This window comes from Desulfomicrobium apsheronum (genome assembly GCF_900114115.1).
Taxonomy (GTDB): Bacteria; Desulfobacterota; Desulfovibrionia; order Desulfovibrionales; family Desulfomicrobiaceae; genus Desulfomicrobium; species Desulfomicrobium apsheronum.
In genome coordinates this window covers 1-56,487 of record NZ_FORX01000019.1, presented here as the reverse complement: position 1 = coordinate 56,487, position 56,487 = coordinate 1, and the positions used below count along the sequence as shown (strand labels likewise).

The following is a 56,487-nucleotide window of genomic DNA, read 5'->3' as shown; positions in this document are numbered from 1 at the left end:
ATAGACTGGATGACGCGGGTGGTTAGCGAAATCAAGAGTTCCGTCCTTTCAAGCGTCACCAAACCTTCCTGAAGCGGGAAAGCAGATGAGTACAAGCGAGCAACACGACATTCTCGGCGAACTTTTTCGGGAAGACAGGAACCTTGCGGCCGTGCCCGGCCTTGAAGAACTCGATTCTCTGATTCACGCCTGCCTGGCGCCGACGGCTCCGCGCCCCGCGACCGGAAAAAAAGTCCTGCCGCTCAAGTCCAAGGCCGGGTCGAGCAGAAAAAAGACGACTCATTATCTGCGCGAAGACGTGTTCGACGGCTTGACTCAGGCCAAGGTGATCCTGAAGCGGCTGCTGCCCGAAGGAGCCAAAGGCAGGGCGTCCAAATCCAATCTGGTCAATTATGCGGTCAATACTCTGCTCAGGGAAATCGAGGAAAAGGGCATTGATAGTCCCATCATCCAGAGAATCCTCGAAAAAAAATGAAGTAACGGCAGGAGGCTGTCAATGAAGGTGATCTGTCCGCAGTGCAAGAAAGAGCACAACATCGATGAATCAAAGATCCCTGCAGGTGCCACCGTGGCGCAGTGCAGGGCATGCGGTCATCGATTCGGGCTTTTTGAACCGGCCCCTGAAGAGGAAGCGCCAAAATCCGGACCGCGCAGGATCGGCGTGACCCTGAGCAAGGGCGGGGTGGGCAAAACCACCACCTCCGTCAATTTGGCCGCCGGCCTGGCCCTGGCCGGGTACAAGGTGCTTTTGGTCGATACGGACACCCAGGGACAGGCCTCCTATCTGCTGGGGCAAAAGCCCAAGGTCGGACTGACGGAACTGGTCACAGGCGAGTTGCCTGCCGCCGAGACCATTGTCCAGGCCCGGGAAAATTTGTGGCTGCTGGCCGGTGGAAGAGCGCTGGCGGGCGTAAAGCGCATGATCGATCGCAAGGATTTCGGCGGCGAACTGACCCTGGTCGAAGCTCTGGAACCCATTGAAAAGGATTATGATTTCGTCATAGTGGACACTTCGCCGGGCTGGGATCCGCTGACGGTCAATGTCCTTTTCTATGTCTATGAGCTCATTACCCCGGTGTCCCTTGAAGTCATGACACTTCAAGGATTGGTTGAATTTTTGAAAAGCCTTTCGTCCATTCAGAAATACCGCACCGAAGTGACCCTGAACTACATCCTGCCGACATTTCTGGACAAGCGCATCAAGAACCCCGACGCCATCCTGGAAAAGCTCAAGGACCTTTACGGGGAATATGTCTGTACGCCCATCCGTTACAATGTCCGACTTTCGGAATCACCGGCGTACGGCAAGACAATTTTCGAATACGCCCCGGGTTCCCACGGTTCGCAGGACTACCGTGACCTGGTGCGCAAGATCACCGGACGTCCGGAACTGTTCGCCTGAGATGTGCCGCATTGCATTTGAAATCCCTGCGTATTCGCGTGCGCAGGGATTTTTGCTTCATGAAAACCGGCCTGTTGCCGGATCGCCGCACGGGGTTTCACCCCTTTTGCGGGCCAAGAGGTTGATGTGCCCAGAACTTTGATCATAGCCGAAAAGCCCTCCGTGGCCCGCGAACTGGCCGGTGTCCTTGGCGTCAAGGGACGCGGGGAGGGGTGTTTGCAGGGGCCTGGGCATGTGGTCACCTGGGCCGTGGGACATCTGGTCAATATCGCCGAACCCGCCGAACAGAACCAGGCCTGGTCCGGACGCTGGTCCATGCGCCAGCTTCCCATGCTGCCTTCCCGCTTTACGCTGGGGATTCTTCCGACCACGGCCAGGCAGTACGAGATCATCCGCAAGTTTCTGCTTGATGACGACATCGAAGCTGTCATTAACGCCACGGACGCGGGGCGGGAGGGGGAACTCATCTTCCGCCGCATCTACCTGCTGGCCGGGAGCACCAAGCCGATAAAGCGCCTTTGGGCCAACGACATGACCGAAAAAGGCCTGCAAAAGGCCTTCGCGAGCATGGTCAGCGGAGAGGAAAAAAGAAATCTGGGACACGCCGCCTTTGCCCGGGCCGAGGCCGACTGGCTGGTGGGCATGAATTTCTCCCGACTCTTCACCCTGCGCGCGGGCAGCCTCATCACCGTCGGACGGGTTCAGACGCCGGTTCTCAAACTGCTGGTCGAACGCAGGCGCGAGATCGAGAATTTCGTGCCCCGGGACTACTGGACCGTGGAAGGTGAATTCGCGCATCAGGCCGAGACGTTCAAGGCGACCTGGTTCGCGGCTCCGGATTTCAAGGATTCCAAGATCTGGCAGGTGGAGGAAGGGCAGACTGTGGTCCAGGCCTGCGCCGGAAGGGATGGAGAGGTCCTTGAACTGGAAAAGAAGAAGGGCAGGCAAAAGCCGCCGCTCCTTTTCGACCTGACCAATCTGCAAAAAGAAGCCAACTCGCGCCTTGGTTTTTCGGCCCAGCAGACGCTCTCCATCGCCCAGGATCTTTACGAGAAGAGAAAGCTGATCACCTATCCGCGTACGGACTCACGGTATCTGACCCGGGAGCTTTTCGCCGAATGCCTGGACAACATGCGCGCGGTGTATGCGCACTTTCCCGAAATTTCCCAGGCGGCCGCCGCCAACATCAAGGGCGGAAAGAAGAAATTCGAATGCGTCAACGACAAGAAGGTCTCGGATCACCATGCCATCATCCCCACGACCGTGCGCGCCAACCCGGCTACGCTGGGCAAGGAGGAGTGGGCCATCTACGAGATGATCTGTCGGCGTTTCGCTGCGGCCTTCATGGATGATGCCACCTTTGCCAGCTCGACCCTGTGGATCGGGGTGGAAGGGCATCGCTATCGGGCTACGGGCAAGATTTTCCAGGACAAGGGCTGGCTTGAGGCCGAACCCTGGCGCGCCTCCGAGGACAACCCCCTGCCGAACCTGCGCAAAGGGGCGGCCGTCACGGCCCAGAGCCTGGAGCTGGTCGCGCACAAGACCAAGCCTCCGGCGCATTTCACCGACGCCACGCTTCTTGCCGCCATGGAAACGGCGGGCAAGCTGATCGACGACGAGGAGCTCCGGGACGCCATGAAAGAGCGCGGCCTCGGCACTCCGGCCACCCGCGCCCAGATCATCGAGACCCTGCTCGCCAGGAAGTATATCGGCAAGGACGGCAAGCGTCTCGTGGCCACGGATCTTGGCTGCTGGGCGGTGGACGTGGTCTGCTCCATGATTCCGCAAGTGGCTTCGCCCGAACTGACCGGTGAATGGGAAAAGAGGCTCAAGGAAATGGAACAGGGCGGATATGCGTACGGCGTCTTCATGCATCAGGTCCGGGAGATGGTCAGTTCCGGAGTGAACCGGGTCAAGGGCAGCAACGCCCGCCCGCCTGCGTGTCCGGTGGTTTCGGACAGACGGACGAACAAAGAGGTGAACCCATGAGTTCCATTCTGATCGTGGATTCGGACGGCAAGGCCCTGTCTGTCATGCAGCGCAAGCTGCGCAGGAATTTCGAGACCCACATCGCCCTTGGCCCGCGCTGCGCCTTGCAGCGGATCAGGGAAGAGGGGCCGTATGCGCTGGTCATGGCCGAATTTTCCATGCCTGAGATGGACGGTGTCGATTTTCTGGCCGAGGTCGGAAGATTGAGTCCGGAGAGTGCCCGCGTACTCATGAGCCGCACTCCCATGGACGTCGCGAATCTGGTGCGGGCGATCAACGAGGGAAAGGTCCATCACGTGCTGTCCGCATCCTGCGAGGATGAGGCGCTGATCGGCGTCGTCCAGGAAGGCGTCAACCGTTACAAGAGCGTATCTGCTTCGATCGAGAACATGCAGGAGGTCCATGCCATTTTCGCCAAGGCCGTGCATGAGCTTGTCTGCTGGCTGCGCGGCGACGTGCGCGGGGTCATCAGTCCCATGCTGCCCTTGCTGCGCGACCTTGGGCAGAAGACGGGAAATCCGAGACCCACGGTCACCGAGACTGCGCTCCTGCTTTCGATCATCGGGCTTATCGTCCTGCCGCCGGCCTTGCTGGAGAAAATTGTCCAGGGCGGATCACTCAGCGACGAAGAGTTGCTGGCGCTCGCGGGCCATCCTGAACGCGCGGTGGAATGGGTCAGGCATTTGCCGCAATTGCGGGAAGTCGCGGATGTTCTCCGGGATTATGCCAACGCCTTGCATCTGAGCTTGCTGCCCGAGACTGCGGAACCGTTGGAGCGACCGGCCTTGTCCATGGAAGGCGCGCTTCTGTCCATGGTCATGGAATATCGACTGGGCGAATATGCGCGGCTTGAGACTGCCGGGATTGTGGACCGCATGCGTCGCGGTACCGTCTATTCCAAGGCCCAGGTCAAGGCACTGGAAACGGTGCTGATGGCGTTTGATCAGGACGAAGTCGAAATTGGCCTGGACAGGCTGGAGCCTGGGATGGTGCTGTCCAGGGCCGTGATCGGCACCCGGGACGACGCGGAAGTCGTCATGGTTCCGGAAGGATACGAGTTGTCCCGGACGACCATTGTCTTTCTGCGCCAGTCGGCACGCCATGGCCAAGTCCGGGAACCTTTTTTCGTGCGAAAGCTGAGCGTCATTCCTCAAGCAGGTAATGATACCGCTTGAGATTGGAGTACGTCCATTCCAGAATTTTCTGCATTTCCGCCGCGACTCCCTCGGTGTGAACCTGGCCCTGATAATGGTTGAGATAATAGGCCAGCGTTCCCGCATCTTCTTGATATACCAAAACAATTGAATACTGAGAGGCTATGCCCGGGCGATCCGGAAATTCGGCCTGGGTAAGCACATTGAGGACAAATTTCTTTTTGTCCGCGACTTTGAGTTCAAAAAGCTTGCTGGCGATGACCTCTTCCTTGAGCTTGTACGAAAGCAGGGTGCCGCTTTGATCGGAACCCCGGCTTTGGATGTCGAGGGGAAATTTGCCCGACGAGTCTTGCTGAAGGCTGTCGGCCGCCGGAATGGTCTTGGGCTGTTGCTCCTGCATGGGCTTTGCGATGCCGGGGGTTGAATTGTCCTGGGTCTCGGCCCGCACAGGCATAGCGACAAATAACACCATCAAGACGATCAAAAGGGTCGGGGCGCATTTCATGGGAAGACCTCGTGTTGGGGATTCATCAAGTCACGGTTCAAGTTCATAACAAAAGAGAAGCGACATAGGCAATGGCCTGACATTGCTCAACCTTGGTTTTCTTAAAGTTAACATAATTTTCATTATGAGACAAAAAAAGATGGGCACACGAAGGGCTTTGAGAGCCCTTGAATGGACTTGATGGACCGGAATGAGCAAAATGACCGCCTCGGAGGAACAGACAAAAAAAACCGGATCGACGCTTCTGCGCCAATCCGGTCGATCAAGGTAATTTTAACGTGTCGGGAAAATCCCGGGTCTATCAGTCCGCACCGGTTTGTGCCGGTCCATCAAGTCCGCTCCAGTCTACATTCATTCCAGTCCATCTCGTCCACACAAAGTCCGCAAGGACACTCCCGAGCTCATTTCCCGGCTTTCTTCTCCCAATCCTTGAGAAACGCGGCAATGCCCTTGTCCGTCAAGGGATGGTCGATGAGCTGCTTTAAGATCTTGAACGGAACCGTGGCGATGTGGGCTCCCGCCATGGCCGCGTCCAGGACATGCAAGGGGCTGCGTATGCTGGCCGCGATGATGCGGGTTGAAAAGCCGTAATTGGAATAGATGCCCAAAATCTGGTGCACCAGCTCCATGCCATCCTGTCCGACGTCGTCGAGGCGTCCCAGGAACGGACTTACGTAGGCCGCCCCCGCCTTGGCCGCCAGCAAGGCCTGGGCGGCGGAAAAAACCAGGGTGACGTTGGTCTCGATGTCCTTGGACTTGAGGATGCGCACGGCTTTGAGGCCTTCGGCCGTCATGGGCACCTTGACCACGACATTGGGTCCGAACTGCATCAGCTCCTTGGCTTCACGGACCATGCCCTCGGCATCGAGCGCGATAACCTCAAGGCTGACAGGCCCCGGTACCAGCTTGCAGATCTGCCCGGCGATGTCGCGCCAGTCGTCGGCTTCCTTGCTCATGAGCGATGGATTGGTGGTCACACCGTCCACGAGCCCCATTTCCATGGCGGTCTTGATCTCGGTCAGGTTCGCGGTATCAATGAAGAATTGCATGCTTACCTCCCCTTGGCAGGCCGTTCAAGAATGGTGAGATGCAAGGACGCGAAAAAGCCAGGAAGCGCTTAGCATTGCGCATACACAAGCGGTCTGGATTTTATCGCTGACGCTGCGGATCGCCTTTTTCAACGGCCTTGGAATTTGGAATTTTTCAACAGCCAGTTAGTCGATCATCTTCAGATATTTGTCTCGGCATTCATAACTGCAGAAACAGCGCACCTCTTCGCCTTCCTTGATGCGGATGTCCGAATCCTTGGAAACGTAGGTTCCGCAGACAGGATCCTTGACCAGCACGCCTTCCTTGGCCAGCTTCTCTTCCTGCTTGTTTTTGACCTCGACCTTCTTCTTCTTGTCATTGGTCACGAGTTTGTAAAGGATAAAGCAGACGACAGCCAGAATGACGAATTTAAGCATTATTCACCTCGGGGAATGGCGTTGGTGGCCTGCAGAATCCGGTCGCCCTCAAGGCGATACGGAAGCCGGGACAGCCACTGTGATGGACAAAGGCCCCGGATGCTGATTTCCGGAGCCAGGTGCATGAGCGGAACGAGTACGAACGCCCTTTCAAGCATTCGTGGATGAGGAATCTGCAGGCGCGGCGAATCCCACTCCACGTCACCGTAGAGAAGAAGATCGATATCGATGATCCGTGGGCCCCAGTGAGTCGTGCGAACCCGTCCCATGCGCGTTTCAATGTCGGCCAGGACATCGAGCAGCTCTTCGGGGGAATACGGGACGCGAACGGCAATGCGCGCCACGCAGTTGGCGAACCAGTCCTGGTCACGCATTCCCTGCGGTTCCGTCCGAAAAATCGGGGACACGGCGTCGACCGCAAGACCGGGGGCGTTTTGCAGGGCCTTGACGGCCAGATGGACATTGGCCACCGGGTCCCCCATGTTGGACCCCAGGCCGAGATATGCGTGAGAGGCGCTTGGTGTGGGCATTGGTTGAAAAAGCTACCTTTTTCAGCTTGTGCAGGCAAGGGGCCAGATGTACCTTGCCGGGAATGCACGAAGAAATCGACGCCTACCTCCAGCACCTTACCGTCATTCGCGGCCTGGCCGAAAAGACCGTCGAAGCGTATGGTTCGGATCTGCTTTTCTTTCGGGAATTTCTCACCGATCTTGGCGGCAGCCTCGACAAGATCGATGAACACACCCTCTTCCTTTATATGGTTCATCTGCGGCGAAAAGGGCTCAAGAACACGTCGATGGCCCGCAACCTCTCCAGTTTGCGCGGCTTTTTCGATTTTATGGTGCAGGAGCGCCTGCTTGATTCCAGTCCCGCCGCCCTGCTGGACAGCCCCAAGCTGGTCCGCAAATTGCCCGAAGTCCTGTCCCGGGAAGAGATCACCGCCCTTTTGGACCGTCCTGTCATGAACGTCCGTCTGGGTTTTCGGGACCGGACCATGCTCGAACTGCTCTATGCCTGCGGGCTGCGCGTGTCTGAGCTGGTCTCTCTTGCGATCCCCGACTTCGATCCCCAGGCCGGACTGCTGCGCGTTCTCGGCAAGGGCAGCAAGGAACGCTATGTGCCCCTGCACGAGTCCGCGGTCAGCCTGCTGCTCTCGTATCTACAGCACTGGCGCCCTCTTTTCGGCCCCAAAACCGACACGATTTTTCTCAATCGCTCGGGCCTTGGACTTTCGCGTCAGGGCGTGTGGAAGCTCTTGAGCCGCTACGCGCTGGAGGCCGGGATAAATCGTCCGGTCTCGCCGCACACCCTTCGCCATTCGTTTGCCACGCATCTGCTCGAAGGCGGTGCCGATCTGCGCACCCTGCAGATCCTGCTCGGCCACAGCGACATCATGGCCACGGAAATCTACACCCACGTGCAGTCCGCCCGCATGGCCGCCCTGCATCGCAAATTTCACCCCCGGTCCTGAAATGACCCCCGACACCTCTTTCAAAACGGTCATCACCTGCCACGCCAACGCGGATTTCGACGCCCTGGCCGCCATGATCGCGGTCAGCAAGCTCTATCCAGGCGCGGCCCTGGTCTTTCCCGGCACCCAGGAGAGTTCGCTCAAGGATTATTTCATCCAGAGCGCCATGTATCTCTTCAATTTCAAGAGCCTGAAAGATCTTGATCTGCAGCAGGTGCAGCTTCTGGTGATCGTGGACACCAGGCAGCGCTCACGGCTCGCGCATGTGGAGCCCCTGTTCGCCTTGCCGGACCTTCAAATCCATCTCTACGATCACCATCCGGCCACCGATGACACGCTCGATGCGAGTCTCGACATCTTTGAGGCCTGGGGGGCGACCACGTCCATCATCGTCGCCAAGCTCAAGGAAAAAGCCCTGACGGTCAGCCCCGACGAAGCGACGATCATGGGCCTCGGCATCTTCGAGGACACGGGCGGGTTCACTTTCAAATCGACCACCGAGCACGATTTCGAGGCCGCGGGGTGGCTTCGGACCATGGGCATGGACCTTGACGTCATCCGCGACATCATGAGCCGTGAACTGTCCACGGAGCAGGTCGCCATCCTGTCCGAACTCATCGATTCCGCCACCACCCACACCATAAACGGCGTCGACATCGTCATCGCCGAGGTAGTGCTCGACACGTACGTCGGGGATTTCGCCCTGCTCACCCACAAGCTCATGGACATGGAAAACATCCGCGTGCTCTTTGCCATCGGCCACATGGGCGACCGCATCCAGCTCGTGGCCCGCAGCAAGGTTCAGGAAGTGGATGTAGGCGTGGTCTGTTCGTCTTTTGGCGGCGGCGGCCACGCCTACGCGGCGTCGGCCTCCATCAAGGATCGCACTATTTCTCAGGTAAAGGATGAGCTTTTTGCCCTACTCTACTCGCTCATCAATCCCCAGATGGTGGTCCGGGATTTCATGTCTTCGCCCGTGGTCCGCATAAAGGCCGCCCAGAGCGTGGCCCAGGCGGCGGAGGTCATGATCCGTTACGGGCTAAAAGCCCTGCCCGTGGTCGAATACGGCGATCAGGTCTGCGGCATCATCGAGAACAGCGTGGCCGAAAAGGCCGTCGGGCACGGCCTAGGAGAGGAGCAGGTCACGGAGTACATGCTCGAGGATTTTCGTTTCGTGACCGAGGATCAGGACCTCTATCAGGTCATGGAGATCATCCTGGGGCATCGCCAGCGTCTGGTCCCGGTGCTGCGTGAACAGGAACTGGTCGGAGTCATCACGCGCACGGACCTGATCAATCTCATGGTCCAGGAACCGGCCCGCATCCCCGAGTCACTGCTTTCGGACAAGCGCCAGGAGAAGAACATCCGCCAGATATTGCTGGAGCGCCTGCCCAAGGACATCGTCTCCCTGCTTCAGCTTGCCGGGCAGACCGGTCAGGAGCGAGGCGTCGAGGTCTACGCCGTGGGCGGATTCGTGCGCGACATGCTGCTGGGCATTCCCAACGACGACATCGATCTTGTGGTCGAAGGCGACGGCATCGCCTTTGCCCAGAATCTCGGGCGAAAGCTCGGGGCGCGGGTACGGCCGCATCTGAAATTCCGCACCGCAGTGCTCATCCTGCCCGGCGGCCAGAAGATCGACGTGGCCACGGCCCGCCTCGAATACTACGAATACCCGGCCGCCCTGCCCATCGTCGAACTCTCCTCGCTGAAGATGGACCTGTACCGCCGCGATTTTTCCATCAACACCCTGGCCATCCACCTCTGTCCGCCCCACTTCGGGCGTCTGGTGGATTTTTTCGGAGGGCAGCAGGACATCAAGGACGGGGTCATCCGCGTCCTGCATTCTCTGTCCTTCGTGGAAGACCCGACGCGCATCATCCGCGCCATCCGATTCGAGCAGCGATTCCAATTCAAGATCGGCGGACAGACCGAACGGCTCATCAAAAACGCCGTGCGCCTGAACATCTTCCAGAAGCTCTCCGGGGCGCGCATCCGGCACGAACTGCGCCTTTTGGCCGAAGACAGCGCCCCTCTGGACGCTTTCATCCGCATGCGTGATCTGGGCCTTCTGCAGGAGATCCACCCCCTGCTCCATTTCCCGCAGACCAAGGAAGCCCTGCTGGAAGAGATCGAGCGGGTCATCACCTGGTACAAGCTGCTGTTCCGCGAGGAGGCCCCGGACATCTGGATCGTCTATTTCCTCGGGCTGGTGTCGGGCTTCGACACGCATCAGGTCCAGGCCCTGACCTCGCGCCTCCGGTTTGCGCCCAAGCGCATCGAGCTGGTGGAGTCCACCCGTCGCCAGTTGCGCTATGTGGCCATGCAGCTGGCGCAGTGGGGAAAGAACGGTGGGTCCGCAGCCGACCTGTACGACATTCTCTCCCCCTTGTCCCTGGAGGGCCTCCTGTACACCATGGCCAAGCAGCGCAAGCTGGAGCTTAAAAAAGCCGTCTCCCACTACCTGTCTCACTTGCAGGACGTGGGCATTCTGGTCACCGGATCAGATATTAAGGAAATGGGTCTGGAGCCGGGTCCCAGGTTCGCAAACATTCTGCGTGCGGTGAAGCGGGCCGTCCTGAACGGGGAAGTGCGCACCCGTGAAGATCAGTTGAAGTACGCCAGGCGCATGGCCGCATCACTCCTGGGGCAGGGGCCCAAAGCCGTTTCTTGACCAAAGCGGGGCAATTCTTTAACTATTTTATGTCATTTTGGTCTGTCGGACAATTTTTCGGGAAATCATCATTTTACCAGCTCTGGAGGACGTATGCGTACACGGATTGCACTTGTTTTGCTGGCTCTTTTTCTCATGGCCGGAAACGCCTTGGCCAAGGATGTAGTCTTTGCGGTTGATGCCACCTATCCGCCGATGGAAATGATTGACGCCGACAAGAACATCGTCGGCTTTGGTCCCGAGGTCGTCGTCGCCATGGGCAAGGCCGGCGGATTCAACGCGATTCTCAAGAACACCGCATGGGACGGCATCTTCGCGGGACTTGCTTCCGGCAAGTACGACGCCATCGCCTCCTCGGTCTCCATCACCGACGAGCGCAAGCAGAACATGGATTTTTCCGATCCCTATTTTGAAGTGAAGCAGGGCGTCATCGTGCCCAAGGGTTCCGGCATCGCCTCCGTTGCCGACCTGGCCGGCAAGACCGTTGCCTCCCAGATGGGCACCACCGGCTACTTTCTGTGCAAGAAGATCGAAGGCGCCACCGCCAAGTCCTATGACGAAATCGGCCTGGCCGTGGAAGATCTCTACAATGGCCGTATCGATGCCGTCATCGCCGACGACGCCGTCGCCTCCAACTACGCCCTGCAGCATGAGCAGTATGCCCAGAAGCTGACCCTGGCCTTCCTCATCGCCCCCGAATCCCCGGAATACCTGGGTTTTGCCGTGAACAAGGGCAACCAGGAAATCGTCGACCTGATCAACTCCTCCCTGGCCGCCATCAAGGCCAACGGCGAGTACGACAAGATCTACGCAAAGTGGTTCGGAGCCAAATAGTGTCATGACCGGGGCAAACGCCCCGGTTTTCCTTTTTTTCAGCGATTACGACAAGGCCAGTCATGAACCCACAATTTTCCAAAAAAGCTGTCAAGATCGACATCGGCGACGGCGCGGCCATCCCCCTGAAAAAGGACTCGGGCCTCTTCAACGCATGGTGGCTTACCTTTTTCGGCGCCATCGGCATCATTATCTATCTGTGCGTAACACAGCCCGAGCCATACTGGCGGATTCTGCAATTTCTTCCCGACGGCGTCCTGGTCACCTTCCAGGTCACGTTCCTGTCCATCATGCTTTCCCTTGTGCTTGGGCTCATTACAGGTCTTGGTCGGCTGTCCCGCAACAAGGTCCTGAATCTGATCGCCTCGACCTACGTGGAAGTCATCCGCGGAATCCCGCTCCTGGTGCAGCTGTTCTACATCTATTTCGCCCTCGGACGGCTTGAGCTCTTCAAGGATCTTCCGCCCATGGCCGCAGCTGTGCTCGCCATGGGCATCTGTTACGGCGCCTACATGGGCGAGGTATTCCGGGCAGGCATCGACTCCATCGACAAGGGACAGGCCGAAGCTGCCAGATCCCTGGGTTTCAATCGTCTCCAGACCATGATGTACGTAGTACTGCCTCAGGCCTGGCGGACCATCCTGCCGCCGGTGGGCAACGAGTTCATCGCTCTTTTGAAAGACAGCTCCCTGGTATCCATTCTGGCCGTCTCGGACCTGCTGCGCCGAGGCCGGGAATTCGCCAGCGAATCCTTTCTGTACTTCGAGGCTTACACCATGGTGGCCCTGGTTTACCTGGTCATCACGCTCTTCTTGTCCAAGGCTGTCAGTAAAATGGAGCAGAGGTTGAATTATTATGAACGGGACTAGGCCCATCATCGAAATCAAGAACGTCTACAAGTTCTTTGGCCAGTTGCAGGCATTAAACGACGTCAGCCTGTCCATCAATTCCGGGGAAAAGGTGGTCATCATCGGTCCCAGCGGATCGGGAAAGTCCACCCTGCTGCGCTCCATCAACCGCCTCGAAACCATTGACAGCGGAAGCATCGTGGTCGACGGAAAGGATATCAACGCCAAGGATAACGATATCAACCTGATCCGTCAGGAGCTGGGCATGGTTTTTCAGAGCTTCAACCTGTTTCCGCACAAGACGGTGCTTGGCAACCTGACCATGGCGCCCATGAAGCTGAAGAAAGTGCCGGAGCTTGAGGCCAAGAAGCGGGCACTCGCCCTGCTCGACAAGGTCGGCATCCGAGAGAAGGCCGAGGTTTTTCCGGCCATGCTCTCCGGCGGACAGCAGCAGCGCGTGGCCATTGCCCGGGCGCTGGCCATGAACCCCAAGATCATGCTCTTCGACGAGCCGACCTCCGCCCTGGACCCCGAGATGATCGGCGAGGTCCTGGACGTCATGGTCACCCTGGCCAAAGAGGGCATGACCATGGTCGTCGTGACCCACGAGATGGGTTTTGCCCGCGAAGTGGCGGACCGGGTCATCTTCATGGATCACGGCCAGATCGTCGAAACCGGAACTCCGGAGCATTTCTTCACCAGCCCCGAGCATCCGCGCACAAAAAAATTCCTGAGCCAGATCCTGTAGACATGAAAACACTGCACGCGCCATGGCGCATCAACTACATACTCGGCCCAAAGCCCGACAGCTGCGTCTTCTGCCTGCCCGAATCCACGGACGGCGACGAGGAACGCTTCGTACTGCACCGCGCCGAGAACTGCTTCGTCATCATGAACATCTTTCCCTACTCAAACGGGCACCTCATGGTCACCCCGTACCGACACGTCAGTAAAATCACCGATCTGGACACGAGGGAAAGTCATGAGATCATGGACTATGTACAAAAGTGCTCTTTTATCTTAGAGCAGGCTTTCAATCCGCACGGAATCAACATCGGCGTGAACATCGGCGAGGCGGCCGGCGCCGGGATCAGGGAGCATCTTCATGTGCACCTTGTGCCGCGCTGGAACGGAGACCACTCCTTCATGGCCGTCATGTCGGAAACAAGCGTCCTGCCCGAGCATCTGCGCTCGACATACAAGCGCTTGAAGCCCTTTTTCAACAACCTTCAACGGTAGAGGTGATACGGATGCGATATCTCAAAGTGCTGGGCCTGGTAGCCCTTTTCTTTTTCTCGATGCTCTTCTTTGTTCAGAACCATGAGATTCTAATCCAGGAACTGGCGCTGGAACTCAAGGTTTTCGGCTGGCACTACCAGACCGAGGCAGTGCCCTTCTACCTGATCATCCTCATGGCTTTCGTGATCGGGTCCCTGCTCTGCACGTTCTATTTCTTCCTGGAAAAAATCCGCCTGTCCAAACAGTGCCGCCAGTACAAGAAGGAAGTGGACGCCCTGGAACGTGAAGTCACATCCCTGCGTCCCAAGACCATGGATGAGTACACCACCACGGAATCCACCGAAAACATCCAGAACTAGCACATCTGGAACGATCCGTCGTCCATTCTGCTGTCGTGCGTCCCAAGGATCATCCCTTCGGGACGCAATTTTTTTCCTCATACCGGATAACTCATGCATAATAAAATACTCACCGCCCTTGAATCCAAACGCCACTGGCTCATCACCGGAGTTGCCGGATTCATCGGTTCCAATCTGCTGGAAACCCTGTTGCGCCACGACCAGCAGGTCACGGGCCTGGACAATTTTTCCACCGGCCACAAACACAATCTAGGCGAAGTCCAAAGCAGCGTGACTCCCGAGCAGTGGGCCCGCTTCCGCTTCATCGAGGGCGATATCCGTGACCTGCCCACCTGCATGGAAGCCTGCCGGGGCGTGGACTACGTCCTGCATCAGGCCGCGCTCGGCTCGGTGCCCCGCTCCATCGTCGATCCCCTGCTGACCAACGCCAACAACGTGACCGGTTTTCTGAACATGCTGGTCGCCGCCAAGGACAGCAAGGTCGCGCGCTTCGTCTATGCGGCCTCAAGCTCCACCTATGGCGATCATCCCGGACTGCCCAAGGTCGAGGAGACCATCGGCAAGCCCCTTTCTCCCTACGCCGTGACCAAGTACGTCAATGAGCTCTATGCCGAGGTATTTCTTAGGACCTACGGCATGGACAGCGTGGGACTGCGCTACTTCAACGTCTTCGGAAAACGTCAGGATCCCGAGGGTGCCTACGCGGCGGTCATCCCCAAATGGTTCGCGGGGCTGCTGCGCGAAGAGACCGTGTGGATCAACGGCGACGGCGAAACGAGCCGTGACTTCTGCTTCATCGACAATTGCGTGCAGGCCAACATCCTGGCAGCATGCGCCACGGCTCCTGAAGTGGCTGGAAGCGTGTTCAACGTCGCCTTTGGCCAGCGCACCACCCTTGGCGAGCTTTTTTATCTCATCCGCGACGAGGCCACCAAGTTCAAGCCGGCCTGCGCCGAAGCGCTGCCCTCGCACCGGGATTTCCGGGCCGGGGATGTGCGACATTCCCTGGCGGATATTTCCAGGAGTCGCCGGCTGCTCGGCTATGATCCTGCCTACGGCGTCCGCGACGGACTGGCCCAGGCTGGAGAGTGGTACGCCCGGCACCTGGGCTGATTGATTGAAAGATTACACTGAGTTGGACTGCAAAAAAATGTTGGGGGCAAACAAATGCAATGGCTAAGGTCCCTTTTGGGACTGCGCGACGATCACACCGACCTCTTTTCGCCCGTGCCGCCCAATCCGGCCCTGGACGCCCTGGCCGCCATCGACGACCTGTCCCGGGCCATGCGCAACCATCATGGAGCGATCGAGATCTGCTCGGCCCTGGGCAACCTCTACCGCATGCGCGGGGAGCTTGACCGGGCCATACAAATGCGCAGCTCCCTTCTGCAACGCGCGGATCTCGGACGCGAGGATCAGTCCCGGATCTATTTCGAGCTCGGACGCGACTACTCCCGGGCGGGCATCCTTGACCGCGCCCAGGAAGCATTGCGCAAGTGCCGCGATATCGGCGGCGACAATCCGGCCCTTGAGCTGGAGTTGGCCCTTCTGCATGCCAAGGGCGGGGACTTCCTGGCCGCCAGCCGCCAATACAGAAAAATGGGGCTCGACCTGCAGGCCGCGCATTACCTGGTCCGGGCCGCCACGACCGGAACCGAGGCCGCAGACCAGAGCCTGCTGGCGGAAGCCCGGGAAATCTATCCCGCCTCTCCCGAGGCCTGGCTGGAAGGGATCATGTTCCAGATCAGCCGTGAGTCCTGGGACGATGTCATCGCGCTGCTCGACCAGGGCCTGGGGTCGGTCGGCACGCATCTGGGCTTCGTGCTGCTCGATCCCCTGCTCGATTACGAGGATTCGGGCGTGCCGGTGAAGGCCATCCTGCCTGCGGCGCATCTGGACGCCTTGCTGGCCGTGATCGACAGGCATCCGCCGGAGCTTGCCCCGCTGCATTACGCCGGATGCCTGCTGCGCGCCCACGGCCGCGTCGAGGAGGCCAAGACCTGGCAGGAGAAAACCCTGCTCATGAGCCCCGCCTTCTGGCCCGCCCGCCTGGAGCTTCTGACCATGTCCCTGCCCGAGCAGCAGATGACTCCGGTATTCGAATTTCAGCTGGAATTTCTGCTGCGCCGCGCGCGCGAGGCGAAACGCTTTGTCTGTGCCCGCTGCGGCCTCAAACGCGGCCAGATCTTCTTCTGCTGCCCCAAATGCATGTCCTGGCACTCCATAACCATCCGCCAGCTCCTTAGCGACGAGGCGTCATGAACACGGTCAAGGTCACGCCCATGATGGAGCAGTACCTGCGGGTCAAGGGAGAATATCCGGGCACCCTCGTGTTTTTTCGCATGGGAGATTTTTTCGAACTCTTCTTCGAGGACGCCGAAATCGCGGCCCGGGAGCTGCAAATCACGCTCACCAGCCGCAACCCCGGCGCGGAAAACCCCGTGCCCATGTGCGGGATGCCCCATCACGCCATCGACGAATATCTGCGTCAGCTGCTGGACAAGGGCTACAAGGTGGCCCTGTGCGATCAGGTCGAGGACCCCAAGCAGGCCAAGGGGCTGGTCAAGCGCGAAGTGACCCGGGTGCTGACCCCCGGTACCGTGGTCGAGGACATGAACCTCGACGCCAAGGGCCACAATTTTCTGGGAGCCCTGTACTGGGATGCCGACCTTGGCGGAGGCCTGGCCTGGGTCGATTTTTCCACCGGAGTCTGGTCCGGCATCCAGACCAGAAGCGAGGCCGTGCTCTGGCAATGGCTGACCAAGATGAACCCGCGCGAGCTACTCCTGACCGAAACCCAGGCCCTGCCCAAGGGACTTGAGCAGTGGCAGGCCAAGCTTTCGCGCTACCCGCAAAAATCCTATTTCGACGAGCGCGGGGCCCGGGACAAGATCCTGCGCGCGCAGGCCGTCCCAAGCCTGCAGACCCTCGATCTTGACGACAAACCCGCCCTGATCCGCTGTTGCGGCGCGCTGCTGACCTATCTGGAACTGACCCAGAAGCGCGACCTGAGCCATCTTGCGCCCTTCACCCCGCTGGATCTCTCCGCCACCCTGCTTCTGGACGAGGTCACCGAGCGCAATCTGGAGCTTTTCAGGACCATGGACGGCAGCAAGGGGCGCGGCACCCTGTGGCAGGTCCTGGACCAGACCCAGACCCCCATGGGCGGCAGGTTGCTGGAAACCAGAATGCACCAGCCCTTCAAGGATCTCGGGAGCATCCTGCCTGTGCAGGAACTGGTCGCCTATCTGCACGATGGCGATATGATCCGCGAGGATCTGCGCCGGGCGCTGGACAAGGTCTATGATCTGGAACGTCTGTGCACGCGCATTGTAGTCAATCGCTCGACGCCAAAGGATTTCGCCGCGCTCAAGGCGTCGCTTGGCGTGCTGCCGCGCCTGCATCAGGCCCTGCTCGAACTTGAGTCCCCGCCGCCACGGCTTGGCGCACTGCTGCGCGACTGGGACGACCTGGACGACGTGCACGACCTGCTGGCCCGCGCGCTGGCCGATTCCCTGCCGCCGGTCATCACCGAAGGTGGGCTCTTCCGGCCGGGTTTTGATGCGACTCTCGACGAGCTCATGGACCTGACCGACCACGGCGAGACGGCGCTCACGGACATGCTCGAACGCGAACGCAAGGCCTGCGACATCCCCAAGCTCAAGCTCGGGTACACCAAGGTCTTCGGGTACTATTTCGAACTGAGCCGGGCCGTCGTAGCCGAACCGCCGGCCCATTTCATCCGCCGCCAGACCCTGGTCAACGCCGAGCGCTACATCACCGAGGAGCTCAAACTCCTGGAAGAGAAGCTCCTGAGCGCCTCGGACCGGCGCAAGGCCCGAGAATACCAGCTTTTCCTGGCTCTGCGCGAGGAAGTGGCCGGGCACCGCTCCCGTTTCATGCACATGGGCAAAATCCTGGCTGAACTTGATTGCGCCCAGGGTCTCGCCCATGCCGCGCGCAAATGGGAATGGAGCAGGCCCGAACTGCACGACGGACTTGAGATCGCCATCAAGGGCGGACGTCATCCCGTGGTCGAGGCGGTGCAGGGTCGCTCGGGCTACATTCCCAACGACCTGACCCTGGACGATTCGGGCCGGGTGCTGCTCATCACCGGACCGAACATGGCCGGTAAATCGACGGTGCTACGGCAGGTGGCGCTCATCTGCATCCTGGCCCAGATGGGCGGGTTCGTTCCCGCCTCCAAGGCCCGGCTTGGACTTTGCGACCGTATTTTTTCCCGGGTCGGCGCATCGGACAATCTGGCCATGGGCCAATCGACCTTCATGGTCGAAATGACGGAGACAGCACGCATCCTGCGTCAGGCGGGCAAACGTTCCCTGGTCATCCTGGACGAGATCGGGCGAGGCACGAGCACCTTCGACGGGCTGTCCCTGGCCTGGGCCGTGGCCGAGGAGCTGGCCCGGCGTCAGGGCGGAATCCGCACCCTTTTCGCGACACATTACCACGAGCTGACCGTCCTTGAGGAACGCTTGCCCGGGGTGCGCAATTACAATATCGCCATCAAGGAATGGAAGGGCGACATCGTCTTTTTACGCCGCATGGTCCCAGGGCCCGCAGACCGCAGCTACGGCATCGAGGTTGCCAGGCTGGCAGGCGTCCCGGCCTCGGTCGTGACCCGGGCCAAGGAAATTCTGGCGGTGCTGGAGCGACACGCTCCCGGCGGGGCCAAACGAAATGACTTCATCAGTCGACAGGTCTCCCTGCCCGGCATGGCCAAGGCGGCGGTCCCACAAAAACAGCCCGAGGAACACGAGGTTCTGACGGCCTTGAAAAAACTCAACGTCAACGAGCTTTCCCCCCTGGACGCACTCACCCTGCTCCACCAGTGGAAAGCAATGGCAGGATTGTCATGAAACGCATTCTTCTTTTCCTGTTTCTTGTTCTTGTGCTCGCCGCCTGCGGCAAAAAGGAATGGCCCCAGCCCATCGTCAGCGATGAGATGATCCAGATCAATCACATGGAAGCCCGCATGGAAGAAGGCTGCGTGCTGATCAATGCCAAGCTGGGCGGTCGGTTGGTCAACCTCGAATATTTCATGGTCGAGATCGAGCAGGACGGCTGCCCGACCTGTCCGTTCACTCCGTCCTTCGTGCGCAAGTACTACCCCTACAGTTCCGGGGTGTACCGTCAGGAAAACAGCTACATCTTCACCATCTGCGAACCACTTCCGGGACAGACCCTGCGCATCCGTCTCAAGGCGGACAACACGCACCAGATCATCTCCCCGGCGCTGTCCGAAATCATCACCCTGACCCCATCCGCCCCCTAATCCCCAAAGGAGAACATACATGCACTATTTTCAATACAAGAATGGTCAACTTCACGCCGAGGACATCGCCGTGGCCGATCTGGTCTATGAATACGGCACGCCGCTCTACATCTATTCCGCGACGACGCTAAAGCGCCACTACAAGGCCTTCGATTCCGCCTTCGAGGGCATCGACCACCTGACCTGCTACTCGGTCAAGGCCAACTCCAACCTGAGCTTCCTCAAGATTCTGGCCCAGGAAGGCGCGGGCACGGACATCGTCTCCGGAGGCGAACTTTTCCGGGCGCTCAGAGCCGGGGTGGACCCGAAAAAGATCGTCTATTCGGGTGTGGGCAAGAAGGTCGTCGAGATCCAGGAAGCCCTCTTCGCCGACATCCTCATGTTCAACGTGGAGTCCGTGCAGGAGCTTGAGCGCATCAACGAAGTGGCCGCCGGACTGGACAAGGTCGCGCGTGTCAGCCTGCGCATCAACCCCGACGTGGACCCCAAGACCCACCCCTACGTGTCCACCGGCCTCAAGGAAAACAAGTTCGGCCTGTCCCGTCCCGACGCCCTGAAGGCTTACGCCCTGGCCAAGAGCCTGCCCAATGTCGAACCCATCGGCATGGATTGCCACATCGGCTCCCAGCTGACCCAGCTTTCCCCCTTCATGGAAGCGCTGGACAAGCTCAAGGAATTTCATGGCCAGTTGCTGGAGATGGGCATCAAGATCAAGTACATGGACCTGGGAGGCGGCCTTGGCATCACCTACAACGAGGAAACGCCTCCGCATCCCGAGGAACTTGGCAAGGCCCTGGTCGAGTCGCTGAAGGATCTGGACGTGACCCTCATCCTTGAGCCCGGCCGTGTCATCGCCGGAAACACCGGCATCCTGGTGACCGAAGTGCAGTACACCAAGACCAACGAGGACAAGACGTTCGTCATCGTCGACGCGGCCATGAACGATCTGGTTCGTCCCTCCCTGTACGGTTCCTACCATCGCATCGCTTCGGTGCGTGAAGGAAACGGCGAGGAAATGACCGCCGACGTGGTCGGCCCCATCTGCGAATCCGGTGATTTTCTGGCCAAGAACCGCACCTTCCCCAAGGTCGGCCAGGGCGATCTGTTGGCCGCCTTCTCGGCCGGAGCCTACGGATTCGTCATGTCCTCGCAGTACAATTCCAGGGCTCGCGCCGCAGAGATCATGGTCGAGGGCGACAAGCATGTGGTTGTCCGCAAGCGTGAGGTCTATAACGACCTGGTGGCGCTGGAAGAGGATGGGCTGGCCTGCATCGGCCGACTGAAGAAATAGCCCTGAAAACGACTTGAATGAAAATCCCCCCGGCAGCTTCAGGCGGCCGGGGGGATTTTTTGTGAAAGCGCGGAAAGCTTATTCAGGGGTCCAGGCGGAAGATGGATGTGGACAGGCCATAAGATCTTTCATCCGCGCAGCCCGAATTTCTGCGTCGCCGTCCGCGCAAGCGCGCGCCCCAGGATCGCGAGCATGACCAGGGCGGCCACGATGGAGAGCAGGCCGCCCTCCTCGGATCCCAAGTCACCGAGCCAGGCGTGCACCTCATAGCCGAGCCAAAGATAGAGGGTATCGGCCGCCACAGCGCAGACGAGGGTGACGGCGATGATGGAACCCACGTAGATGATGGCGGATTTCTTGCCCAGCATCTTGCCGACCATGACCATGGTGGCCGCGTTGGTGGCCGGTCCGGCAAGCAGAAAGACCAGCAACGCCCCGGGCGAGAAGCCCTTGAGGGCCAGGGCCGCCGCGATGGGCGTGCTGGCCGTGGCGCAGACATACATGGGCAGGGCCACGACCAGCATGGCCAGCATGGCGGTCAGCCCGCCGCCCGGCAACATGCGGCCCAGGTCGTCGGGCAGGTAGATGGTGATGACGCCTGCCAGCAGGATGCCAAGCGTGAACCAGGGCGCGATGTCCGCCAGCAGATCGTCAAAGGCGAAGCGCTGGCCGTCCAGAAAGCGCCGGAAGCGCGATTGCGCGGCCGGATCGCCGCCGCAGGAACAGCAAGCGCAGGCCGACGCGGCGCCGAGGGGCGTAAGGTCCGGTGTCGTCCGGAGATCCTGAAGCGTGCCCTTGCCGGCACCATGGGCGGCATCCTTGCCCGGTTCCTTGCCTGGCTCCTTGACTGGATCCTTATCTGCCGCGTCGATAAGCACGCCCGTCACCATGGCCGTCAGAAAGGCCGACGCGGGACGCAGCACGGTCATGAGCGGATCAAGAAGCGCCCAGCTCACGGCCATGGAGTCCACGCCGGTCTCGGGTGTGGAAATGAGAAAAGAGGCCGTGGCCCCCTTGCCGGCGCCCTGTCGCCTGAGCCCCGCCGCCGCCGGGATGACCCCGCAGCTGCACAGGGGCAGGGGTACCCCGAAAAGCGCCGCCTTGAAAATGTTTCCGGACTGATTCCTGCCCAGATGCCGCGCCACCAGATCGGACGGCACAAAGGCGCGCAGCAGCCCGGCCATGAAGAAACCAAACAGCATCCAGAGCGACGAATCGACCAGGATGTCCCAGCATGCCCACAAAAATTCGTTCATTCCCCGCACCTCTGCCGACAGTGATCAAGAGCCATGTCCATGAGTTTGTCGATGTGCTCGTCATGGATCGTATAAAAAATCACCTTGCCCGCCCGCCTGCCGCGCACCAGTCTGGCCGTGCGTAAAAGGCGCAGCTGGTGGGATACGGCCGAAATGGACATACCCAGCACCGCCGCCAGATCGCACACGCACAACTCCCCAAGGCGCAGGGCGTCCATGATCTTGAGCCGCGTCGGGTCGGAAATGACACCCAGAAGCCCGGCGGCTTCTTCGAGCACGCCATCGTCGGTTCTGCCCAGCAGCGCTCTGTTTACATTTTCTTCATGGATACAGCGGACTTCGCAGACATCCTTCATGCTGCCTCCCTTTTGTTCGCCCATGGTGGCTCCTTTGTCGATCAATAGTTGAACAGTTGCTCAAGTATTGATTTGAAACGTCCAGGTCAAGGGCAAGAGCGGCTCAGATTCCTCTTTCAAGGCGAGGCTCTTTTCCGTATTATTTGCCCCCGGGCACGGCCCGGCCTTTCGTCCGGGACCGGACGGCAACATTTTTTCATTGAAAACGAGCGCAGATGAACTCTCCGGAATCGGCCCAGTCCTCCGCACCGCCCCTCGACACGAAGGCCCTGGTGCATGTCTTTGAAGAGCTCTGGAAACATTCCAGCGACCCGTTCTGGATCTGCATGCCCGCCGGCGACGACTATGAATTGCTGGTGGCCAACGATGCCGCCGTGCGCCTAGACATCAGGCAGATCGCCGGAAACACGGTGCGCGGCATCGTTGGGTATGGCCCCGAGGGCGACGAGCTCATTTCCGGGTATCACGAGTGCATGGCCTCGGGCGAAGCCGTGACCTTCGAACAGCGCCCCGTTCTGCACGGCAGTCGGCGATTGTTTGAAACACTGCTCGTGCCGGTGAAGAACGACACCGGCGCCATCACGCATATCTGGGGCATGGCGCGCGACCTGACGCGCTTTCTGGTTTCCCAGAACGCCCTGGTGCATCTGAACGAACAACTCGAAGTCAAGATTCTTCAGCGCACCATGGAACTCGAAGAGGCCAACAAGAAGCTGGCCGAACTGTCGATGACCGACGGGCTGACAGGCATCGCCAACCGCCGCAAGTTCGATGCGGCCCTGGTCGAGGAATGGACCCGGGCGGTTCGCGCGGGATCGACACTGGCCCTTGTCATGCTCGATATCGATCACTTCAAGAAATACAACGATCACTACGGGCACCAGCAGGGCGACGACTGTCTCAAGCGGGTGGCGGAGGTCTTGCGGGCGGGCGCCCGCCGTCAGGGGGATCTTGCGACGCGCTACGGTGGCGAGGAATTCTGCATGATCCTGCCCGATACCAGCCTGGACGGGGCATTTGAAATCGCCGAACGCCTGCGGCGTGAAGTGGAAGAACTGAACATGCCGCACGAGCAGTCGGAGTTCGGCAGGGTCACGGTCAGCCTGGGGGTGGCGGCAAGCACGTCGGGCAAGGGTCAGGGCCCGGCCGAACTCTTGCGTCTGGCCGATGCATCCTTGTACCGAGCCAAGTCCGAAGGTCGAAATTGCGTCCGGGGCACTTCCCCCTGGATCATTTGAAATTTTCTGTCTGGGGTGACAGTTTTACGAGCACACGCATGATTTCAGCGTGAAAATCCGGAAGAAGGCGCAATTTTTTCCAAGACGGCATCCCCCTCTCTGGTCTATCAGCTTGCCCATGTCCTGCCCGTCCATCAGTTTTCTTCATGTCCAGCCCGGTCTTGAAATGAGCCAGGTCGCGCGCAGCAGCCATGTCTTCCCCCGCCATTTCCATGACGATCTTTACGCCATAGGACTCATGCATCAGGGAGCAAGCTACTGCCTCGGCCCATCGCATTCCGAAGCCACCGTGCGGCAGGGACAGGCGTGTCTGATCAATCCCGGGCAGGTCCACTCCGGCGTGCCGATTTCGGACGACACCATATCCTACACCATGTTCTACCTGCGTGCGGATTTGGTTCGGAGCATGGCGGAAGACATGAGCCGTCGGCCCGAAGCGGCTCCCGAATTCACGACCTTGATTTGCGATCGGCCCGATCTTGTCATGTCCCTTTACAGGCTGGCGCAGAACCTGACCGCGAGTCACGGACTGGCGCGGGAATCGGCGCTGGTCAGAACCCTGGGGGACATTCTGGGTGCGTACTGCGGAGTGAAAAGCAAGTCCCCGGCTCTTCCCATGCTCGTCCGGCATGCCAAGGAAATGCTGCGCTCGAATCTGGAGCATAAATTTACCTTGCGGGACATGGCGGCCGTGCTCGGGGTGAGCCAGTATCACCTGCTGCGTACCTTCAAGCGTCAGACCGGGATTCCTCCCCATGTCTTCCGCACCCAGCAGCGCGTGGAACGGGCCAAGTCCCTGATCCGGCAGGGCATGGTCCTGTCCGAAGTGGCCCAGGTCACTGGCTTTGCCGATCAATCCCATTTCAGCAACACGTTCAAGCTCTATACTTCAGCTACGCCGGGGCAGTACGCGCTTCTGCCCTGAAGCATTTCGATCCGCTCATCTTCATCAATTCAGGAGCCCGAATGAAGTCCGAATCCATTTCCTTGACAGCCGTAAACCCCATCGCCCTGCTGCCCCGTCTGGCCGTGGTGGGCGCCGTGGTGCTCTGGGGCGCATCCTTTTCCACCATGCGCATCGCCCTGCAGGATCTGCATCCGCTGAGCGTGATGTGGCTGCGCATGATCATCGCTCTGGCGTGCATCCTGCCGCTGTACCGGACGGTGAGTCTGTCCGCATACCGCAAAGGCGACTGGAAGCTGCTCCTGGCCGCCGTCGTTTTTCAGCCCTGCCTCTACTTCTGGCTCGAATCCGCGGCCCTTGGCCTGACCAGTTCGGCCCAGGCCGGGATCATCTCCGCCTCCGTCCCCCTGCTCGTGGCCGTGGCCGCCTGGGTGATCCTCAAAGAGCCCCTGAGCACTCGCGTCCTCGGTGGCCTGCTTCTTTCCGTGGCGGGCGTCGCGGTCCTGACCCTCGGCGGGGAGGCCACCGTGGCCGCCCCTTCCCCGCTTCTTGGCAACAGCATGGAATTTCTGGCCATGGTCTGCGCGGCCGCGAACATGATCATCATCCGCATTCTGGGCAGGCGCTATGACGCCTGGACGCTGACGGTCATGCAGGTCGTCACGGGTTGCCTCTTCTTTTCGCCGGGAATCGTCCATCTGATGGATGTCCCGGCGGGCACTTTCGACATACAGCTGGTCCTGATCCTCGTCTTTCTCGGCGCGGGCGTGACACTGGGCGCTTTCTCCCTCTACAACTGGGCCATCACCCGCATGCCCGCGAGCACGGCCTCGGCGCACATCAATCTCATTCCCGTGGTCGCGGTGGGTTGCGGATTCGTCTTTCTGGGCGAAACCATGAATCCGTTGCAAATGGCCGCGGCCTGCGTGGTCCTCTTCTCGGTCCTCATGACCCAAAAATCGTAGGGGCGGCCCTACGTGGCCGCCCTCTCAATACGCCATAAAAACGCCAGACGCAGGAACCAAAAAAAGGGGCAGGCACAAAAGGCCTGCCCCTAAGATTGGGCTGTGTGGCAACGCATCGTTCAATGGACCATATCGTGCCGTGGTGGGCGGTGTGGCAACGCATCATTCAATGGACCACACCATTTCCGTAGGGGCGGCCCTGCGTGGCCGCCCTCTTGTTCAGCGATCCTTCATCGGTATGTAGTCCCGGATGTTCGGCCCCACGTAGATCTGACGGGGGCGATGGATGCGGGTGTTCTCTTCCAGATGCTGTTCGTGCCAGTGCGCGATCCAGCCCGGCAGGCGGCCGATGGCGAACATGACCGGAAACATGTTCACCGGGATGTTCAGGGCGCGCAGAATCAGCCCGGAGTAGAAGTCCACGTTGGGATAGAGCTTGCGCGAAACGAAATAATCGTCATGCAGCGCGATCTCTTCAAGTTCCTGGGCGATGTCGAGGAACGGGTCCTTCACGTGCAGGGAGGCCAGCAGGTTCGTGGCGCATTCCTTCAGGACCTTGGCCCGGGGGTCGAAGTTCTTGTAGACCCTGTGTCCAAAGCCCATGAGCCTGAATTCCTTGCGCTTGACCTTCTCGATGCACTCCTTGACCGTGAGATCCCCGTCGCGGATGTGTTCGAGCGTGTGCACCACGGCGGAGTTGGCCCCTCCGTGCAACCTGCCCCACAGGGCGCAGATTCCGGCAGAAACCGAGGCAAAGAGGTTGGCTTCGCTCGATCCGACCATGCGCACCGTGGAGCAGGAGCAATTCTGCTCGTGATCGGCATGCACCATCAGAAACTGCGACAGGGCCTTTTGCGCTTCCGGGGTGGGCACGTGCTCCTTGTAGGGCACGGAGAACATCATGTGCAGAAAGTTCTCGCAGTAGGATCGGCTGGGGTCCGGGTAGATGATGGGCAGCCCTGCGGACTTGCGATAACTGAAAGCCGCGATGGTACGCACTTTACTGACGAGCTTGGCCACGGCCTTGCGGAATTCGGTCTCGGTCTGGATGTCCAGCAGATCGGGGTTGTAGGCTCCCAGGGAATTGATGACCGCCGAGAGGATGGCCATGGGATGCCCGTTGGGTGGAAAACCTTCGAAGTGGTGCATGAGATCCTCATGCAGCAGGGCCGTATCGCCGAGCATGGTCCGAAAGGCGGCCCGTTCTTCGCGGGTCGGCAGTTCGCCGAAAACGAGGAGCATGACCGTTTCTACAAAGGAACTCTGCCGGGCCAACTGCTCGATGGGGTAGCCGCGATAACGCAGAATTCCCTTCTCTCCGTCCACGAAGCTGATGGCGCTGTAACATGATCCTGTATTGGCGTAGCCTTGGTCCAGGGTGATGACCCCGGCCTGGCTGCGCAGACAGCTCACGTCCACCGCGACTTCGCCCTCTGTGCCGCGCACGATGGGCAGCTCGTAGGACTTGCCGTCAATGGTCAAAGTGGCTGTATCTTTTTTTTGCATGAATCCTCCTGCAATCTTTCCCCTCGCCAGGAAAAAGACCAGTCTTGAACACGTTCCGAGCCTGTCCTCGCTCATGCGGGGACAGGCTCGGTCTCGCGAAATAATCGTTTAACGGAAATCGGTTGAATTATCCAGATGTCTTGGGGAACCGAAAAAATGGGGAGATTTCAATGGTCCGGCTCCCACTCCCAGAGGGGCAGGCGCATTTCGACAAGTTCTTCCTCGTAGTTGTGGGAAACTTTCAGCCCAAACCGCTTGGCAAGGCCGATCATGCCCTTGTTGCGGGGCATGGTCTGACCTTCGAGGTAACGGGTGCCGCGCCCCTTGCAGTAGCGGATCATCTTTTCGAACAGTACCGAGCCAAGTCCGGTTCCCTTCATGTCCGCGCTGATGATGATGGCGAATTCAGCCGACGAATTGTCGGGCTTGGTGGATGTGCGCACCACGCCGAGCGTTCTTGGAACCCCGTCGACGTTCTGCGTGGCGATGAAGGCCATCTCACGGTCGTAGTCGATCTGGGTGAATTTGGGCATGTCGCTCAGGACAAAGTTCTGGATCAGGCCGAAGAAGCGCAGCCGCAGGTCTTCCTCAGGCAGCTTGTGGATGAAATCGAGGTGGGCCTGGGCGTCCTCGGGGCGAATGGGTCGCAGGAGGACCTGCTCGCCGTTTTTCAGACGCACGCACTCTTCAAGTTCGCGCGGGTATGGACGGATGGCCAGTCTTTCGGGGCCCGAGACCTGCGTGGGCTGAATCCAAATCCGGGCGCCCAGCGCCAGCACTCCCAGGTCGTCGGCAAAGATCGGGTTCATTTCAAGGGTCACGATCTGGGGCAGGTCGATGACCATCTGACTGATCTGGATGAGGGCCAGGCAGATGTCGTCGATGTCCGCTGCGGCCTGACGCGTTGAGCCTTGCAAAAGCTTGTAGATGCGGGTGCGGGAGATGAGTTCCTTGGCCAGGCCCATGTTCAGCGGAGGCAGGGTCACGGAGTGGTCGTTGATGACCGGCGCGGAGACGCCGCCGTGACCGAAGCGCAGCAACGGTCCGAAGATCTTGTCCGTGAAGACGGAAATGAAAAGTTCGTGGGCGCCGGGTCTGCGCCCCATCTTCTGGACGGTGAAGCCCTCGATGTAGGCGTTGGGAACCTGGGCATGGACGCGCGCGGACATGTTGGCGGCCGCTTCGAAAACCAGATCAGGCGTGGTCAGGTCCAGGGCGATGCCGCCAATGTCGAAAGGCTGGGTGATCTGGGGAGAGCGGATCTTGAGCGCCACCGGAAAGCCGATCTCGGATGCCGCCTCCACGGCCTGCATGGCCGACTTGCAGATCTTGGTCTCGACCACCGGCACGCCGTAGGCCGCCAGGACCTGCCGCGATTCGTCCTCGGTGAGGTGGTTGCGGTCTTCTGCGAGGGCATCCTTGATGATCTTCAGGGCGTGTTCGGTATCCGGAAAAAAGTCCGCCGGCAGGGAATCCGGGGTCTGCATCAGGATTTTTTGCGTGCGCTTGTAGCGCAGCATGTGCAGGTAGGCCATGATGGCCTTGCCCGGACGGTCGAAAACCGGAATGGCCGCCTCCTCGAAGACGTCCTTGGTGTCGCGCACCGTCTCCTCGCCCAGCCAGTTGGCGAGCACGAGGCAGCGGCTGGTCTTGGCGACCTGGGTCACGGCCTGGGCGATTTCCTGACTTGACGTGCCCTGAAAGGGAACATGCAGAATGAGCACGCACCCAACATCCGGCGCACGGACCAGGACGCTTAAAACCCGGGCGTAGGTGTCGGGCGTGGCATTGTAGGGCAGGGTCACGGGGTTGTCGGAGCAGCGCTCATGACCCAGGATCTCCTCCAGCTTGAGCTGGGTTTCCTCGGTGATGGAGGCGAGCTCTCCCCCGCCGTTGATCAAGGTGTCGGCGGCCAGCAGTCCGATGCTCTGCCCGTTGGTCATGATGGCCAGGCCGTTGCCGCGCAGCGGCTTGTAGTTGGCCAGGGTGCGCGCGCCCTCGAACAGGGAGTCGATGTCGTCCACGCGGACCATGCCTGCCCGGCGGAAGGCGGCGTCGTAGATCTGGTCCTGATCCATCTCCGTGAGTTCGCTGGCCGCGTCGCGCAGATCGCAGGGCAGACGGCGCGGACGGATGACCAGAATGGGCTTGTTGCGAGCGCTGGCCCGGGTCGCGGACATGAAGCGGCGTGCGTCCTGGATGTTTTCAACATATAAAAGGATGGCCTTGGTGGCTGGATCGGACCCCAGGTAGTCGAGCACGCAGCTGAAATCCACGTCCAGCTGGCGACCAAGCGAGATGCAGTGGGAAAAGCCGACGTTGTTGGTCTTGGCCCAGTCCAGAACCGATTCAAAGAGGCTGTCGGACTGGGTCACAAAGGCGATGCGTCCCTCCTTGGCCCCCACCCGGGACAGGCTCGCGTTGACCCCGCTCGCCGGGACGATCATGCCCAGGCTGCCCGGACCGAGTACGCGGATATCCCTTTCTCGCAGCACGGTGCGGATCTTTTCATCCATTTGCGCTCGCTCTTTGGCTTCAAGCAAGGCATAACCAGGGTCCATGATCACGGCTACGTGGGTGCCGCTGTCGGCCAGTTCGACGAGACGATCCGGGATTTCGTGCGCGGGAGAGCAGATGATGGCCATGTCCGGCGTCAGCGGCAGGGAAGCCACGTCTACATACGACAGGACGCCGAAAATGGCCTCCTGCGCTCCGGAAACAGGCAGCACTGGCCCGAGGAATTTGCCGGACATGAGGTTGCGCATCAGGATGGCGCTGACTGAATTCGGATCGCGGGACGCACCGATGATAGCCAGGGAATTGGGCTTGAACAACAGATCCAGGTGTTTGACGCTCATCGTCCGAAAAGCTCCGTTTACCGACATGAAGGTGGTGGCGTTTCCGTTAACCGCCAATATCAGCCATTTACCAGAAAAGGGGGGAAAACAAAATTCATTTCTTCTACACCCTATTGCCAGATGAAGTCCTCAACAGGGACACCGCCTATTCAACAGTAAAGGAGGAATCACCATGACACCTGACAATATCCAGAGCCTGCAGCATGAACAGCGCCTCTTCTCCCCACCCGCAGCCAAGCGCGCCCATATCCCCGACATGGCCACCTACGAGGAGCACTATCGCCGCGCCGATCAGGATCCCGAAGGCTACTGGGCCGACCGCGCCAAGGAACTTCTCAGCTGGAGCAAGCCCTGGGACAAGGTCATGGATTGCGATTTCAACATTCCGAAAATCAACTGGTTCGTGAACGGCCAGCTCAACGTCAGCTACAACTGCCTTGACCGGCACGTGGAGAACGGCCTGGGCGACAAGACCGCCATCATCTGGCAGGGCGAGCCCGAGGAAGATGTCCGGCACATTTCCTACCGCGAACTCCTGACCGATGTCGTCCGCTTCGCCAACATCCTCAAGAAACTCGGTGTCGGACGCGGCGACCGCGTGGCCCTTTACATGCCCATGGTTCCAGAGCTGGCCGTGGCCATGCTGGCCTGCACGCGCATCGGCGCCACCCATTCCATCGTCTTCGCGGGATTCTCGGCCGCCAGCCTCATGAACCGCATCCAGGACTGCGAGGCCAAGGTGCTGGTCACCGCCGACGCGGTGCTTCGTGCCGGAAAGAAGATTCCGCTCAAGGGCAATGTCGACGACGCCCTGGCCGAATGCCCCACCGTGACCAGCTGCGTGGTCCTGAAGCGGGCCGGCATCGACATCAACATGGTCGAAGGCCGGGACCTCTGGTGGCATGACGTCGTAGCCGATCCGAACATCGCCCCGACCTGCCCATGCGAACCCATGGACTCCGAAGACCTGCTCTTCATTCTCTACACCAGCGGCTCCACAGGCAAGCCCAAGGGCGTCATGCACTCCACGGGCGGCTATCTGACCTACGCGGCCCACTCCACGCAGCTGGTCTTCAACCTGCATGACGACGACATCCATTTCTGCACGGCGGACATCGGCTGGATCACCGGGCATACCTACATCGTGTATGGCCCCCTGGCGCTGGGTGTGACCTCGGTCATGTTCGAAGGCGTGCCGTCCTATCCAGATCCATCGCGTTTCTGGCACCTGGTCGAAAAGTTCAGGATCACCTCCTTCTACACGGCCCCCACGGCCATCCGGGCGCTCATGCGTGATGGAGCCGAATGGACCAGCAAGAACGACCTCTCCTCGCTTCGCGTGCTGGGCAGCGTCGGCGAGCCCATCAACCCCGAGGCCTGGATGTGGTACCACGAGAACATCGGCAAATCCAAGCTGCCCGTGGTCGATACCTGGTGGCAGACGGAAACGGGCGGCATCCTCATCTCCGCCCTGCCCTTCGCCACGCCGCTCAAACCCGGCTCCGCCACCCGTCCCCTGCCCGGCGTGCATGCCCGCATCGTGGACGCCGAAGGCAATCCGACCGCTGCCAACGAAGGCGGACACCTGATCATAGAACGCCCCTGGCCGGGCATGCTGCGCGGCGTGTTCGGAGATCCCGAGCGCTTCAAGCAGCAGTACTTCGACCGCTTTCCCGGCAAATACGAAGCCGGTGACGGCGCGCGCCAGGACGAGGACGGATACTTCTGGATCATGGGCCGCCTTGACGACGTCATCAACGTCTCCGGACATCGTCTGGGCACGGCCGAGATCGAGTCCGCCCTGGTCTCCCATCCGGCCGTGGCCGAGGCCGCCGTGGTCGGCATGCCGCACGAAATCAAGGGACAAGCCATCTACGCCTACGTCACCCTGCGCGCCGACGCGGACGAATCCGACGAACTCATCAAGGCCCTGCGCAATCATGTGCGCAAGGAAATCGGGCCGCTGGCCTCTCCCGAAGTCATCCAATTCACCGTAGGTCTGCCCAAGACCCGCAGCGGAAAGATCATGCGCCGCGTGCTGCGCAAAATCACCACGGGCTCTACGGCCCTGGAGGACTTCGGTGACACTTCGACCCTGGCAGATCCTTCCGTCATCCAAGATCTGATCGCCGGACGCCATACCTAACCCCAGGCCCCGGCAGCGCCTCCCTCCCCCGGGCGTACTCTTTCGAGTACGCCCTTTTTCTTGACCTTGGAACGAAATGAGTAAATACATACTCACACAATAAAGGAGGATCCCCATGTCACGACCAGTCATGAAGCGCGAAACCATAGAAGAATCGGCTATTCGCCTCTTTGCCACCAAAGGGCTGGCCCGAACTACCATCAAGGACATCGCGGGCGAAGCCGGAGTCACCGAAGGCGCCCTGTATCGCTACTATTCCGGCAAGGAAGAGATGGCCTGGAAGCTTTTCAACCGCGAACTGGACCAGTTCACCCATCTTGTCTCCGAAGTCCTCTTCGACGACCGCATGCCGTTCGATCTGCGGTTGGGGCTCGCGATCCAGACCATATACGATTATTACACATACAATGGCGACCAGTTCGCCTTCATCCTGCTGACTCAGCACGGCTTTCCCGAGGACAAGCTCTTAAGCCGCGAGACCGAGCCCATGGCCATGGCCGAACGCTTTGTCGGCCAGGCGGTGGGCGCGGGCGAGATTCCCCCCTGCGACGCCGACCTGCATGCGGGGCTGCTCATGGGCGCCATCTTGCAGCCTCTGGTTCTGCACCGCTACGGAAAGCTCGAACTTACCTCCGAAACACCCGCGCTGGTTACCGCCTCCTGCCTGCGCATGCTGGGGCTGTGCTGAGCCATGGAAGCCACGAAATCGAGCCATCGCCGTCTTCTCGGAATCCGGGGATTCCTGCCCTACCTCCTGGTCGTGCTGATCAATGCCATGCTCGACCTGGGGCACAAGATCATCATCCAGAACACGGTCTTCAAATGCTATGACGGATCCACGCAGATCGCGCTGACCGCCCTGGTCAACGCCTGCATTCTGCTGCCCTTCATCATGTTCTTCACTCCCGCCGGTTTTCTGTCCGACCGCTTCTCCAAGCACCGGGTCATGCGCTGGACTGCGGGCCTGGCCATACCGCTGACCGTGCTCATTTACGGCAGCTATCTGCTGGGCTGGTTCGAGGCGGCCTTTGTCCTGACCTTGATCCTGGCCGCGCAGTCGGCCTTCTATTCCCCTGCCAAGTACGGCTACATCAAGGAGATGGCGGGTAAGGACAGCCTCGGCATGGCCAACGGCGTGGTTCAGGCCGTGACCATTGTCGCCATACTCCTTGGCGGGGTGCTCTTCTCCCTGCTTTTCGAGTCCCTCATCGGCGACGCGACGACCAAGGAAGGCATCCTGCGGGCCATCGCCCCGAGCGGCCTGCTGCTCATCGCCGGGGCCGTGGCGCAAACCCTGACGGCTCTGCGCATCCCGCAATACAAGCCGGGGGACACCTCCCTGCGCCTCAATTTCAGGACATATGCCCGAGGAATATACCTCAAGAATAACTTGAAGAACATTCGCGGCCATGAAACCATCTGGCTGTGCGTGCTCGGCCTGTCGCTCTTCTGGGCCGTCAATCAGGTCCTCTTCGCCGCCTTCGGCGCGCACCTCAAGGATTTCGCGGGTGTGACCTCCACCGTTGTCGCCCAAGGGCTGCTGGCTATAGGCGGCGTGGGCATCATCGCCGGTTCCATCACCGCCGGTCGGCTCTCGCGGACCTACATCGAGACCGGGATCATCCCGCTGGCCGCCCTGGGCATGACCCTCTGTCTGGCCATCATTCCGGGCATGAGCAACATTCCGGCCCTGGGCAGCCTGCTGGCCGTGTACGGATTTTTCGGCGGTCTCTACGTGGTGCCGCTGAACGCGCTCATCCAGTTCAATGCCAAGGATTCGGATCTTGGAACCATCCTGGCCGGAAACAATTTTCTGCAGAACGTGTTCATGCTGTCCTTCTTGTGCGTGACCGTGCTGGCTTCCCTGACCGGGCTTTCGAGCGTACCCATCATCCTGATCCTGGCCGCGATCATGGGGCTTGGCTCTGTGCATACCCTGCGCAAGCTGCCCCAGGCCTTCATGCGCTTTCTGCTGCGCATCGTCTTTGCGCAGCGCTACCGTCTGGTCGTGAGCGGTCTGGAGAACATTCCGTCTCAGGGCGGGGTGCTGCTCCTTGGCAATCACACCAGTTGGATCGACTGGGCCGTGCTGCATCTGGCCGTGCCCCGGCCCGTGCGCTTTGTCATGTCGCGTCATTATTACAGTCGCTGGTACCTGCGCTGGTTCCTGGACCTCTACCGCGTCATTCCCATCTCATCCGCCGCCAGCAGCTCGGCCCTGCGCAAGATCACCGAGAACCTCAAGGCCGGGGAGTGCGTAGTCCTTTTTCCCGAAGGCGCCATCAGCCGCAACGGCCAGCTCGGAGCCTTCAGGCGCGGCTACTGCATTCCGGCGGTCCAGAGCGAATGCGTCATCGTGCCCTTCTACCTGCGCGGCCTTTGGGGCAGCAGGTGGTCCGCCGTGAGCAGGCATTTCCGCCGTAACACCAACGGAGTCCTGGCGCGGGACGTCAATCTGTGCTTCGGCCCCGCCATGCCTGCCTCGGCCACTCCCCAGGAGGTCAAAGACGCCGTGCACCGTCAGTCCATCCTGGCCTGGCAGGAGTTTGCCCGCACCCAGACCTCCATCCCGGAAAAATGGCTGCGCGCGGTCAAACGCGCCCCGGCAAGGCTGGCCGTGGCCGACTCCAGCGGAGCCCAGACCACCGGGGAAGAGCTGTTCCTTTTGGCCCTGTGCCTTTCGCGCAAGCTCAAGACCTTGCCTGAAAAGGCTGTGGGCATCCTGCTTCCGCCGGGTGTCAGGGGCGCGGCGGCGAACATGGCCGTGCTCATGGCCGGCAAGACGACCGTCAACCTTGATCCGGATTTGCCGGCGGAGGCTTTTGTCAACTGTCTGGATCAGGCCGGAATCAAGACGGTGCTCAGCACCCGCGAGCACATTGAAAGGTTGCGCGGCCGGGGATGCGCCGCTCTTCAAGGTGACATGCGTTTCATGTTCGTGGAAGACTGCCGGACATCCCTGCGCGGCACGACCGTGGAACGCGCCCTGATCCGCTTCATGCCGTTGGCATTGCTGCGTTTCATCCTGCCTCTGCGCGTCAGGCCGGAAGCCACGGCGGCCATAATATTCGTGAAGCGGGAGGAGCAAATTCCGGTTGGCGTGCGCCTTGGACACTCCAGCATCATCACCAACGCCCGGCAGATCGCGTCCCTCTTTCCACCCCGGGGTGATGACGTGCTGCTTACCGCCATGCCCCTGCACGACGCTCTTGGACTGACCACGACCATGTTCCTGCCGCTGCTTGAATCCGTACCCATGGCCTGCGCCCATGACCCCTTTGAAGCCCGCAAGATGGGGCGCATGTGCGTCGATTTCGAGGCGACCATGCTCTGCGCCGATCCCGCGATGCTGGAAGCGTACGTCGTCAGTCCCGTCCTGCATCCGCTCATGTTCGCGTCGCTGCGCTCCGTCCTGTCGGGCGGATTGGCCCTTTCCGATCATTGCGTGCAGGCCTTCCGCCACAAGTTCGGGCTCATCGTCCATGACGGCTACGGCACCACCGAGACCACTCCAGTGGCCACCGTCAATGCTCCCGACGTGCTCAATCCCCTGGACCTGAGCGTGCAGCAGGGCCGCAAACCCGGCACCGTGGGACTGCCCCTGCCCGGTTCCGCCCTGCGCATCGTGCATCCGCAAACCCTGACCGATCTGCCCCACGGCGAGAGCGGCCGCATCCTCATCGGTGGAACCCAGGTCATGCAGGGCTATCTGGGCCGGGATGACCTGACCGAAAAGGCCGTCATCGAAACGGACGGCATCCGCTGGTTCGTCACCCCGGACCGGGGCAGGCTCGACGAAGACGGCTTTCTGGTTCTTGAAATCGGACAAGAGCGGTCTTGAATTTTGCGACGCATCGATTTAGGGCACGCACCTGCCGACACCGACAGCACAAGCACAGGAGCATCATGATAACTGTCCGCCTTGAACCCGAAAATCGGGAACTGACCATCGACCGTGCCGCCACGGTCACGCAACTCTTGCACAAACTCGGGCGCAAGCCCGGACGGGCTCTCGTCATCCGCGACGGCGGCCTGCTCACTCCGGATCTGAACCTCAAGTACGGCGATCACGTCATTGTGCGCGACGTCGGATCAAAGGGGTAGCCAACATGAAATGCAAACGCTGCCAGATCCCCGCCGTGGTCGCCCTGCCCAGCCACCACACCGCTTTCTGCAAGGACTGCTTCCTTGTTTTCGCCCGTCGCCTGGTGGAAAGGGCCATCAAGGAACACTCGATGTTCACCTTCGATGACCGCATCCTCGTCGCCATATCCGGCGGCAAGGACTCCCTGGCCCTGTCGTGGCAATTGAAGGATCTCGGCTACAACATCGAGGGCCTGCACATCGACCTTGGCATCCCGGAATCCTCCCCCATCGCGCGGGCCTACGCCGAGCGTTTCTGCACAGCCAACGAGATCCCCCTGCACGTCATCGAGACGGCCAAATTGGGGCTGGCCATGTGCGACGTCAAACGCCGGGTCAAGCGCCCCATCTGTTCCGTGTGCGGACAGACCAAGCGCTACCTGTTCAACAAGTTCGCCCAGGAGAACGGGTTCACGGTGCTGGCCACGGGACACAATCTCGATGACGAGACCTCGCGGCTTTTCGCCAATGTCATGCGCTGGGATGTGGAATTTCTGAGCGATCAGGGACCTGTCATGCACGCCGAGAAAGGTTTCGCCAAGAAGGTCAAGCCACTTTTCCGTCTGACCGAGTTCGAAACCGCGAACCTGTGCTTTCTAGCCGGCATCGACTACGGCTACGCCCCGTGCCCTTACAGTTCCAAGGCCAGCTTTCCCATCTACAAGAACCTGCTGGCGGACCTCGAAGACATCCAGCCGGGACGCAAGATCCGCTTTTATGACGGGTTCCTCAAGGACGGCCGGCAAGGCTTTGCCCCGCGCGGTGAGACAAGCGTGGACATTCAGCCCTGCACGACCTGCGGCTATCCGACGTCTGCCGGGGAGTGCGGCTTTTGTCGTCTGACGGCACTTATGAACGACGAAGGATGATTGCGCCTGCGATGAGGCTGGAGTGACGGCGATGTCGATTCGGCATCGTGATCGATGTAGTTACTGCGGGCAGGCCGCCACGGTCGCGGGGATCAGCGCGCGCTTTGGCGCATCATCTGCAAACCGTGGTGTTGCGGCCGCATTTCTTGGCGGCGTACATGTTCTGATCGGCCCGGTCGACGAGGTCTGAAACTGTTTCCCCCGGGCAATAGCTGGTCACGCCAAGGCTGATCGATACATGAACGCCGCTCCCTTTTTTGGGATAGAAGGCGTGCTCGTAAAAGCTGATCCGAATGCGCTCCGCCACGCGGGCGGCTTCTTCGCGATTGGTCTCCGGCAGGACGATGATGAATTCCTCGCCTCCGTAACGGTAGGCCGAGTCCGCATCGCGGATCAGTTTCTGGATGATCCGCCCCAGCTCCGAGAGTACGGCGTCACCATTCAGATGCCCGTAAGTGTCGTTGTATTGCTTGAAATTGTCGATATCGAGGACGCACAAAGATAGCGGGCTGTTGTAGCGCACGGCCCGTTCCACCTCGGCCTGCACCTGCCTGAAAAAATGACGCGCATTGTAGAGACCGGTCAGTTCGTCGGTCAGGCTCAGTTCCTTGTAACGCGTCTCGCTGCGGCGCAGATCCTCCTCAATGCGTTTGCGGGCGATGATTTCCTGCCGCAATTCGGTGGTCCGGCGCTGCACCTCTTCTTCCAGATGTTCACGATAAAGCCTGTTCTCCCGTTTGAGATGTACTTTTTCCAGGCTTTTGTTCACGGCGTGCAGCACAAATTCCAGATTGAGGAAGGGCTTGACCAGAAAATCCCACGCGCCCCGGCGCAAGGCCTCGATGGCGTCGTCCGTGGAGCCGACCCCGGAAATGACGATAAGACCCGTTTCGTCATCCCGGGAGGAAATATGCTTGAGTACATCCAGTCCGGACAGGTCCGGCAGCTTCAGGTCAAGAAGCACAAGATCCGGAAGCTCCGAATTGTAGAGATCAAGGGCCTTGACGCCTGAGTCCGCCAGGATGACCTCATGGCCTTGTTCGCGCAGAAAATCGCCGAGCAACTCAAGAAGAGTCACTTCGTCGTCGACAAGCAGGATGCGGGCATTATGTGGACTCATATCCGGTCCGGGTTTCTGGTTATCAGGATTGAGTGCATGTTAAACTTTCTTGAGTGTAAGACACAAGCATCTTTTTCGGAGATGACGATGTTCCCGGCCGGCGGCGTTTAGCGGGATTTCATGAAGAACCATCACGAAAATCACGCGGCCCCGGACATTGACATCGATAAAATCAATAACTACGTCCTTTCCCACATCAAAGGAGGATTCCATGTTCGAACTTACAAAGGCTGCCAAAGAGCAGCTCGATATGCACTTCGCTGGCAAAGAAGTGTCCCCAATCCGGGTCTACATGGCCGCCGGCTGAGGCGGGCCTCGCTTGGCGCTTGCTCTGGATGAGCAAAAAGACAACGACGTAGTACACGAAATTGACGGATACAAATTCCTGGTTGAAACCGCTCTGATGGAAGAATCGAAACCCATTTCCGTGGAATTTCATCCGCACATGGGCTTCAACATCAAATCGGGGCTCAAGGAGTCTTCTTCGGGATGCTCTTCCTGCACATCCTGCGGTTAAGACTCTCGCTTTCGAAGACCTATAGGGCTGTCCTTCACGGACGGCCCTTTTTTTTACCCGGGTTTCCGCTCTCCCCCCTCTGCCCGGACCGCTTTCAGGTTAATTTCAACTTTTTTCGATTATCTTGAAAAAAGTCTTTGACAGCAGGCATGTGGCTCTATAAAGACTGTTTCTCGTTGGACGGGACTGGGCGGTTAGCTCAGCTGGGAGAGCGTCGGCCTTACAAGCCGAGGGTCATAGGTTCGATCCCTGTACCGCCCACCACGAAAACAAATGCGGGGTCGTAGTTAAGTCGGTTATAACGCCGGCCTGTCACGCCGGAGGCCGTGGGTTCGAGTCCCATCGGCCCCGCCATTAGAAAGTAAGGGATTTCAGTCGAAAGGCTGAAATCCCTTTTTTCTTCATGGGGTCCGCCGTGGGTTCGGCGGCCAAGACTCGATCTTTCAATATAAAGCCATCCGGCAACGGATGGCTTTTGTTATATGTGCGTACGTGCTGGCTGTGACCTTATAACTACCCATGACAAAAGAAATGGTTGTCGTGTACGCAGCTTTCCTCGTAACGGATTTGCAAAAATAATTGGTGCTCGGTGTTCAGAAGTCGTCGGGAGAAAATTGAGCGAACGGCCTACTTGCCCTTTCCCTCTCCTCACGCCCCACTTCGGCACAGCCGGAACCGGGCTTGGCATTCACCTGAAGGGAATATTTCCGGGACGGAAGGATGCATCGACATGTCTACCTGGGGCGCCAGGTCGATGCTCACAACTACTGACAAACCCTCCAATTTGCTCGCATGGGCATACTCGCCACTTTCTTGACGATTTTTAACATTATATTTCGAGTAGATGGATACAAAAAAGCACGATTATTGAAAGAAAAAATCAATTATTTCATTATACTCTTGGTCTCAGAGAGCCAGCCCTTGCCCACATTTTTGAAAATGTGGAGGGGCTCAATTTTCTCCCGGAAGCGCTCAGACATCCGTATCGTTCACTGAGGCCTGACCTGCGATAGAAACAGGAGTCTTTACTTTTTGAGCGGCTTGGGCTTGGAGAAGCTTGGGAGAAGGGTTATGTCCCGCAACAGAGCAGACGTAACTGATTGATTAATTTATAGTTTGTGGGTAATTAAACTCAGAAAAACTAAAAGAAGTTGTTAATATGCTGAATTATAAAGATGACACTGATATGGTCGCGTCAACCAAGAAGGCCAAAACCAACACCGGCTTGAAGGCGGTCGACTTTTTCTGTGGTGCTGGCGGAATGACTTGCGGTTTGGCACAAGCGGGGATTCAAGTGCTCGCAGGCATCGACAACAACGCGGAGTGCAAAGAAACCTATAGCATCAATAACGCCCCATCTGAATTTCTCGAATACGATATCAGCGAGCTAAACCCACCAATTCTCGAAGACAAGATCGGTATTTCGCCTAATGACGATGAACTCATCCTTGTTGGCTGTAGCCCTTGTCAGTATTGGAGCAAGATCCGGACTATCAAAAAAAAGAGCGAAAAAAGTGCGTTTCTTCTAGAAGAATTTCAGAAGTTTGTTAGGCACTTTCACCCGGGCTTTGTCATCATTGAGAATGTCCCAGGCCTGTATAAAGACCCTAAAAGCTACCTGCCAACGTTCCTTCGTTTTCTTACAGACCAAGGCTATACCTATGCGCACGAGGTCGTGGACTCTTATCACCATGGAGTCCCTCAGAAACGTCCCAGGTATCTGCTTATTGCCACCCGGCTGAATTGTGGAGCTTCACTGCCGGAAAAAGAAAAGCTTACCGGGCTTCGCCTTCGTGATTTCATTGGCGTTGGCAACGGCTTTCCCCCCATCGAGGCGGGACACAAGGATGATTCGGACTTTATTCACACAGCGGCGGGCCTGTCTGAAGAGAACTTGAGACGAATCAAGGTTACTCCTCACAATGGCGGAACCCGGTTTAGTTGGAAAGATGATCCAGAGTTACAGATTGAAGCCTACAAGGAAAAGGACAACTGTTTTAGAAATGTTTATGGTCGGGCCTTCTGGGATCAGCCAGCTCCCACTATAACAACTCGGTTTAACAGCCTCTCGAATGGTAGGTTCGGTCATCCAGAAGAAAACCGGGCCTTTTCCTTGAGAGAGGGGGCAACCCTTCAAACGTTTCCGAAAGATTATGTCTTCCGTTGCTCCAACGAGTCCGGAATAGCAAAACAAATTGGCAATGCCGTTCCTCCGGTCTTGGCAAAAAAGATTGGAACCCACATCCAAAGGATTCTAGAACATGGCGACATTTAAAACTCGCGCTCGTGCTCTCGATATGCTCGGAAGACAGCAAATCGCCGGTATTCCTACGGCGATCAGCGAGTTGTTTAAAAACGCCCATGATGCTTATGCCAATAGGGCTGAGGTCGACTTCTATCGCTCTGATGGGCTCTTTGTCCTCCGAGATGACGGTGTGGGGATGACTGAGGAAGAGTTCCTCGACAGGTGGCTCACCCTTGGTACGGAAAGCAAGTTAAAGGGTAGAAATGCAACACCTCCCCCAAAGATGGCAGGCAAGGATGAACGCATCCTCTTGGGCGAAAAGGGTGTTGGGCGTCTAGCAATAGCAATCATTGGGCCACAAGTTTTAGTACTATCCAGAGCCATTCGTGAAGAAGCTCTCTGTGAGACCGTCGCCGCTTTCATCCATTGGGGTCTTTTCGAATGCCCTGGCGCGGATCTCGATAAAATAGAATTTGCAGTGAGGACGTTCCCTGCTGGCACGTTGCCGACCAGTAAGGACATCAACGATATGGTTGATGTGTGCCGTTCGACTTTGAATGGCCTAAAAGAGCTCTTTGATGCAGACGCTTTTGAAAAAATTTCTAACGACCTGGATTCGTTTGTATTAGACCCGTATGAAATAGATGGCTACGTCAGTGACATGAGTCTTCAGAAAGAAGGGCACGGAACGCATTTTATCATAAAACCCACTTCAGAGATGTTGTGCCCTGATATTGATGAAGGCAAGGCGGTCGACTCCGCCCCCCCCCTCTATAAGATGCTCAGAGGCTTTTCCAACACAATGACCCCTGGCCATACACCTCCAGTCCTTCAAACGGCCTTTCGCGACCATAAGTCAGAAGAAGCATTTGATGATCTTATTGCTGTGGGAAAATTTTTTACACCCAAAGAGTTTATTAATGCGGACCACCAGATATGCGGAGAATTCGATGAGTATGGGCAGTTTAATGGCTCTGTTACAATTTTTGGCAAAGAATTCCCAAATCATATTATTTCGTGGCGAGGTGGACACGGCTCCCAGGCTAGGTGTGGCCCTTTTAAGATTTCCGTTGCAAACGTTCAAGGCGCTGAACGAGAAAGCACTCTTCCTTTAGAGGATTGGGGTGAATTGATTCAAAAAATGAATCGGTTTGGAGGGCTTTACATCTACAGAGATGGAGTGCGCATGCTGCCCTATGGAGGCAATGATAGCGACTGGCTCGATTTGGAAAAGAATCGATCCAAGAGCGCATTGTATTACCACTTTTCTTATAGAAGAATATTTGGGGTTGTTGAACTTTCAAGCACGGCCAATCCCAATCTGCGAGAGAAAGCTGGGCGTGAAGGATTTCGTGAAAATGGGGCATATAGAGACCTACAAAACATTCTCAAGAATTTTTTTGTGCAGCTTGCCGCTGACTTTTTTAGGAGAGATGCCGCTGAAGACTTTTTCCAAGTCAAGAAAGCTGAATTGAACGACCAGGATGCAGCAAGACGAAAACGGGAGATGCAAGTTTCCCAAAAAAGGACAGTTTTTAAAGAGCAAATTGATACTTTCTTTCATAAAGTTGACGTGGGTGATCCGCAATTATTTGTCGGTCAACTCATTGATGATATTCATGCTGATCTGCGAGTCGCAGCATTAATAAATAATCCTGCGGAAGCAGCGGAAGCTTTCATGAAAGCTGAAGCTGACGCGAGAGCAAAACTAAGTACTTTTGAAAATGAGTACCGTATCGTTAAGCCTAGGATAGGACTAGGCAAAGCGGTTCTTGACGATTGGGCAAAATACCAAACGGCTTTCGAGAATCTCCAGATTAAAGTTTTTTCTCAGGCTCGCGAGTTGATTGAGGGCGAGGTGCAGGAACGGGCCGCAGAAGCAAAAATTGCCCTGGATAAGCGAATACGTATCGAGCGTTCCCTCGATGAGTTGTCCAAGGACGCCCAAAAAGTTGGACGCACAGAGCGACGAGCGACTGAAGAGCAAGCATCTCAGGTGAATACTGATGTCCTTAACGCGGCTAAATCCAGCGTAAAAAATATCAACGCGGTGATGCAATCCGTCTTTGCTGAATTTGCACGTTTGGATGTGTCATCAATGGATGATGACTCAATCATCAAAGAACGTGATCGACTGGAAAAAGCACTGATAGATGTCCGAGATAAGGAACGTGCCTACCTCCAGCGACTGCAAAATCAACTTGAATCCATAGACACATCCGAAGGCTCCACACAGATCGAACAAATGGAAGCCCTTGAACAAAGAGCTATCGCACTTGAAGAGCAAGTCGCAACAGATCTTCAGTTGACCCAACTCGGGATGGCTATAGAGGTTATAAATCATGAGTTTGACTCAAGTATTAGATCTATCCGTGACTATATCCGTAGGCTTAAGGGTTGGGCAGATATTAATGAGGGGCTTGAGGGAATATATCAAGGTATCCGGAGTAGTTTTGACCACCTAGATGGCTACTTGACTCTATTCACCCCTCTTCACAGGCGTCTTTATAGGAAAGAAGTTAAGATTTCCGGCTCAGAAATCAATAAATTTCTCATAGATTTGTTTGGTGAACGGTTCAAACGGCATGAAGTCGAGTTGCTTGCAACACCTTCCTTTAAGAGGGCAGAGTTCATGGGCTACCCTTCTTCATTTTACCCAGTATTTGTGAACGTGGTCGATAATGCAATCTTTTGGATAAAGGATCAGCCGACTCGGGTAATCACATTGGACGCCATAGGTAGCACCCTTGTAATCAAAGACACCGGACCTGGTGTTCCCGAACGGGATCATGATTCGATTTTTGAACTTGGGTTTTCTCGCAAACCTGGAGGGCGCGGCATGGGACTCCATATCTCGCGTGAAGTTCTCTCCCGTGTCGATTACGACTTGAGTTTGCGTCACACACACTCTGGCGCTGAATTTCATATTTCTCCTAAAGTCTTCGACGCATAAGGATTAGTAGATGTCAGATTTTCAAAGTCTGTCTAGATCTGCAATGGCCAGTTTTCTTCAACACGTTGTAGTCGTTGATGATAGGGCATACAAAGAAAAAGATGACACCCCGAAGCCTGATCTCACTGCGCCTGGAAGGGGCGATGCACGCCCAAAGCCCAACAAAGAACTCATAAGTGTAAGTGCTCCTGAACATCGGTTGCGTACCAAGATTTTAGTTGAGAGCTTCGCAGACTTTGGCCTCGTTTGTTCTGTTCTTGAACCAGACCAAAATAGCAACAACGACAGTATTGTGCTCAAGGTTGCTCAACGAGCTGACATCGTGGTTTTAGATTGGAAAATTCATGAGACTTACGGTGAAATAACTCTTGGGCTGATTAATAGAATACTCAAAGATGATTCGTCCGATAGATTACGGTTGTTTGCTATTTATACTGGAGAAAATGATCTATTTAAAATAGCGGATGCGGTTAAGGGGCTATTCAAACCAGATGATATTATCAATCGGAACGATGGTCTTTTATTTAGTGCTGGGCCTGTTACTGTAACAATACTAGCAAAAGAAGACACTAAAGTTAATCCTGAATTCAAAAATCGAGTTATTAAAGAAGAGAATCTGCCAACTAAATTAATATTGGAATTTTCTCAAACAACTTCCGGGTTGATGGCAAACGTTGTACTAGAAGCTTTTGCAGCTATTCGTTCCAATGCACACAGCATCCTCAGCAAGTTTCCTCCTGAGATGGATGCCCCATATGTTGCACACCGGATCTTGTCAGATCCACCTGAAGAAGCTGAATCTCATGTTGTCCCACTTGTAATGGCTGAGATAGAAAATGTAGTTGGCGGGGATAATAAAGTTAATCATCATTTAAAGACTTGCAATATATACAAATGGTTACATAACAAGCTGAGATTTGGCGACCATAGTTGCTACTTGGACGTGCCTCTTTGTGGTGACATGAAACTTAGGTATGCGGCGAGATTTTATGTTCATCATTTAATGAAATTGGTTAAGAATGGGATAGAGCACCAATACTCAGAGAAAGATCCTCCCAATCTTCAAGCGCTAATAAAATCGATCAAAAATAATAACAAAAATTTGAGTGAACTGACAGGCTTGTTCTGCGCTAATGGACAACGCGAGCTATTGGACAGGGATTTTGCAGTGCTGACATCTGTCAAATCTGTTTATGGGAGCACTGCGCCTACATTAAGGCTTGGATCAATTATTGCGAAGGTAAGCAGTTCTAAACAATTCAAAAAGGTTGATTCATATCTACTATGCATTCAACCTGTTTGTGACAGTGTGAGGCTAGACGGCACTGGTAGAGTTTTTCCATTTTTAAAACTTATCGAAAAGACTAAACCTAAGCATAAAATATTTGCCGTATTGCCGCATGGTGATGGACATTTAGAACTTGTTTTAAGTCTTAAGAGTTATGATTTGTCATTGATCAAATTCAAGCCAAGCTCTTCGGGTAAACCAATTGTTGCTCAGAAAAGTGAGATGAAATGGTACTTCGACGCTGGCGAAGAGGATGTTAAGTATCAGTGGTTAGCTGATTTAAAAACTGCACAAGCCCAAAGAGTAGCAAATGATTTTGCTAGAGAAGTTTCACGAGTCGGGCTTACTGAATCAGACTGGCTTCGTCGAATGGCAAAATAAAATATGAGCCAGATGAAACCTCAGAATCAACTCGCTCTCGTGGTTGCGTACTACTTATCTCGATTTGATGCCAAAGCATATGAAGCGCTTGGCTACGGGAGTCAGGCTAAGGCTCATGACGCGATAGCAAGTGCGATTGGCGTAAAGCCTGCTACGCTTTCGAACATGCGCGATGAGTTCGACCCAGCCTTCGATAATCCGAGAAAAGGCTGGCATAAGAGGGAGATGCATCCAACTCGAAAAAAAATCATCGCGCTATTTCAAGACTTTTCTGGAGAGTCGCTTTTGGCTTTGGTCCAAGGAATTATCAAAAATAAAGAACATACCCTTCCACGCGGAGTATTGGCCGAAATTGATGCTCCAGTGGACACCAATACTGTTTTTGTACCCCGAGGCCCGACCGGTCGAAAGGCTGAAGAGTACTTCTTAGACATTTGGCAAACTTTGGGACTGCCAGCTTCCGATTCGGTCTTGGATACTCGGGACCAAGGGTGCGGCTACGATTTTCTACTAGATGGCACTACCCCACAAATTGCTGTTGAGGTAAAAGGGCTGGCGGGCAACGATGGCGGGATATTATTTACTGACAAGGAGTGGGAAACCGCCAAAAAAATGCAAGATAACTACTATTTGCTTGTTGTTCGAAATGTATACAATTCACCCCGTCACCAGATTGTTCACAATCCTTATAGCAAGTTGAGAACACAGCAACAATTGCGAACTGCAATTCAGATTAGCTGGCACGTTTCAAGCTTCGATTTGAAACAAAGCTTAGACTAGAGAACGTGCGGAACATAGGGAAAACATCTATAGACAAAATATATTCACATTTACGCGAAAAGAATTTTTTTTCAGTAGTCTAAGACGTGAATAGCTAGCTTGTACACAAAATTTTACGATGAATAAACATCTTGTACCAATCCTCGCAGACGCAATGCGTACATATTACACCGCTGACAACTTGCATGAGTTGTGCGATCTTTACGATGAGCAGCTTGAGTGGGATCACTTCCGCGACGAACCCGCCCATATCGCTATCGCCAAACGCCTGATTATACAGATAGAGCACGGCAACAACCGAAAGATACTGGAAACTTTGCTGCCCAGCCTCTTCGTTCGATGTAGCGAGATGATCGCGGCAACGTCATGGGAGCGAAGAAACTTCCACGAAAAGATGGAGGCACGCCTCGAAAAACTCCAGTCGCTTTTGGACAGTCCGGTAACTAGTCAGTCCTGAAAAACTCTCAAAACGGTCCATCAGGCACAAGCCTGTAGTGGCCGAGCATTGGGTCGAAATACGTGCCCCAGCAATTTGAGGCACAAAAAATACAGAATCCAGATGAACTTCCGGAAGTTGAAGGCCGCACAGGCCATGAACAGGTTCACGGAATCGCCGATCCGGCCTTTGAGGTAGTTTCGAAGCATTCTGTGATCGTTCTTGAGATGGCCGATGATTGGTTCGATGGCGGCCCTGCGGCGAAAACGTGCCCGAGCTTGGCGCTTTTCGTGCTCAGTTTTTGGGCCTTTGCCTGATTCTGGAATCTCGATGCGGGTCGTCCCGATTTTACGCTTACCTCGATATCCACGGTCGCAAATCGCCATGGTCGGCCTTTTGCCTACGATACTCTCGACTTGGGTAAGCACTGCGGGAAGAGTGTGGCCATCAAAGGGGTTGTCCGAGAAGGACAGTGCACCAACGATGATGCCATTGGTCTTGGTCACGGTCACGGATGCCTTGGCGCCGAACTCGTATTTCTTGTGAGCCTTCCCTTTGCTGATGCAGGAAACGTCTGGCTCATGGAGGCTGTAAATTTTGCCCGTGTCGGAGCGCTGCTGGCGTTGAACGCGGTCGTAGAGGTCAAGAGACTGCCGGTGAATCTCCAACGCTTCCGGGGAAAGCTTCCGTCTCATATCGCGGATCAGGACACCGGCAATAGTCCGCAAACGCCTGATAGCTCGCTGGGCCTCGCCCTGTTTGCGGCCTTTTGATTTGAAACGAATGGTCCTCAGCAGCTTTTTGACCTCACGCTGGTAGCTGCGCCGGAGTTTGACGTCTTCCAGTTTGGCCATGATGCGGCAACGTGTCACGATCTTGGTCAGCAGCTTGGTGTCCGTGGGAAAAGTGATGTTCTTTTCCTGTACGGTGGAGTCCACGACAACTTCCTCTTCTTTGGCCTTGTCGCAATGGAGGGTCACGGAGACTTCAAAAATTTTGCGCACACCGTCTTCTCCGATCCGACGCCGAAAATAGGTCAACTCGGACGGATCACACGGCAGCTTCCAGGTGAAGCGCTGCTGGCCGCAGAAGGCTTGGAAGTAAGGATTCTGAACCCAGATCTCGACGACGCGCTCATCGCTCAGGTTTTCAAGCTGTTTGAGGATGAGAAGCCCAACCATTAAACGGACGGGCTTGGCTGGGCGACCGGATGCAGCATAAAGCGGACGAAAGCTGTCCTCAAAAACCTGCCATGGAATGGCCTTGGCCAACCCCAGAAGGTGGTGTCGAGGATCGAGCTGATCGATCAGATCTGGGCAGAGGAAGCTGCGCTGACGGTCCGATTTTTTGGGCTGCATCGTTGGTAACCTCGGAGTGATTTCGACCAGAAAAAATGCATTTTCACTGCATCACTGGTTATTTGAAATACATTATCTCCGATTAAATTTCAATTAATTTCAGCATATTGTCATGTTTTTCAGGGCTGACTATCTAACCCGCGGCTCTTACTTTTGCAGGGTCATTCGCATCATACGCTCCTTTTCGGAGGACAGAGGCAAACGTGGAAAATCAAGATTCAAGATCTGGCCCTCGATTTTCCAGAAAAACGATCCCCGCAACGAGCCAGCAGACGCGGCAAAATGCACCATGAAACCGCATGATCAGAACTCCATTCCCGGCAACCCCAGGCGGATCCGGCGTGAAAAATCCTCCGTCTCGCCGACGGCCTTGGCGGTCGGGTTGACGAGGCTGCGCTTCTTCAGTTCGGCAAAGGGGAACGTCTGGTCGATTCTCCCCCTTTCGTAAAGCATCTCGTCGAGGTAGCCGTTGGCTATTAAACGCCAGTCGAAGCTCGCTTCGGGGTTAAACCGGTTGGTGTGGCGCAGGATGCCGGTCGTGCAGTTGGCCCCGATCGCCCGGTACCATTCGGGGCTTGCCTTGAGGCTGTTGATCTGTCGCAGGTAGTCGAGCAGCACCTTGCGGGCGAAATCCATCGGGACATCGAGCCGATAGAGGTACACGTCCTCGCCGGCGCGGAAGTTGGTCCTCAACCGGACCAGATCCCGCTCGTCAGCCACCGCGTAGGTCAACTCGAACTGCTTGAAGAAGCCCTTGACCGCCGAGTAGGCCTCGCCCACCTCCTTGCGCGTCTCGATGGAGAGGCACAGGTAGCTGCCGTCGCTGAAACCGAAACTGACCATGGTATGGGCGATGCCAGGCGCCCCCCAGTGGACCAGAAAGAGGTCCATGCTCCTCAATTGGGCCAGGTCGAAGGTCCGGTCGTAGTGGCGCACCGTGTAGTCGGTTTCGGTGCGGTACTCGCAGTTGCGGATATTGTGGACAGTGACGTTGTCGTCCCGGACTTCGGCCCAGGGGAGAACCGCCACATCCGGTTGCCAGTCCCGATCGTTGGAGGGAGGGATCAGCGCCCACCATGCGGCGAACACCGCCCCGAAAAGGACAAGGAAGGCGCCCCACGCCCGCCGTCTTTTCTTCCAGAGACCCGCGAGAACGAGGCCCGCGGCCACCAGGGCGAAGATCGCGCTGGCGGCCGGGCGCAGCGCCTGCGGCAGATTGGAGTAATAAATGGCCAACGTGCCCAGGCAGGCCAATACGGCAAGGCCAAGAAAGGCCGCCACTCTGCCGATAGCACGAATGATGCGGCCCATTTCATCGCCGTTGAAGACATTCCTTTCATTTCTCTCTTATTTTTCCCTATCAAACGGAGCGGGCCTGACTCCCCGGTATCGCCGGAAGCTTCAGATCTTGGAGCGGCAGCTTCGCGCCATGGTGAGACCGGCTCCAGGTAACCACCTCTTCCCGGGCGCAGTGGCCCCGGAAAACGGATACATGCCGGGCGGCCTGAAGGATCGGGCTGACCAACAGGCGCATGCACCACTCGCTTCCGGGGCAGTTTCGATATTGTCGGCTACTAGTCGGGATTGATCCTGGTGATCTTGGACCCCTGCAGACTGAGGCCGGCCATCAGGCCCTTCTGCCCGAAAATGAAGGCATAGATGTCGTCTTTGGCGGTCGAAGTGGTCAGGCTCTTGGCCAACCCCTCATCCATGACCACCACCGTGGGGCCGACGCCAACTTCCCAGCCCTGGCTCTTCTTCAGGTAATTGAGGGCGCTGTCGTTCATCAGAAACATGGCGTAACCGAAGGTCTGCGCTCCGGCCTGAAGCCCGTAGGAAGCTGCGACAGTGTTGTAGTACCCGACGGTCTTGCCGTCGACCCGCAACGCCCCTTCACCATACTGCCCGCCGACGATCAGCCCGGCTTTGACGACATCCGGAAAGACCAGCACCCCTTTACAGACCTTGGCCAGTTCGGCAGCAGCCGGCGTGCTCGCATAGAGCTTCTCCAGAGCCAGATTGACGGCCTTGTCGATTTCACCGGCGGTTGCGGCCCGGGCGGAGCCGGAAAAAAACGAGCATCCGAGAAACAGGACCAAGAAAGGCATAATCAGACGAATCTTACGCATGTTGTCCTCCTGTTGCTGAGTATTTCCAACCATTGCCTGTAAAAGGCGCACCTGTGAAGCTCAAAACCGAACTCCGATACGCACGCCAGCCAGGTAGATGTCATCCATATCCTCGAAATTCCCGCTGGAGTCCACCGTCCTGTCCAGGGCCGGGGAAATGAACTGGAAGTTCGGACTGACGTTGAGCCAGGGCGTTACGGAAACATTGAAGAAGACCTCGATCGCATCTTCGTGATCAAGACCCAGCTCAAACCTGTCACGCATGAAGGGCACAAAGGCGTCGCTGAACTCCGTGCGCGCCCACCCAATTCCGAAGTCATCCAGCGGCCGGCCCGGCACGATGCCCGTGCCGACCAATCCCAGGGAATAGCTGTACTTGATCGGGTTGGCTTTGCCGTCACTCATTCCGGCGCTGAATGTCTTCTCCCGTCGCATAGTCGGCTGGAGTATGAAATGACGGATGACAGACGACCTCGTGATCACGGCGTTCAACAACGCCGTGATTCGAAGGGGGTCCCTCACAAAGGATGGTTTTTCATTCTGATCGGGGATCTCAATATTGCAGCAAGCGATTTCAGTCCTTGGTGCAGGGGATCGGTGGAATCCAAAGCATGAGCGGCACTGGCTCCTGCTATGACAACGCGATAACGGAATTGTTCTTCGGAACCATGAAGAGAGAACTCGTGCACCACTGCTCCTTCGAGAGCAGGCTCGAAGCTCAAAGTCAGATATTTCGATATATTGAATGTTTTTACAACCGCCGGCGCAGACATTCGTCGATTGGTTATCAAACGCCTGAGGAATATGAGCGGCTGTTCATCAGGATAGCCGTTTAGGGAAACAAACGTGTCCGCTATTGCGAAGACAGGTCAGTCTGTCTCTTTTGCCCTCAGAGACCCAGCCCCAATATCCGACCCCGACCCCAGCAGAAAGCGCTCCAGATCAATGCGGCCGGTACCGTCAAACTCGACGCCCTCGTTTTCGAGCAACCGCTTCTGATCTTCGTAACCCTGGGAGACCCGCAATGCGATGCGTCCTTCCCGGTTGACCACGCGGTGCCAGGGCAACCCTTCTGAGTGCGAGCACGTGTGAAGAATCCGCGCGACCTGCCGGGCGGCCCGCAGGTTTCCGGCCATGCCAGCGATCTGTCCGTAGGTGGCCACCCTGCCCCGGGGAATGCTGTGGATGGCTTCGATCACCCGGATGGTGAAGGATTGGTGCGTCATGAATCGGGAAGCCGTTGGTATCTCATGTTGATGGTCATCGTCCGGACGTGCCTAAAGCCGGGCGCATGGAACCCGTGCGAGTCCCATGCACCGGCATAGGCCGTGTGTCTGTCGTTTTCAAGCGACTTCCTTGAGTGTCGTGGCTGCCTGAGGATGGGGCGAGCCTTTATCCCCTGCCGTCGGCCCGCCGCTCGGCGAACACCTCCTTGGCCGCGAAGAGCCCGTTCAGGGCTGCGGGAAAACCGGCGTAGGCCGACATCTGCATGATGACCTCGACAATCTCCTCCCTCGTGCAGCCGACATTGAGGGCGGCGTGCAGGTGGATCCGGAGCTGCGGTCCGGCCGTCCCCAGCGCGGTCAGGGCCGCGACCACGGCGATTTCCCGGCTTTTAAGGTCCAGGCCCCGGCCTGGAGTAAATGTCTCCGAAGCATTCAACGAGGTAGCGCCCGAAGTACGGCGCGATGTCCTCCAGGCTCTCGATCACCTTTTCCCCGACGCTGCCATCGACCTTTGCGAGCATGGCGAGTCCCGTCTCGTAGCGTGTCATAGTCTCCTCTCCTTGTTGAGTGTTTGTCCTCTTTCGATTGAAGTAGGAGCCCGGAGAGGCTTTGCATCGTACTTTTTTTGCGATACCTTTTCGAATCTCCTTGGCATCCGTTTGGGGCTGATAGCCCGCACTGATCTCGAAGCCCTCGCGGAGAGCCTGGTACGACTGGCCGAGGATGCACAGACGTTGCCAGGCGCACCACGCAAGAAAGGGGTTGGATGCGAACATCCAGCCCCTTGATTTTCCGGAGTCAGGAAAAGAAACGATCTCTCGACAAACTCATCACGAAAAGCCCAAAGAAATTCAATCCACTACAGCCGCCCTTTAAGAACAACTCATGATTGAAAGGAGTTTACATTTTCTGTACATAAAGTTTGCTGAATTCATTATTACAAATATCTAGTCCGCGAAAAAATCCACACCCGCCATTCGTGAAACATATGCGAAAATTGAATGGCTCAAAATGACAAAGCATCGCGAACTTCTTTCTTATTAAAAAGATATCCTATGCGCCGTCCGAATTCAGATGAGACCGTATCTGAATTTTTGGACGCACTGATCTGCGCGCCACCAATTGCCTCCTCGAACTTCATGTCATTTTTAATCAAAAGACTTCCACTATCATTGTATATACTCAAAACAAGGTCACAATAAAGTGTTATGTTCATATATACATCAGACTTCCATTCATTGATAGTTAGTATAATTACACGAGCAACATTATTTTGTAATGCGATGTCGCCAAGAGATTTTTTATCAAACTCCTTATTTACACTGACAACATCATATCCAGAATCATTCAGGGCACGCGTAACGGATTCCTTCATATCCATAGCCAGTGGATTACCTGATGCCGTCGTCACGTCAAAAGGATTCCCAAAGCCGCCTCTTTGCAATCCAACGAAATTTGGCTTCTTTTTTTCACTCTGAACATATGGCCGCAAATCCTCAACATCGAAAATAATCTTTTTGTGCATTTCAGACTTCACTGGTAAAGATATTGTACGTGTATGATAATCGTATTTATTTCCAACTGCACAACCTGTAACAACAAACAACATGCAAATGAGTGCAAGTTTTTTCATGCAACCTCCAGAATAATCTACAAGATTACTGTTTTATATTGATTTATCAGCGTTACGTTTGAACAAATCTTGAAGCACTTCTTCTATCATCACCTCCGGATCTTTCCTGGCGAGCGACGTCCGATACGACCGACCGGAAGTGAACGTGAAATTAGACTCAGGATCATGAAATTCAATTGTTATTTCAATCATGTAATTCGTAATATCCCACATCCACCTATCCCTGTACGTAACAAGGACATCCACAGAATCAGGCGGAGTTGGACTTACTCCAGAAGTGGCATTGAATCCATAAACATTCAGCTTTTCGGCGATAATTTTTTCCAACCCCCGTTTATCCGGCGCAAAATTTTGCACATAAAATGTTTTGAGCTCTCCAAGATTAACATTCGGATCTGAATCAGACTTCACAATCACGTTAGCACACCCTGTAAAAGCAATAAGTGAAACCAATACAATCAATTTGGAAAAAAATTTCCCACGCATAGGTAAATCTCCATCGTAAATATTTTTACTTTTTAAAAATTAGCGCAAAAAATCAAGGCTCACCATAAACGTTGCTGAATATTTTCCAGTTCTGCATCTGACTTTCATTTGAAAAAAAGCTTGTCAAAACATCGAACAGAAAGGTGCAACTTTGTTATCGCAAAAAAAGACATGATGACAAGATCAATCCATTGTAAGACAAATTTATGACAACCGTCCAACTGCAGCAGTCTTTTGCCTAAAGCATGTTGGAATAGCTTCTTATTCGGCCGGATACTTACTTATGACAGGGGGTCAGACAACGTAAGACAATGATTCGGTCGGAGGCTGGTTGCCATCCCAAGATGAAAATAAATGCATATCAGTAAATTATGTGCGTCAAGTTCAGCAAATTTACCACGGCATGATGGGACAGTGAGTGACCTACCGGGAAACTTCGGACCACCCAATTTTTAAGGCTTTTCCTGCGGTTCAGGTTTTTTCCATACTGACGACAGAAGTGTTCGGGCGACATGTTGTTCAGGCTTGAATGCGGGCGAACGGAGTTGTAGTGCCGCCTCCACTCCTCGATCACAACCCGAGCCTCGGCCCGACACCGGAACCATTCCACCGAGAGGCATTCGTCGCGAAATTTGCCGTTAAAACTCGCGTTCAAACCGTTCTGCCAGGGCTTGCCTGGCTCAATCAGCGCCAGATCCAGAGACTCCCGAGTCGCCCATTTGAGCAGCGCCTTCGACACTAACTCCGGTCCGTTATCAGAACGCAGGCTGAGAGGGGCTCCTCGTTTGCTGATCAGGTGAGACAGCACCTCGATTACCCGACCCGATCTGATGCTCCCGGCAACGTCTATAGCCAGGCATTCGCGCCTATACTCGTCCACCAACCACAGTCAGACATTTGATCTGATGAGCGCTTGTGCAGGCGTCGTAGACAAAGTCATAGGCCCACAGTTCGTTTGTTCCCATCGGAAGTCGTGGTCTCGGACGGGATGCCGCCCACTCGTTTTCGAGGCTGCTTCCTGGCACCTGTAATCCGACCTTGGTCCATAGTCGGAACGACTTGTCAACGCCCATGACATGCCCCAGACGTTCCATGAACACGCTGATCCGGCGGATATCCAAAGCGCAGATATGTCGCAGCCAAGCCTGCCATGGCCGCCATCAACGGCTTTTCCCGGGCCTCCAGTCGTGACTCATAGTGGCGCGACGACCGGGAAGTGGCAACAGGAGCGCGGAGCAGAACCGAAAGCCATCCGATTCTGCTCCACTGGTTCATCCTTCACTCTGTCCGATTCATGATCTTCTGCCGTAATATTCCCGCACCGTGGTGAACTTGGTCATGACAGTGTCCCAGATGTGCAGGGCCTTTTCCTTCGCGCTCTCGGGGCAGGTTATTTTAAGCTCAATATCGGGTTTTTCCGGGTCTTTTCCTGATCCTGGGTATTTCCAGGAGGCGGACAGCCTGAGTTCATCGTCATCCTTGTTGCCTATGAGGTATACTTCCTCCAGCCCTACCATTCCGGCCAGCGTCCGTTTTTGAGAACGCAGCACATGCAGCCTGATGCCGTGTTTCCTGGCCACAGATAATCCAGTGAATATGCTCTTTGGGAATTCATGAGTGCAGGAGGGGCTGGTATGGAAAGACAATCTAATTGTGGGCCTGGAAGCACCGGCTGGCCATGTGGCTCCGAGGCTCGCCCGCTCATGCCAGGTCTTCAGCCCTTCCACCCTGCCCCCGGCCGAAAAGAAGCTGTCCGGAGCCACGTTCTTGTTGCCGAAGCGGTAGTGTTTGAACAGATTCAGGATTCGACCTTCCATGTCGAGGCATTCTTGGCCAATGGGGTAAAATCGACTTTCTTTAAGGCGCAAAATAGCCTCGGGCAGACCTATGTGCACATCAATGTAATGGTCTGCCATATCGTCGCCATAACAAAGAAGCATGGCCGGATATCCAAAGAGGTGACTGACGTCCTCTTCGGCCAAACCACCTTGACTGGCGGGACCAAGTTTTCCGCCTTCAACATACCGTTTCCGGGCTTGCGTTCTCACCGGCATCCAAACTTCCTGCAGGTACTCTTCACGATCCCGGCCTCTTTTCCAGGCAATTTCATCGATGGTTATTTTATTTACTTTGTGAATGCCTGCGCCCAGTTCCATATCCTTGGGAACAGGGATCATGAAGCGCCCTATGGGGAACATGGTCACAGGACAGGGGGGCAAGTTTGGATTCGGGCTGGCGGTGTCGATGGTCATGTAATGGCATCCTCCAAGAATTAGGGTGAGCAGCAAGATGGACAGGGTCGGGAAAGGGTTCAGCCTCATGTGAACTCCCCTTTCAGCCAGCCAATGCAGAGATTGTGAACAACTCTCTTGACCGCAGCCAGCGCATCGCCCTTCTTGTCCACGAAGAACGACGCGTGCACCTCATGGTTGACCTGCCCGGTGCAAAGCCTGCATTCCCTGTTCGGTCCGAACCAGAGCGGCAGGAGATGCAGGTGCTTGCCCCAGTCATCCACCTCTGGATCCATGGCCGTTGCGGAACTGAGCGGCACCGTTCCGTCGCCCTGATGGCGGAGAGGGTCGTCCGTCAGACCGGAAACCTCTTCTCCGGCCGCGGTCATGCGCAGCAGATAGAGGCGCAGACCCTGTTCGCGGATGCGTTTCTGGAGTTTAAAGAGCAATGCGTTGCCTGGAACCACATCGCCTAACGCGCCGTCAGCGTCCCTCCAGCGCACCTCGCCGTATTTCCCGAAACGGTTGAAGTCGGGCACGCAGTTCAGATCCTTCAGATACCGCAGCGGCTCGTCATCGCGTGAATATCTCTCAATTTGCGCGTCCAGGACATGCTGCGTGATGTCTCTTGCAAGCCAGCACACTTCGGTGATGGTCGTATGTTCGCCGTTGCTGAAGAACTGGATTGTGCGCGGATGACTGTATGGCCCGATGAGATCGTGAACTTCCTTCGCATGAATGAGGCGTTTCTTGAGATTGCAGGCGATACTTTCTGACGTCTCTGGCTGGCATTCAGCAGAATTATCTTGGCCAAGGGCCTTTTCAATTGCCTCGCCGTCCTCAGCATGCGGCTGAAACCATTCGCCATGGATGAGGCCCCAGTAGTCCTTGTGGTGGCTTTTGGCGTAGATTTCCTCATACGGATCGTTTTTCGGGTA

General features: G+C 56.7%; 52 protein-coding genes, 2 tRNA genes and 1 pseudogene (1 of these 55 only partly in view). 34 read left to right on the top strand and 21 right to left on the bottom strand.

The genetic code is table 11. The features are described from left to right. From BMZ40_RS15485 to BMZ40_RS15465, 5 genes are all read left to right on the top strand, one after another. Positions 1 to 72 carry the end of a PilZ domain-containing protein gene (locus tag BMZ40_RS15485; RefSeq protein WP_092377869.1) on the top strand. 378 nt of this gene lie to the left of the window's left edge, so the window shows 72 of its 450 coding nt (coding positions 379-450); its start codon lies off the left edge, out of view; it ends in the stop codon at positions 70 to 72. 13 nt (positions 73 to 85) lie between these two features. Then, the gene (locus BMZ40_RS15480; protein WP_092377866.1) at positions 86 to 475 is read left to right on the top strand and encodes a hypothetical protein; all 390 of its coding nucleotides are present in this window, start codon (positions 86 to 88) and stop codon (positions 473 to 475) included. Between the two features lie 21 nt (positions 476 to 496). Further along, a complete protein-coding gene (locus tag BMZ40_RS15475; protein ID WP_092377863.1) occupies positions 497 to 1,402 on the top strand; it encodes an AAA family ATPase in 906 nt (301 codons plus the stop codon). A gap of 126 nt (positions 1,403 to 1,528) precedes the next feature. Continuing rightward, complete coding sequence (locus BMZ40_RS15470; protein ID WP_092377860.1) at positions 1,529 to 3,391, top strand: DNA topoisomerase 3; 1,863 nt, start codon at positions 1,529 to 1,531, stop codon at positions 3,389 to 3,391. Next, positions 3,388 to 4,566, top strand: a complete 1,179-nt coding sequence (locus BMZ40_RS15465; protein ID WP_177193217.1) for an HD domain-containing phosphohydrolase — start codon at positions 3,388 to 3,390, stop codon at positions 4,564 to 4,566. The genes BMZ40_RS15470 and BMZ40_RS15465 overlap by 4 nt, the downstream gene beginning before the upstream one ends. Here BMZ40_RS15465 and BMZ40_RS15460 read toward each other — a convergent pair. The 4 genes from BMZ40_RS15460 to folK form a co-directional block, all read right to left on the bottom strand. After that, positions 4,535 to 5,050, bottom strand: coding sequence for a hypothetical protein (locus BMZ40_RS15460; RefSeq protein ID WP_092377855.1), 516 nt, complete (start codon positions 5,048 to 5,050; stop codon positions 4,535 to 4,537). The two genes, BMZ40_RS15465 and BMZ40_RS15460, sit on opposite strands and share 32 nt — an antisense overlap. Positions 5,051 to 5,451: 401 nt before the next feature. Then, complete coding sequence (gene fsa, locus BMZ40_RS15455) at positions 5,452 to 6,099, bottom strand: fructose-6-phosphate aldolase (RefSeq protein ID WP_092377852.1); 648 nt, start codon at positions 6,097 to 6,099, stop codon at positions 5,452 to 5,454. Positions 6,100 to 6,264: 165 nt separating this feature from the next. Continuing rightward, complete coding sequence (locus BMZ40_RS15450) at positions 6,265 to 6,516, bottom strand: transcriptional regulator (protein ID WP_092377849.1); 252 nt, start codon at positions 6,514 to 6,516, stop codon at positions 6,265 to 6,267. Further along, complete coding sequence (folK, locus tag BMZ40_RS15445) at positions 6,516 to 7,046, bottom strand: 2-amino-4-hydroxy-6-hydroxymethyldihydropteridine diphosphokinase (protein WP_092377846.1); 531 nt, start codon at positions 7,044 to 7,046, stop codon at positions 6,516 to 6,518. Before folK ends, BMZ40_RS15450 begins: the two co-directional genes overlap by 1 nt. 62 nt (positions 7,047 to 7,108) lie before the next feature. On the opposite strand from folK, the gene xerD reads away from it, so the two are divergent. The 12 genes from xerD (at position 7,109) to lysA (ending at position 20,525) form a co-directional block, all read left to right on the top strand. Beyond that, positions 7,109 to 7,987, top strand: a complete 879-nt coding sequence (gene xerD, locus BMZ40_RS15440; RefSeq protein ID WP_092377843.1) for a site-specific tyrosine recombinase XerD — start codon at positions 7,109 to 7,111, stop codon at positions 7,985 to 7,987. A gap of 1 nt (position 7,988) precedes the next feature. After that, on the top strand, positions 7,989 to 10,661 hold the full coding sequence (locus BMZ40_RS15435; RefSeq protein ID WP_092377840.1) for a CBS domain-containing protein: 2,673 nt from the start codon (positions 7,989 to 7,991) through the stop codon (positions 10,659 to 10,661). A 93-nt stretch (positions 10,662 to 10,754) separates the two neighbouring features. Continuing rightward, positions 10,755 to 11,495 (top strand): basic amino acid ABC transporter substrate-binding protein, encoded by a 741-nt coding sequence (locus BMZ40_RS15430; protein ID WP_092377837.1) that lies wholly within the window; start codon positions 10,755 to 10,757, stop codon positions 11,493 to 11,495. Between the two features lie 62 nt (positions 11,496 to 11,557). Continuing rightward, the gene (locus BMZ40_RS15425; RefSeq protein ID WP_092191726.1) at positions 11,558 to 12,364 is read left to right on the top strand and encodes an amino acid ABC transporter permease; all 807 of its coding nucleotides are present in this window, start codon (positions 11,558 to 11,560) and stop codon (positions 12,362 to 12,364) included. Beyond that, positions 12,351 to 13,091, top strand: coding sequence for an amino acid ABC transporter ATP-binding protein (locus tag BMZ40_RS15420; protein ID WP_092377834.1), 741 nt, complete (start codon positions 12,351 to 12,353; stop codon positions 13,089 to 13,091). The genes BMZ40_RS15425 and BMZ40_RS15420 overlap by 14 nt, the downstream gene beginning before the upstream one ends. Positions 13,092 to 13,093: 2 nt before the next feature. Continuing rightward, on the top strand, positions 13,094 to 13,582 hold the full coding sequence (locus tag BMZ40_RS15415) for an HIT family protein (RefSeq protein ID WP_092377831.1): 489 nt from the start codon (positions 13,094 to 13,096) through the stop codon (positions 13,580 to 13,582). 11 nt (positions 13,583 to 13,593) lie between these two features. Further along, a complete protein-coding gene (locus tag BMZ40_RS15410; protein ID WP_092377829.1) occupies positions 13,594 to 13,941 on the top strand; it encodes a LapA family protein in 348 nt (115 codons plus the stop codon). Positions 13,942 to 14,034: 93 nt separating this feature from the next. Then, a complete protein-coding gene (locus BMZ40_RS15405) occupies positions 14,035 to 15,054 on the top strand; it encodes an SDR family oxidoreductase (protein WP_092377826.1) in 1,020 nt (339 codons plus the stop codon). Between the two features lie 54 nt (positions 15,055 to 15,108). Beyond that, a complete protein-coding gene (locus BMZ40_RS15400) occupies positions 15,109 to 16,203 on the top strand; it encodes a tetratricopeptide repeat protein (RefSeq protein WP_092377823.1) in 1,095 nt (364 codons plus the stop codon). Beyond that, complete coding sequence (mutS, locus tag BMZ40_RS15395; RefSeq protein ID WP_092377820.1) at positions 16,200 to 18,818, top strand: DNA mismatch repair protein MutS; 2,619 nt, start codon at positions 16,200 to 16,202, stop codon at positions 18,816 to 18,818. The genes BMZ40_RS15400 and mutS overlap by 4 nt, the downstream gene beginning before the upstream one ends. After that, positions 18,815 to 19,234 carry a lipoprotein gene (locus BMZ40_RS15390; protein WP_092377816.1) on the top strand — a complete coding sequence of 140 codons (420 nt, stop codon included), beginning with the start codon at positions 18,815 to 18,817 and terminating at the stop codon, positions 19,232 to 19,234. The genes mutS and BMZ40_RS15390 overlap by 4 nt, the downstream gene beginning before the upstream one ends. 19 nt (positions 19,235 to 19,253) lie before the next feature. Next, positions 19,254 to 20,525, top strand: a complete 1,272-nt coding sequence (gene lysA, locus BMZ40_RS15385; protein ID WP_092377813.1) for a diaminopimelate decarboxylase — start codon at positions 19,254 to 19,256, stop codon at positions 20,523 to 20,525. Positions 20,526 to 20,653: 128 nt separating this feature from the next. Here lysA and BMZ40_RS15380 read toward each other — a convergent pair whose 3' ends face one another. Further along, positions 20,654 to 21,781: an SO_0444 family Cu/Zn efflux transporter gene (locus BMZ40_RS15380; protein WP_092377810.1), complete on the bottom strand. Its 1,128-nt coding sequence runs from the start codon at positions 21,779 to 21,781 to the stop codon at positions 20,654 to 20,656. Further along, a complete protein-coding gene (locus BMZ40_RS15375) occupies positions 21,778 to 22,161 on the bottom strand; it encodes an ArsR/SmtB family transcription factor (protein WP_245751127.1) in 384 nt (127 codons plus the stop codon). The genes BMZ40_RS15380 and BMZ40_RS15375 overlap by 4 nt, the downstream gene beginning before the upstream one ends. Positions 22,162 to 22,352: 191 nt before the next feature. Between BMZ40_RS15375 and BMZ40_RS15370 the strand changes: the two genes are divergently transcribed. The 3 genes from BMZ40_RS15370 (at position 22,353) to BMZ40_RS15360 (ending at position 25,244) form a co-directional block, all read left to right on the top strand. Then, the gene (locus tag BMZ40_RS15370; RefSeq protein ID WP_092377808.1) at positions 22,353 to 23,375 is read left to right on the top strand and encodes a GGDEF domain-containing protein; all 1,023 of its coding nucleotides are present in this window, start codon (positions 22,353 to 22,355) and stop codon (positions 23,373 to 23,375) included. A gap of 118 nt (positions 23,376 to 23,493) precedes the next feature. Beyond that, complete coding sequence (locus BMZ40_RS15365) at positions 23,494 to 24,300, top strand: helix-turn-helix domain-containing protein (RefSeq protein ID WP_092377804.1); 807 nt, start codon at positions 23,494 to 23,496, stop codon at positions 24,298 to 24,300. Positions 24,301 to 24,341: 41 nt separating this feature from the next. Further along, positions 24,342 to 25,244 (top strand): DMT family transporter, encoded by a 903-nt coding sequence (locus BMZ40_RS15360; protein WP_092377801.1) that lies wholly within the window; start codon positions 24,342 to 24,344, stop codon positions 25,242 to 25,244. Positions 25,245 to 25,463: 219 nt separating this feature from the next. Here the strand turns inward: BMZ40_RS15360 and BMZ40_RS15355 are convergent, their stop codons facing one another. Both BMZ40_RS15355 and BMZ40_RS15350 read right to left on the bottom strand, forming a co-directional pair. Continuing rightward, positions 25,464 to 26,750: a citrate synthase gene (locus tag BMZ40_RS15355; protein ID WP_092377798.1), complete on the bottom strand. Its 1,287-nt coding sequence runs from the start codon at positions 26,748 to 26,750 to the stop codon at positions 25,464 to 25,466. 167 nt (positions 26,751 to 26,917) lie between these two features. After that, entirely contained in the window at positions 26,918 to 29,608 is a 2,691-nt protein-coding gene (locus tag BMZ40_RS15350; RefSeq protein WP_092377795.1) for a bifunctional acetate--CoA ligase family protein/GNAT family N-acetyltransferase, read from the bottom strand. Between the two features lie 172 nt (positions 29,609 to 29,780). Here BMZ40_RS15350 and acs point away from each other — a divergent pair, with 172 nt between their 5' ends. The 5 genes from acs (at position 29,781) to BMZ40_RS15325 (ending at position 36,766) form a co-directional block, all read left to right on the top strand. Continuing rightward, entirely contained in the window at positions 29,781 to 31,754 is a 1,974-nt protein-coding gene (gene acs, locus BMZ40_RS15345; RefSeq protein ID WP_092377792.1) for an acetate--CoA ligase, read from the top strand. 115 nt (positions 31,755 to 31,869) lie between these two features. Next, positions 31,870 to 32,442, top strand: coding sequence for a TetR/AcrR family transcriptional regulator (locus BMZ40_RS15340; protein ID WP_092377789.1), 573 nt, complete (start codon positions 31,870 to 31,872; stop codon positions 32,440 to 32,442). Between the two features lie 3 nt (positions 32,443 to 32,445). Then, positions 32,446 to 35,595: an MFS transporter gene (locus BMZ40_RS15335; protein WP_092377786.1), complete on the top strand. Its 3,150-nt coding sequence runs from the start codon at positions 32,446 to 32,448 to the stop codon at positions 35,593 to 35,595. 65 nt (positions 35,596 to 35,660) lie between these two features. Then, positions 35,661 to 35,858 (top strand): ubiquitin family protein, encoded by a 198-nt coding sequence (locus BMZ40_RS15330; RefSeq protein WP_092377783.1) that lies wholly within the window; start codon positions 35,661 to 35,663, stop codon positions 35,856 to 35,858. A gap of 5 nt (positions 35,859 to 35,863) precedes the next feature. Next, entirely contained in the window at positions 35,864 to 36,766 is a 903-nt protein-coding gene (locus BMZ40_RS15325) for a PP-loop family protein (RefSeq protein WP_092377776.1), read from the top strand. 112 nt (positions 36,767 to 36,878) lie between these two features. Here the strand turns inward: BMZ40_RS15325 and BMZ40_RS15320 are convergent, their stop codons facing one another. Next, complete coding sequence (locus BMZ40_RS15320) at positions 36,879 to 37,886, bottom strand: GGDEF domain-containing response regulator (protein WP_092377773.1); 1,008 nt, start codon at positions 37,884 to 37,886, stop codon at positions 36,879 to 36,881. 211 nt (positions 37,887 to 38,097) lie between these two features. Here BMZ40_RS15320 and BMZ40_RS19960 point away from each other — a divergent pair, with 211 nt between their 5' ends. The 8 genes from BMZ40_RS19960 (at position 38,098) to BMZ40_RS15280 (ending at position 46,507) form a co-directional block, all read left to right on the top strand. Continuing rightward, a complete protein-coding gene (locus BMZ40_RS19960; RefSeq protein ID WP_092377770.1) occupies positions 38,098 to 38,403 on the top strand; it encodes an IscA/HesB family protein in 306 nt (101 codons plus the stop codon). A gap of 188 nt (positions 38,404 to 38,591) precedes the next feature. Next, a tRNA-Val gene (locus tag BMZ40_RS15310) sits at positions 38,592 to 38,667 on the top strand. Positions 38,668 to 38,680: 13 nt separating this feature from the next. After that, positions 38,681 to 38,757: transfer RNA gene (locus BMZ40_RS15305), tRNA-Asp, on the top strand. Between the two features lie 805 nt (positions 38,758 to 39,562). After that, on the top strand, positions 39,563 to 40,678 hold the full coding sequence (locus tag BMZ40_RS15300; protein ID WP_218143787.1) for a DNA cytosine methyltransferase: 1,116 nt from the start codon (positions 39,563 to 39,565) through the stop codon (positions 40,676 to 40,678). Then, a complete protein-coding gene (locus BMZ40_RS15295; RefSeq protein ID WP_092377765.1) occupies positions 40,665 to 43,601 on the top strand; it encodes an ATP-binding protein in 2,937 nt (978 codons plus the stop codon). The genes BMZ40_RS15300 and BMZ40_RS15295 overlap by 14 nt, the downstream gene beginning before the upstream one ends. Before the next feature lie 10 nt (positions 43,602 to 43,611). Continuing rightward, complete coding sequence (locus BMZ40_RS15290; protein ID WP_092377763.1) at positions 43,612 to 45,270, top strand: response regulator receiver domain; 1,659 nt, start codon at positions 43,612 to 43,614, stop codon at positions 45,268 to 45,270. Positions 45,271 to 45,273: 3 nt separating this feature from the next. Then, positions 45,274 to 46,050, top strand: coding sequence for a protein NO VEIN domain-containing protein (locus tag BMZ40_RS15285; RefSeq protein WP_092377759.1), 777 nt, complete (start codon positions 45,274 to 45,276; stop codon positions 46,048 to 46,050). A 154-nt stretch (positions 46,051 to 46,204) separates the two neighbouring features. Next, the gene (locus tag BMZ40_RS15280; RefSeq protein WP_092377756.1) at positions 46,205 to 46,507 is read left to right on the top strand and encodes a hypothetical protein; all 303 of its coding nucleotides are present in this window, start codon (positions 46,205 to 46,207) and stop codon (positions 46,505 to 46,507) included. Positions 46,508 to 46,527: 20 nt separating this feature from the next. Here BMZ40_RS15280 and BMZ40_RS15275 read toward each other — a convergent pair whose 3' ends face one another. The 4 genes from BMZ40_RS15275 to BMZ40_RS15260 form a co-directional block, all read right to left on the bottom strand. After that, positions 46,528 to 47,844 carry an IS5 family transposase gene (locus BMZ40_RS15275; protein WP_092377753.1) on the bottom strand — a complete coding sequence of 439 codons (1,317 nt, stop codon included), beginning with the start codon at positions 47,842 to 47,844 and terminating at the stop codon, positions 46,528 to 46,530. A 303-nt stretch (positions 47,845 to 48,147) separates the two neighbouring features. After that, positions 48,148 to 49,155, bottom strand: a complete 1,008-nt coding sequence (locus BMZ40_RS15270; RefSeq protein WP_092377750.1) for an Lnb N-terminal periplasmic domain-containing protein — start codon at positions 49,153 to 49,155, stop codon at positions 48,148 to 48,150. Between the two features lie 263 nt (positions 49,156 to 49,418). Beyond that, complete coding sequence (locus tag BMZ40_RS15265; protein ID WP_092377747.1) at positions 49,419 to 49,973, bottom strand: lipid-binding SYLF domain-containing protein; 555 nt, start codon at positions 49,971 to 49,973, stop codon at positions 49,419 to 49,421. Between the two features lie 60 nt (positions 49,974 to 50,033). After that, positions 50,034 to 50,378 carry a carbohydrate porin gene (locus BMZ40_RS15260; RefSeq protein ID WP_245751126.1) on the bottom strand — a complete coding sequence of 115 codons (345 nt, stop codon included), beginning with the start codon at positions 50,376 to 50,378 and terminating at the stop codon, positions 50,034 to 50,036. 122 nt (positions 50,379 to 50,500) lie between these two features. Between BMZ40_RS15260 and BMZ40_RS20210 the strand changes: the two genes are divergently transcribed. Further along, complete coding sequence (locus BMZ40_RS20210) at positions 50,501 to 50,809, top strand: integrase core domain-containing protein (RefSeq protein WP_092377744.1); 309 nt, start codon at positions 50,501 to 50,503, stop codon at positions 50,807 to 50,809. A gap of 33 nt (positions 50,810 to 50,842) precedes the next feature. Here the strand turns inward: BMZ40_RS20210 and BMZ40_RS15250 are convergent, their stop codons facing one another. The 8 genes and pseudogenes from BMZ40_RS15250 to BMZ40_RS19680 form a co-directional block, all read right to left on the bottom strand. After that, on the bottom strand, positions 50,843 to 51,199 hold the full coding sequence (locus BMZ40_RS15250; RefSeq protein WP_092377742.1) for an MGMT family protein: 357 nt from the start codon (positions 51,197 to 51,199) through the stop codon (positions 50,843 to 50,845). Positions 51,200 to 51,365: 166 nt separating this feature from the next. Continuing rightward, complete coding sequence (locus tag BMZ40_RS15245) at positions 51,366 to 51,635, bottom strand: carboxymuconolactone decarboxylase family protein (RefSeq protein ID WP_342707909.1); 270 nt, start codon at positions 51,633 to 51,635, stop codon at positions 51,366 to 51,368. Further along, positions 51,589 to 51,747, bottom strand: coding sequence for a hypothetical protein (locus BMZ40_RS20120; protein WP_342707908.1), 159 nt, complete (start codon positions 51,745 to 51,747; stop codon positions 51,589 to 51,591). Before BMZ40_RS20120 ends, BMZ40_RS15245 begins: the two co-directional genes overlap by 47 nt. A gap of 458 nt (positions 51,748 to 52,205) precedes the next feature. Beyond that, positions 52,206 to 52,832, bottom strand: a complete 627-nt coding sequence (locus tag BMZ40_RS15240) for a hypothetical protein (protein WP_092377739.1) — start codon at positions 52,830 to 52,832, stop codon at positions 52,206 to 52,208. A gap of 33 nt (positions 52,833 to 52,865) precedes the next feature. Further along, entirely contained in the window at positions 52,866 to 53,318 is a 453-nt protein-coding gene (locus BMZ40_RS15235) for a hypothetical protein (RefSeq protein ID WP_092377736.1), read from the bottom strand. Between the two features lie 448 nt (positions 53,319 to 53,766). Then, positions 53,767 to 54,548 (bottom strand): annotated as a pseudogene (locus BMZ40_RS15230) (IS3 family transposase); the annotation flags it as partial. Between the two features lie 62 nt (positions 54,549 to 54,610). Beyond that, positions 54,611 to 55,570 carry a hypothetical protein gene (locus BMZ40_RS19685; RefSeq protein ID WP_177193214.1) on the bottom strand — a complete coding sequence of 320 codons (960 nt, stop codon included), beginning with the start codon at positions 55,568 to 55,570 and terminating at the stop codon, positions 54,611 to 54,613. Between the two features lie 65 nt (positions 55,571 to 55,635). Then, a partial coding sequence (locus BMZ40_RS19680) for a hypothetical protein (RefSeq protein WP_218143786.1) occupies positions 55,636 to 56,487 on the bottom strand: 852 nt, incomplete at its 5' end.

What these genes read in the sequence shown, in the direction of transcription:
- BMZ40_RS15480 (WP_092377866.1), top strand. Translation starts at nt 86, where the DNA reads ATGAGTACAAGCGAGCAACACGACATTCTCGGCGAACTTTTTCGGGAA.
- BMZ40_RS15475 (WP_092377863.1), top strand. Translation starts at nt 497, where the DNA reads ATGAAGGTGATCTGTCCGCAGTGCAAGAAAGAGCACAACATCGATGAA.
- BMZ40_RS15465 (WP_177193217.1), top strand. Translation starts at nt 3,388, where the DNA reads ATGAGTTCCATTCTGATCGTGGATTCGGACGGCAAGGCCCTGTCTGTC.
- BMZ40_RS15460 (WP_092377855.1), bottom strand. Translation starts at nt 5,050, where the DNA reads ATGAAATGCGCCCCGACCCTTTTGATCGTCTTGATGGTGTTATTTGTC.
- fsa (WP_092377852.1), bottom strand. Translation starts at nt 6,099, where the DNA reads ATGCAATTCTTCATTGATACCGCGAACCTGACCGAGATCAAGACCGCC.
- BMZ40_RS15450 (WP_092377849.1), bottom strand. Translation starts at nt 6,516, where the DNA reads ATGCTTAAATTCGTCATTCTGGCTGTCGTCTGCTTTATCCTTTACAAA.
- folK (WP_092377846.1), bottom strand. Translation starts at nt 7,046, where the DNA reads ATGCCCACACCAAGCGCCTCTCACGCATATCTCGGCCTGGGGTCCAAC.
- xerD (WP_092377843.1), top strand. Translation starts at nt 7,109, where the DNA reads ATGCACGAAGAAATCGACGCCTACCTCCAGCACCTTACCGTCATTCGC.
- BMZ40_RS15435 (WP_092377840.1), top strand. Translation starts at nt 7,989, where the DNA reads ATGACCCCCGACACCTCTTTCAAAACGGTCATCACCTGCCACGCCAAC.
- BMZ40_RS15430 (WP_092377837.1), top strand. Translation starts at nt 10,755, where the DNA reads ATGCGTACACGGATTGCACTTGTTTTGCTGGCTCTTTTTCTCATGGCC.
- BMZ40_RS15425 (WP_092191726.1), top strand. Translation starts at nt 11,558, where the DNA reads ATGAACCCACAATTTTCCAAAAAAGCTGTCAAGATCGACATCGGCGAC.
- BMZ40_RS15420 (WP_092377834.1), top strand. Translation starts at nt 12,351, where the DNA reads ATGAACGGGACTAGGCCCATCATCGAAATCAAGAACGTCTACAAGTTC.
- BMZ40_RS15415 (WP_092377831.1), top strand. Translation starts at nt 13,094, where the DNA reads ATGAAAACACTGCACGCGCCATGGCGCATCAACTACATACTCGGCCCA.
- BMZ40_RS15410 (WP_092377829.1), top strand. Translation starts at nt 13,594, where the DNA reads ATGCGATATCTCAAAGTGCTGGGCCTGGTAGCCCTTTTCTTTTTCTCG.
- BMZ40_RS15405 (WP_092377826.1), top strand. Translation starts at nt 14,035, where the DNA reads ATGCATAATAAAATACTCACCGCCCTTGAATCCAAACGCCACTGGCTC.
- BMZ40_RS15400 (WP_092377823.1), top strand. Translation starts at nt 15,109, where the DNA reads ATGCAATGGCTAAGGTCCCTTTTGGGACTGCGCGACGATCACACCGAC.
- mutS (WP_092377820.1), top strand. Translation starts at nt 16,200, where the DNA reads ATGAACACGGTCAAGGTCACGCCCATGATGGAGCAGTACCTGCGGGTC.
- BMZ40_RS15390 (WP_092377816.1), top strand. Translation starts at nt 18,815, where the DNA reads ATGAAACGCATTCTTCTTTTCCTGTTTCTTGTTCTTGTGCTCGCCGCC.
- lysA (WP_092377813.1), top strand. Translation starts at nt 19,254, where the DNA reads ATGCACTATTTTCAATACAAGAATGGTCAACTTCACGCCGAGGACATC.
- BMZ40_RS15380 (WP_092377810.1), bottom strand. Translation starts at nt 21,781, where the DNA reads ATGAACGAATTTTTGTGGGCATGCTGGGACATCCTGGTCGATTCGTCG.
- BMZ40_RS15375 (WP_245751127.1), bottom strand. Translation starts at nt 22,161, where the DNA reads ATGGGCGAACAAAAGGGAGGCAGCATGAAGGATGTCTGCGAAGTCCGC.
- BMZ40_RS15370 (WP_092377808.1), top strand. Translation starts at nt 22,353, where the DNA reads ATGAACTCTCCGGAATCGGCCCAGTCCTCCGCACCGCCCCTCGACACG.
- BMZ40_RS15365 (WP_092377804.1), top strand. Translation starts at nt 23,494, where the DNA reads ATGTCCTGCCCGTCCATCAGTTTTCTTCATGTCCAGCCCGGTCTTGAA.
- BMZ40_RS15360 (WP_092377801.1), top strand. Translation starts at nt 24,342, where the DNA reads ATGAAGTCCGAATCCATTTCCTTGACAGCCGTAAACCCCATCGCCCTG.
- BMZ40_RS15355 (WP_092377798.1), bottom strand. Translation starts at nt 26,750, where the DNA reads ATGCAAAAAAAAGATACAGCCACTTTGACCATTGACGGCAAGTCCTAC.
- BMZ40_RS15350 (WP_092377795.1), bottom strand. Translation starts at nt 29,608, where the DNA reads ATGAGCGTCAAACACCTGGATCTGTTGTTCAAGCCCAATTCCCTGGCT.
- acs (WP_092377792.1), top strand. Translation starts at nt 29,781, where the DNA reads ATGACACCTGACAATATCCAGAGCCTGCAGCATGAACAGCGCCTCTTC.
- BMZ40_RS15340 (WP_092377789.1), top strand. Translation starts at nt 31,870, where the DNA reads ATGTCACGACCAGTCATGAAGCGCGAAACCATAGAAGAATCGGCTATT.
- BMZ40_RS15335 (WP_092377786.1), top strand. Translation starts at nt 32,446, where the DNA reads ATGGAAGCCACGAAATCGAGCCATCGCCGTCTTCTCGGAATCCGGGGA.
- BMZ40_RS15330 (WP_092377783.1), top strand. Translation starts at nt 35,661, where the DNA reads ATGATAACTGTCCGCCTTGAACCCGAAAATCGGGAACTGACCATCGAC.
- BMZ40_RS15325 (WP_092377776.1), top strand. Translation starts at nt 35,864, where the DNA reads ATGAAATGCAAACGCTGCCAGATCCCCGCCGTGGTCGCCCTGCCCAGC.
- BMZ40_RS15320 (WP_092377773.1), bottom strand. Translation starts at nt 37,886, where the DNA reads ATGAGTCCACATAATGCCCGCATCCTGCTTGTCGACGACGAAGTGACT.
- BMZ40_RS15300 (WP_218143787.1), top strand. Translation starts at nt 39,563, where the DNA reads ATGCTGAATTATAAAGATGACACTGATATGGTCGCGTCAACCAAGAAG.
- BMZ40_RS15295 (WP_092377765.1), top strand. Translation starts at nt 40,665, where the DNA reads ATGGCGACATTTAAAACTCGCGCTCGTGCTCTCGATATGCTCGGAAGA.
- BMZ40_RS15290 (WP_092377763.1), top strand. Translation starts at nt 43,612, where the DNA reads ATGTCAGATTTTCAAAGTCTGTCTAGATCTGCAATGGCCAGTTTTCTT.
- BMZ40_RS15285 (WP_092377759.1), top strand. Translation starts at nt 45,274, where the DNA reads ATGAGCCAGATGAAACCTCAGAATCAACTCGCTCTCGTGGTTGCGTAC.
- BMZ40_RS15280 (WP_092377756.1), top strand. Translation starts at nt 46,205, where the DNA reads ATGCGTACATATTACACCGCTGACAACTTGCATGAGTTGTGCGATCTT.
- BMZ40_RS15275 (WP_092377753.1), bottom strand. Translation starts at nt 47,844, where the DNA reads ATGCAGCCCAAAAAATCGGACCGTCAGCGCAGCTTCCTCTGCCCAGAT.
- BMZ40_RS15270 (WP_092377750.1), bottom strand. Translation starts at nt 49,155, where the DNA reads ATGGGCCGCATCATTCGTGCTATCGGCAGAGTGGCGGCCTTTCTTGGC.
- BMZ40_RS15265 (WP_092377747.1), bottom strand. Translation starts at nt 49,973, where the DNA reads ATGCGTAAGATTCGTCTGATTATGCCTTTCTTGGTCCTGTTTCTCGGA.
- BMZ40_RS15260 (WP_245751126.1), bottom strand. Translation starts at nt 50,378, where the DNA reads ATGAGTGACGGCAAAGCCAACCCGATCAAGTACAGCTATTCCCTGGGA.
- BMZ40_RS20210 (WP_092377744.1), top strand. Translation starts at nt 50,501, where the DNA reads ATGGTTTTTCATTCTGATCGGGGATCTCAATATTGCAGCAAGCGATTT.
- BMZ40_RS15250 (WP_092377742.1), bottom strand. Translation starts at nt 51,199, where the DNA reads ATGACGCACCAATCCTTCACCATCCGGGTGATCGAAGCCATCCACAGC.
- BMZ40_RS20120 (WP_342707908.1), bottom strand. Translation starts at nt 51,747, where the DNA reads ATGACACGCTACGAGACGGGACTCGCCATGCTCGCAAAGGTCGATGGC.
- BMZ40_RS15240 (WP_092377739.1), bottom strand. Translation starts at nt 52,832, where the DNA reads ATGAAAAAACTTGCACTCATTTGCATGTTGTTTGTTGTTACAGGTTGT.
- BMZ40_RS15235 (WP_092377736.1), bottom strand. Translation starts at nt 53,318, where the DNA reads ATGCGTGGGAAATTTTTTTCCAAATTGATTGTATTGGTTTCACTTATT.
- BMZ40_RS19685 (WP_177193214.1), bottom strand. Translation starts at nt 55,570, where the DNA reads ATGACCATCGACACCGCCAGCCCGAATCCAAACTTGCCCCCCTGTCCT.